The sequence below is a fragment of the Marinobacter sp. CP1 genome (assembly GCF_001266795.1).
GTDB lineage: Bacteria > Pseudomonadota > Gammaproteobacteria > Pseudomonadales > Oleiphilaceae > Marinobacter > Marinobacter flavimaris.
This window is the reverse complement of record NZ_CP011929.1, coordinates 1419865-1475909: the sequence shown is the minus strand read 5'-3', so window position 1 is coordinate 1475909 and position 56045 is coordinate 1419865. Positions and strand designations below refer to the sequence as shown.

Annotated in this window: 55 protein-coding genes (2 of these 55 only partly in view); 24 read left to right on the top strand and 31 right to left on the bottom strand. The window is 58.8% G+C overall.

Annotated features, from left to right (window positions below):
- Positions 1 to 467: the 5' end (the start) of an ABC transporter substrate-binding protein gene (locus ACP86_RS07005; protein ID WP_053113158.1), read on the bottom strand. The gene continues 499 nt to the left of window position 1, outside the view; only the first 467 of its 966 coding nucleotides appear in the window; the start codon lies at positions 465 to 467; its stop codon lies off the left edge, out of view.
- Positions 468 to 766: 299 nt separating this feature from the next.
- Here ACP86_RS07005 and ACP86_RS07000 point away from each other — a divergent pair, with 299 nt between their 5' ends.
- From ACP86_RS07000 to ACP86_RS06985, 4 genes are all read left to right on the top strand, one after another.
- Positions 767 to 1867, top strand: coding sequence for a M14 family zinc carboxypeptidase (locus tag ACP86_RS07000; RefSeq protein WP_008173407.1), 1101 nt, complete (start codon positions 767 to 769; stop codon positions 1865 to 1867).
- A gap of 41 nt (positions 1868 to 1908) precedes the next feature.
- Complete coding sequence (locus tag ACP86_RS06995; RefSeq protein WP_008173405.1) at positions 1909 to 2643, top strand: alpha/beta fold hydrolase; 735 nt, start codon at positions 1909 to 1911, stop codon at positions 2641 to 2643.
- 91 nt (positions 2644 to 2734) lie between these two features.
- Entirely contained in the window at positions 2735 to 3352 is a 618-nt protein-coding gene (locus ACP86_RS06990; RefSeq protein WP_008173402.1) for a glutathione S-transferase family protein, read from the top strand.
- 36 nt (positions 3353 to 3388) lie between these two features.
- Positions 3389 to 4000 (top strand): DUF4202 domain-containing protein, encoded by a 612-nt coding sequence (locus ACP86_RS06985; protein WP_053113157.1) that lies wholly within the window; start codon positions 3389 to 3391, stop codon positions 3998 to 4000.
- 153 nt (positions 4001 to 4153) lie between these two features.
- On the opposite strand, the gene trpC is transcribed toward ACP86_RS06985, so the two are convergent.
- The 6 genes from trpC to rpe form a co-directional block, all read right to left on the bottom strand.
- Positions 4154 to 4975, bottom strand: coding sequence for an indole-3-glycerol phosphate synthase TrpC (gene trpC / locus ACP86_RS06980; protein ID WP_053113156.1), 822 nt, complete (start codon positions 4973 to 4975; stop codon positions 4154 to 4156).
- 166 nt (positions 4976 to 5141) lie between these two features.
- On the bottom strand, positions 5142 to 6170 hold the full coding sequence (gene trpD / locus ACP86_RS06975) for an anthranilate phosphoribosyltransferase (protein ID WP_053113155.1): 1029 nt from the start codon (positions 6168 to 6170) through the stop codon (positions 5142 to 5144).
- 11 nt (positions 6171 to 6181) lie between these two features.
- On the bottom strand, positions 6182 to 6763 hold the full coding sequence (locus tag ACP86_RS06970; RefSeq protein ID WP_008173393.1) for an aminodeoxychorismate/anthranilate synthase component II: 582 nt from the start codon (positions 6761 to 6763) through the stop codon (positions 6182 to 6184).
- 16 nt (positions 6764 to 6779) lie between these two features.
- Complete coding sequence (trpE, locus tag ACP86_RS06965) at positions 6780 to 8267, bottom strand: anthranilate synthase component I (RefSeq protein WP_039882005.1); 1488 nt, start codon at positions 8265 to 8267, stop codon at positions 6780 to 6782.
- Between the two features lie 232 nt (positions 8268 to 8499).
- Positions 8500 to 9189, bottom strand: coding sequence for a phosphoglycolate phosphatase (locus ACP86_RS06960; RefSeq protein ID WP_008173387.1), 690 nt, complete (start codon positions 9187 to 9189; stop codon positions 8500 to 8502).
- Positions 9186 to 9872, bottom strand: a complete 687-nt coding sequence (rpe, locus tag ACP86_RS06955) for a ribulose-phosphate 3-epimerase (protein ID WP_008173385.1) — start codon at positions 9870 to 9872, stop codon at positions 9186 to 9188. The genes ACP86_RS06960 and rpe overlap by 4 nt, the downstream gene beginning before the upstream one ends.
- A 117-nt stretch (positions 9873 to 9989) precedes the next feature.
- On the opposite strand from rpe, the gene ACP86_RS06950 reads away from it, so the two are divergent.
- Entirely contained in the window at positions 9990 to 10943 is a 954-nt protein-coding gene (locus ACP86_RS06950; protein ID WP_008173383.1) for a DUF3530 family protein, read from the top strand.
- Here the strand turns inward: ACP86_RS06950 and ACP86_RS06945 are convergent.
- Genes ACP86_RS06945 through ACP86_RS06935 form a run of 3 tightly spaced genes read right to left on the bottom strand, consistent with a single transcriptional unit; the run spans position 10940 to position 13438 of the window.
- On the bottom strand, positions 10940 to 11698 hold the full coding sequence (locus ACP86_RS06945; protein WP_039881998.1) for a DnaJ domain-containing protein: 759 nt from the start codon (positions 11696 to 11698) through the stop codon (positions 10940 to 10942). The genes ACP86_RS06950 and ACP86_RS06945 overlap by 4 nt on opposite strands.
- Positions 11685 to 12383 (bottom strand): N-acetylmuramate alpha-1-phosphate uridylyltransferase MurU, encoded by a 699-nt coding sequence (murU, locus tag ACP86_RS06940; protein ID WP_039881997.1) that lies wholly within the window; start codon positions 12381 to 12383, stop codon positions 11685 to 11687. The genes ACP86_RS06945 and murU overlap by 14 nt, the downstream gene beginning before the upstream one ends.
- Positions 12380 to 13438 carry an aminoglycoside phosphotransferase family protein gene (locus ACP86_RS06935; protein ID WP_008173378.1) on the bottom strand — a complete coding sequence of 353 codons (1059 nt, stop codon included), beginning with the start codon at positions 13436 to 13438 and terminating at the stop codon, positions 12380 to 12382. Before ACP86_RS06935 ends, murU begins: the two co-directional genes overlap by 4 nt.
- Positions 13439 to 13684: 246 nt before the next feature.
- Between ACP86_RS06935 and ACP86_RS06930 the strand changes: the two genes are divergently transcribed.
- The 9 genes from ACP86_RS06930 to slmA all read left to right on the top strand — a co-directional run bounded on the left by ACP86_RS06930 (position 13685) and on the right by slmA (position 22224).
- Entirely contained in the window at positions 13685 to 16006 is a 2322-nt protein-coding gene (locus tag ACP86_RS06930) for an LPS-assembly protein LptD (protein ID WP_100169491.1), read from the top strand.
- 64 nt (positions 16007 to 16070) lie between these two features.
- A complete protein-coding gene (locus ACP86_RS06925) occupies positions 16071 to 17411 on the top strand; it encodes a peptidylprolyl isomerase (protein WP_008173372.1) in 1341 nt (446 codons plus the stop codon).
- Positions 17411 to 18421, top strand: a complete 1011-nt coding sequence (pdxA, locus tag ACP86_RS06920; protein ID WP_008173369.1) for a 4-hydroxythreonine-4-phosphate dehydrogenase PdxA — start codon at positions 17411 to 17413, stop codon at positions 18419 to 18421. The genes ACP86_RS06925 and pdxA overlap by 1 nt, the downstream gene beginning before the upstream one ends.
- Positions 18418 to 19248, top strand: coding sequence for a 16S rRNA (adenine(1518)-N(6)/adenine(1519)-N(6))-dimethyltransferase RsmA (rsmA, locus tag ACP86_RS06915; RefSeq protein WP_008173367.1), 831 nt, complete (start codon positions 18418 to 18420; stop codon positions 19246 to 19248). Before pdxA ends, rsmA begins: the two co-directional genes overlap by 4 nt.
- A complete protein-coding gene (locus ACP86_RS06910; protein WP_008173365.1) occupies positions 19241 to 20041 on the top strand; it encodes a symmetrical bis(5'-nucleosyl)-tetraphosphatase in 801 nt (266 codons plus the stop codon). The genes rsmA and ACP86_RS06910 overlap by 8 nt, the downstream gene beginning before the upstream one ends.
- Positions 20042 to 20084: 43 nt before the next feature.
- Positions 20085 to 20444 carry a DUF423 domain-containing protein gene (locus ACP86_RS06905; RefSeq protein ID WP_008173363.1) on the top strand — a complete coding sequence of 120 codons (360 nt, stop codon included), beginning with the start codon at positions 20085 to 20087 and terminating at the stop codon, positions 20442 to 20444.
- Between the two features lie 25 nt (positions 20445 to 20469).
- A complete protein-coding gene (thiS, locus tag ACP86_RS06900) occupies positions 20470 to 20670 on the top strand; it encodes a sulfur carrier protein ThiS (protein ID WP_008173362.1) in 201 nt (66 codons plus the stop codon).
- Positions 20671 to 20736: 66 nt separating this feature from the next.
- Positions 20737 to 21546 (top strand): thiazole synthase, encoded by an 810-nt coding sequence (locus ACP86_RS06895; protein ID WP_008173361.1) that lies wholly within the window; start codon positions 20737 to 20739, stop codon positions 21544 to 21546.
- 90 nt (positions 21547 to 21636) lie between these two features.
- Positions 21637 to 22224: a nucleoid occlusion factor SlmA gene (gene slmA, locus ACP86_RS06890; protein ID WP_008173360.1), complete on the top strand. Its 588-nt coding sequence runs from the start codon at positions 21637 to 21639 to the stop codon at positions 22222 to 22224.
- A gap of 316 nt (positions 22225 to 22540) precedes the next feature.
- Here slmA and ACP86_RS06885 read toward each other — a convergent pair whose 3' ends face one another.
- From ACP86_RS06885 to ACP86_RS06875, 3 genes are all read right to left on the bottom strand, one after another.
- Complete coding sequence (locus tag ACP86_RS06885) at positions 22541 to 23365, bottom strand: inositol monophosphatase family protein (protein ID WP_008173359.1); 825 nt, start codon at positions 23363 to 23365, stop codon at positions 22541 to 22543.
- A 56-nt stretch (positions 23366 to 23421) separates the two neighbouring features.
- A complete protein-coding gene (locus ACP86_RS06880) occupies positions 23422 to 24717 on the bottom strand; it encodes a pyridoxal phosphate-dependent aminotransferase (protein ID WP_014578472.1) in 1296 nt (431 codons plus the stop codon).
- A 113-nt stretch (positions 24718 to 24830) separates the two neighbouring features.
- A complete protein-coding gene (locus ACP86_RS06875) occupies positions 24831 to 26129 on the bottom strand; it encodes a substrate-binding domain-containing protein (RefSeq protein ID WP_227507831.1) in 1299 nt (432 codons plus the stop codon).
- 229 nt (positions 26130 to 26358) lie between these two features.
- Here ACP86_RS06875 and ACP86_RS22065 point away from each other — a divergent pair, with 229 nt between their 5' ends.
- The gene (locus ACP86_RS22065; RefSeq protein ID WP_008173353.1) at positions 26359 to 27018 is read left to right on the top strand and encodes a response regulator; all 660 of its coding nucleotides are present in this window, start codon (positions 26359 to 26361) and stop codon (positions 27016 to 27018) included.
- On the opposite strand, the gene ACP86_RS06865 is transcribed toward ACP86_RS22065, so the two are convergent.
- The 6 genes from ACP86_RS06865 to ACP86_RS06840 form a co-directional block, all read right to left on the bottom strand.
- Positions 26951 to 28345: a sensor histidine kinase gene (locus ACP86_RS06865; protein ID WP_053113153.1), complete on the bottom strand. Its 1395-nt coding sequence runs from the start codon at positions 28343 to 28345 to the stop codon at positions 26951 to 26953. The genes ACP86_RS22065 and ACP86_RS06865 overlap by 68 nt on opposite strands.
- Before the next feature lie 79 nt (positions 28346 to 28424).
- Positions 28425 to 29528 (bottom strand): lipase secretion chaperone, encoded by a 1104-nt coding sequence (locus ACP86_RS06860; protein ID WP_041646388.1) that lies wholly within the window; start codon positions 29526 to 29528, stop codon positions 28425 to 28427.
- Between the two features lie 7 nt (positions 29529 to 29535).
- Positions 29536 to 30462, bottom strand: coding sequence for an esterase/lipase family protein (locus tag ACP86_RS06855; protein WP_008173346.1), 927 nt, complete (start codon positions 30460 to 30462; stop codon positions 29536 to 29538).
- Positions 30463 to 30591: 129 nt separating this feature from the next.
- The gene (locus ACP86_RS06850; protein ID WP_008173344.1) at positions 30592 to 30906 is read right to left on the bottom strand and encodes a DUF3301 domain-containing protein; all 315 of its coding nucleotides are present in this window, start codon (positions 30904 to 30906) and stop codon (positions 30592 to 30594) included.
- A 202-nt stretch (positions 30907 to 31108) separates the two neighbouring features.
- Entirely contained in the window at positions 31109 to 34198 is a 3090-nt protein-coding gene (locus tag ACP86_RS06845; protein ID WP_053113152.1) for an efflux RND transporter permease subunit, read from the bottom strand.
- Positions 34198 to 35298 carry an efflux RND transporter periplasmic adaptor subunit gene (locus ACP86_RS06840; RefSeq protein WP_008173339.1) on the bottom strand — a complete coding sequence of 367 codons (1101 nt, stop codon included), beginning with the start codon at positions 35296 to 35298 and terminating at the stop codon, positions 34198 to 34200. Before ACP86_RS06840 ends, ACP86_RS06845 begins: the two co-directional genes overlap by 1 nt.
- A 226-nt stretch (positions 35299 to 35524) precedes the next feature.
- On the opposite strand from ACP86_RS06840, the gene ACP86_RS06835 reads away from it, so the two are divergent.
- The gene (locus tag ACP86_RS06835; RefSeq protein WP_008173338.1) at positions 35525 to 36031 is read left to right on the top strand and encodes a hypothetical protein; all 507 of its coding nucleotides are present in this window, start codon (positions 35525 to 35527) and stop codon (positions 36029 to 36031) included.
- A 2-nt stretch (positions 36032 to 36033) separates the two neighbouring features.
- Here the strand turns inward: ACP86_RS06835 and ACP86_RS06830 are convergent, their stop codons facing one another.
- Positions 36034 to 36822, bottom strand: a complete 789-nt coding sequence (locus tag ACP86_RS06830; protein WP_053113151.1) for a secretin N-terminal domain-containing protein — start codon at positions 36820 to 36822, stop codon at positions 36034 to 36036.
- Positions 36823 to 37182: 360 nt separating this feature from the next.
- On the opposite strand from ACP86_RS06830, the gene ACP86_RS06825 reads away from it, so the two are divergent.
- Positions 37183 to 38235 (top strand): 3-deoxy-7-phosphoheptulonate synthase, encoded by a 1053-nt coding sequence (locus ACP86_RS06825; RefSeq protein ID WP_053113150.1) that lies wholly within the window; start codon positions 37183 to 37185, stop codon positions 38233 to 38235.
- Here ACP86_RS06825 and ACP86_RS06820 read toward each other — a convergent pair.
- Positions 38180 to 38851 carry a LysE family translocator gene (locus ACP86_RS06820; protein ID WP_053113149.1) on the bottom strand — a complete coding sequence of 224 codons (672 nt, stop codon included), beginning with the start codon at positions 38849 to 38851 and terminating at the stop codon, positions 38180 to 38182. The two genes, ACP86_RS06825 and ACP86_RS06820, sit on opposite strands and share 56 nt — an antisense overlap.
- A gap of 173 nt (positions 38852 to 39024) precedes the next feature.
- Between ACP86_RS06820 and ACP86_RS06815 the strand changes: the two genes are divergently transcribed.
- Complete coding sequence (locus ACP86_RS06815) at positions 39025 to 40467, top strand: dihydrolipoyl dehydrogenase (RefSeq protein WP_008173330.1); 1443 nt, start codon at positions 39025 to 39027, stop codon at positions 40465 to 40467.
- Positions 40468 to 40485: 18 nt separating this feature from the next.
- On the opposite strand, the gene ACP86_RS22060 is transcribed toward ACP86_RS06815, so the two are convergent.
- Complete coding sequence (locus ACP86_RS22060; RefSeq protein ID WP_175497340.1) at positions 40486 to 40761, bottom strand: DUF2061 domain-containing protein; 276 nt, start codon at positions 40759 to 40761, stop codon at positions 40486 to 40488.
- 229 nt (positions 40762 to 40990) lie between these two features.
- Between ACP86_RS22060 and ACP86_RS06805 the strand changes: the two genes are divergently transcribed.
- Complete coding sequence (locus tag ACP86_RS06805) at positions 40991 to 41464, top strand: Dps family protein (protein WP_014578457.1); 474 nt, start codon at positions 40991 to 40993, stop codon at positions 41462 to 41464.
- 157 nt (positions 41465 to 41621) lie between these two features.
- Positions 41622 to 43346, top strand: coding sequence for a choice-of-anchor I family protein (locus ACP86_RS06800; RefSeq protein WP_053113147.1), 1725 nt, complete (start codon positions 41622 to 41624; stop codon positions 43344 to 43346).
- Between the two features lie 63 nt (positions 43347 to 43409).
- Here ACP86_RS06800 and ACP86_RS06795 read toward each other — a convergent pair whose 3' ends face one another.
- From ACP86_RS06795 to ACP86_RS06770, 6 genes are all read right to left on the bottom strand, one after another.
- Positions 43410 to 44534 carry an NAD(P)/FAD-dependent oxidoreductase gene (locus ACP86_RS06795; RefSeq protein ID WP_053113146.1) on the bottom strand — a complete coding sequence of 375 codons (1125 nt, stop codon included), beginning with the start codon at positions 44532 to 44534 and terminating at the stop codon, positions 43410 to 43412.
- Entirely contained in the window at positions 44534 to 45847 is a 1314-nt protein-coding gene (locus tag ACP86_RS06790) for an SAM-dependent methyltransferase (protein WP_053113145.1), read from the bottom strand. Before ACP86_RS06790 ends, ACP86_RS06795 begins: the two co-directional genes overlap by 1 nt.
- A 226-nt stretch (positions 45848 to 46073) precedes the next feature.
- Positions 46074 to 47369 (bottom strand): TRAP transporter large permease, encoded by a 1296-nt coding sequence (locus tag ACP86_RS06785; protein ID WP_053113144.1) that lies wholly within the window; start codon positions 47367 to 47369, stop codon positions 46074 to 46076.
- The gene (locus ACP86_RS06780) at positions 47366 to 47911 is read right to left on the bottom strand and encodes a TRAP transporter small permease subunit (RefSeq protein ID WP_008173316.1); all 546 of its coding nucleotides are present in this window, start codon (positions 47909 to 47911) and stop codon (positions 47366 to 47368) included. Before ACP86_RS06780 ends, ACP86_RS06785 begins: the two co-directional genes overlap by 4 nt.
- 102 nt (positions 47912 to 48013) lie before the next feature.
- A complete protein-coding gene (locus ACP86_RS06775; protein ID WP_008173314.1) occupies positions 48014 to 49090 on the bottom strand; it encodes a TRAP transporter substrate-binding protein in 1077 nt (358 codons plus the stop codon).
- Positions 49091 to 49235: 145 nt separating this feature from the next.
- Positions 49236 to 49694: a hypothetical protein gene (locus tag ACP86_RS06770; RefSeq protein ID WP_008173312.1), complete on the bottom strand. Its 459-nt coding sequence runs from the start codon at positions 49692 to 49694 to the stop codon at positions 49236 to 49238.
- Between the two features lie 118 nt (positions 49695 to 49812).
- Here ACP86_RS06770 and ACP86_RS06765 point away from each other — a divergent pair, with 118 nt between their 5' ends.
- A complete protein-coding gene (locus ACP86_RS06765) occupies positions 49813 to 50880 on the top strand; it encodes a beta-N-acetylglucosaminidase domain-containing protein (RefSeq protein ID WP_008173310.1) in 1068 nt (355 codons plus the stop codon).
- A gap of 9 nt (positions 50881 to 50889) precedes the next feature.
- Here ACP86_RS06765 and ACP86_RS06760 read toward each other — a convergent pair whose 3' ends face one another.
- On the bottom strand, positions 50890 to 51600 hold the full coding sequence (locus ACP86_RS06760) for an SIMPL domain-containing protein (RefSeq protein WP_053113143.1): 711 nt from the start codon (positions 51598 to 51600) through the stop codon (positions 50890 to 50892).
- Between the two features lie 116 nt (positions 51601 to 51716).
- Between ACP86_RS06760 and ACP86_RS06755 the strand changes: the two genes are divergently transcribed.
- Positions 51717 to 52250 carry a macro domain-containing protein gene (locus tag ACP86_RS06755; RefSeq protein WP_008173304.1) on the top strand — a complete coding sequence of 178 codons (534 nt, stop codon included), beginning with the start codon at positions 51717 to 51719 and terminating at the stop codon, positions 52248 to 52250.
- A 9-nt stretch (positions 52251 to 52259) separates the two neighbouring features.
- Here ACP86_RS06755 and ACP86_RS06750 read toward each other — a convergent pair whose 3' ends face one another.
- Positions 52260 to 53204: a ChaN family lipoprotein gene (locus ACP86_RS06750; protein WP_008173303.1), complete on the bottom strand. Its 945-nt coding sequence runs from the start codon at positions 53202 to 53204 to the stop codon at positions 52260 to 52262.
- An 88-nt stretch (positions 53205 to 53292) separates the two neighbouring features.
- Positions 53293 to 53472 carry a hypothetical protein gene (locus ACP86_RS06745; protein ID WP_008173301.1) on the bottom strand — a complete coding sequence of 60 codons (180 nt, stop codon included), beginning with the start codon at positions 53470 to 53472 and terminating at the stop codon, positions 53293 to 53295.
- A gap of 112 nt (positions 53473 to 53584) precedes the next feature.
- Here ACP86_RS06745 and dauA point away from each other — a divergent pair, with 112 nt between their 5' ends.
- Positions 53585 to 55336 carry a C4-dicarboxylic acid transporter DauA gene (gene dauA / locus ACP86_RS06740; RefSeq protein WP_053113142.1) on the top strand — a complete coding sequence of 584 codons (1752 nt, stop codon included), beginning with the start codon at positions 53585 to 53587 and terminating at the stop codon, positions 55334 to 55336.
- Positions 55337 to 55407: 71 nt separating this feature from the next.
- Positions 55408 to 56045 carry the start of a CASTOR/POLLUX-related putative ion channel gene (locus ACP86_RS06735; protein WP_053113141.1) on the top strand. The gene runs 1309 nt beyond the window's last position, so the window shows 638 of its 1947 coding nt (coding positions 1-638); the start codon lies at positions 55408 to 55410; its stop codon lies beyond the right edge, outside the window.

The following is a 56045-nucleotide window of genomic DNA, read 5'->3' as shown; positions in this document are numbered from 1 at the left end:
ACAACTCGGCAGCCCCAGCCGTCCGGGCAGTTGTTGAAGGTGCCGCCAACGAGCTCAGGATTGGCCATGATGCCTTCGATGGTCTTCAGCTCCGGATGCTCTTCCGCGAGGTAGGTGGGAATCCACCAGCCTTCAACACCGCCCGGATCGAGAACCTTGCCAAGGCGCTCCACTTTGCCCTGTTCTTCCAGGCGCAGGTAGGCCTCGCCCGCGGAGTTCAGCCACAGCTCGGTGACGATGTCAGGCTCACCGTTTTCGGCAACGGAAGTTACCGCCGGAACGGTATCGGAAGGAACAATGGTGACGTCACAGCCGTAACCCTGCTCCATGATGAAGGTGGCCACGTTGGTGACGACCGTGTTGGACGCCCAGTTCATTTCGGTAATGGATACCTCGCCGCAATTGGCCTGGGCCGCGACGGGTACGGATAGCGCGCAAAGCAGTGCAGCAGACTTAAGCTTTCGCATAGTCACTTCTCCTTTTCAGGGTTTGTGATTTTTGGAGGGTGTTGTCGGTGTTAGTGCCGATACGAGGGGACGGCGATCCATAAGGATCGGGAAAACAGCTCTTTCATGGTCGCTGTTAAGGTCGAACAAATCACGAGGTCTCGGTTAATACTTAGCTGTAAGGATAACGAACCTCAGCTCAGTTACAAGGGCGTATTCCAAATGCGTCTTTAAAAGAGACACATTATGCCCCGGGAGAACTGTCAAGAAGGTGTAGTAATCGATGGATACACTCCGGGTACCTGAACCCGGAGAACAGCATGACAGAGCTGCGCGACCTGACACCTCACACATCAATCAGCCACGAGCAGGCCTCCCGGGATGGGCGTCAGCGAAGGTTGCTGAGAACCTTCCTGCCGGAGCTCGTTGGCCTGGAGCGCATCCTGGCGGAAGCGCCGGATTTCATCACAACCGAAGTGGTGGAGCGGGTCGCCCTCAAGGACCTCTCCTTGCCCATCTACCGTGTCGATATCGGATCTTCCCGGCCCGATGTGCCAGCGGTATTGCTTGTTGGCGGCGTGCACGGGCTTGAACGCATTGGAAGCCAGGTAGTGATGGCCTGGCTGAAGTCGCTACTCGCCAGAGTGACCTGGGACGAACATTTGCTGGGGTTGTTGCAGAAGGTTCGAATTACCCTTTTGCCAATCCTTAACCCGGGCGGTATGTACCTGAATCAGCGCAGTAATCCCAACGGCGTGGACCTGATGCGCAATGCGCCGATCCAGGCCCAGGAACGTAGCGCATTCCTGCTCGGCGGCCAGAGAATTTCACCCCGATTGCCGTGGTACACCGGCGACCCTGAACAGGGCATGGAGCCCGAAAACCTGGCTCTTGAGGCGGTCATAAAACAGCTGCTGCCGGGGCGGCCGTTCAGTGTGGCACTGGACTGCCATTCCGGATTCGGGATGCAGGACCAGATCTGGTTTCCCTACGCCTACCGGCGTCGACCCATGCGTCGAGTCGCATCGGTTATGGCGCTGAAGCTTATCTGGGAGCAGTCATACCCAAATCACGACTACCGTTTCGAGCCCCAGTCCCGCCACTATCTCACCCATGGCGACTTGTGGGATTACTTCTACAAACAGGTCAATCGCGAAAATGCCGGTGTTTTCCTGCCCCTGACCCTGGAGATGGGCTCCTGGCGCTGGATTCGCAAGCGGCCCCGTCAGTTGCTGAGACTCGACGGCTTTTTCAATCCCCTGGTTCCGCACCGGCACAAGCGGGTCCTGCGCAGCCATCTGACCTGGATGGACTTCCTGATTAACGCCGCCGCCAGCCACGAAAACTGGTTGCCGGCTCGGGATGAGGAGTCCATGCTGAAAGAAGCCGCGATCATGCACTGGTATCGCGATACTCTCTAGCGATCCAGCCGGCCCTGGCATCCATCAATCGGAACTATCGTATGCACTGGATTCTGTTGCGGGGTCTGACTCGGGAACACGCCCACTGGGGCAGCTTCCCGGCTCGCCTTGGGGAGGCATTTCCCGAGCACCAGTTCCATCTGGTCGACCTGCCCGGGACGGGCGTGCGATATCGAGAAGACAGTCCGGCAACGGTAGCGGCGATTCGGGAAGCTGTCTCCAGGCACGTTAGCCATATCCCCGGTCCTTTCAGCATCCTGGCACTTTCCATGGGCGGTATGGTGGCCCTGGACTGGGCCCAGCAGGCTGCGGATGGTCAGATCCAGAACCTGGTCCTGATCAATACCAGTTCCGGCTTCAGCCCGCCCTGGAAACGCATGCGGCCTGGGGTCTGGCCGCGAATTCTGCGGCTGCTGGCCCGTCAGGAGTTGTTTGACCGTGAGCGGGATATTCTCCGGCTCACGTCTAACCGTGAGGTGCCTCTGTCACTGGCAAAACAGTGGTACAGCATACAACGACAACGCCCCGTCAGTACCCGCAATGCGATCAACCAGTTGGCGGCTGCCGCCCGCTACAAACCCGGTGAAAAGCGTCCTGTGCCAGATGCCCTGATTCTCGCCAGCCGCGGCGATCGCATCGTTCACTGGCGCTGCAGTTCCACGCTGGAGCAGCGCTGGCAATGGACCATGAAACTGCACCCGGATGCTGGCCATGACCTTCCACTGGACGATCCGGAGTGGATTATCCAGCAGATCCGCAACTGGTTGCCGCGCTAGCGCCGGTTGCTTGACGCAACTCTTCTTTCCGGTCAGTCTTCTCGTTTTAAACCGCCTAAGCCGCCATTGATCAGGAACGGAGCCGATAATAATGAAAATCTTCGAAACCAAAACCGCCCCTAACCCCCGCCGCGTGCGCATGTTCATGGCCGAGAAAGGCCTGTTGGACAAGGCCGAATTCATCGAGATTGACCTGCAGAAGGGTGAAAACCTGACACCTGAATTTGTCGCCCGAAATCCGATGAAGAAAGTGCCTGTGATGGAACTGGATGACGGCACCTGTATTGCCGAGACCATGGCAATCTGCCGCTATTTCGAAGAGAGCTACCCGGACACGCCGACCCTGATGGGCGACACCCCGCTTGAAAAAGCCCAGCTTGAGCAGTGGCTCCGGTGGATCGAGCTGTTCTTCTTCATGCCCACTGGCATGTGTTTTCAGCACACCACCGGCTATTTCAAGGACCGGATGAACCCGATCAAGGAGTGGGGTGAGGAATGCGGCAAGAGCGTTGAGAAGTTCATGCACTTCCTCGACAAGCAGCTCGAAGGCAAGGAATACATCTGCTGCGACCGCTTTACGGCCGCCGATATCAACGCTTTCACAACAGTGGCATTCGCGCGGGTGGTGGGCATCCGGATCAAACCTGAGCAGGCCAATCTGCAGGCCTGGTACGACCGCATCAAGGAACGCCCCTCTGCCCAGGTCTGAGCCACAGGCCAGTCAGAAACCAGAAGAGAGATCTTAATGACCATAACGGATTCAAGACTCCAGTGCGCGCTGGCGTCTATTGACGCAGCCAATAAGGCCGACCCCAATCAGGAGTCTTTCGACAACGAACGCCTCCCGAAGGAATACGCCTACAGCCTGCACATGACCCGCTGGCTGTTCGAGCTTGAATCCGACCCTTTCGAACGCATGCAGATCGCCTGCCGCGCCCAGCACATTGAGCGGTGGACGATGCCGCGGAAGGACTATCCGGAAGGTCGTAAAGCCTATTACCAGTGGCGTCAGGCCTGTGGCCGTATGCATGGCCGGCGTGCTGCAGAAATCATGGCGGATTGTGGCTACCCGAAGGAGGAGTGCGATCGGGTGGAGACCATCCTGACCAAGCGCGAACTGAGGCAGGATGCCGACACTCAACTGCTGGAGGACGTGGCCTGCATGGTCTTCCTGGAACGATATTTCGCAGATTTCTATGAGGAAAAAGCGGACTACGATCGGGAGAAGTGGCTACGCATAGTGCGCCGGACCTGGGGCAAGATGTCGCCCCGTGGGCACGAGGCGGCACTCAAGCTGGCAGAGGGGATGCCGGCGCACCTTCTGGAACTTTTGCAGGAGGCTTTGGCCGACGCCTAGCATCAAATGCCTGTTGCGAACTTTTGTGCACAGTCCAGCGGGTACGACCTGCCAAAATACGCTGTGAATACCTCCCTGTACGCTCGGCTCCGCCATCCATGGCTCCGCACGATTTTGGCAGGTCGTACCCGCCGAACTGTTTAAACTTGTGAGTTAGCCTTTTGGAAAGAACAGTTCTTGAAGTTTCTGGCCAGGCTCTTCCGCCCGCATAAACGATTCCCCCACAAGGAAACCGTAAATCCCGCGAGCAGTCATCGCTTCTACGTCGCTGCGGGTCATGATGCCACTTTCCGTAATGGTCAGCCGGTCCTGGGAGATCCGCTCATGCAGGTCAAACGTGGTGTCCAGCGAAACATCGAAGGTATGCAGATTGCGGTTGTTGATGCCGACCAGAGGCGTCGTCAGCGTCAACGCATCATCCAGTTCCTCGCCATCGTGCACTTCGACCAACACATCCAGCCCGATCTCATGGGCAATACCTTCCAGCTCTTGCATCTGGTCTTTGGTCAGGCAGGCGGCGATCAGAAGGATGCAGTCGGCGCCAATGGCCCGGCTCTCGTAGACCTGATAGGGCGCGACCATGAAGTCCTTGCGGATCACGGGCAGACTGCAGGCATTGCGGGCGGCGACAAGGTAGTCCTCGTGGCCCTGGAAGAAGTCGCGGTCGGTGAGTACCGACAGACAAGCGGCGCCTCCGTTCTCGTAGCTTTCGGCAATGACCGCTGGCTCGAAGGGGTCTCGCAGAATGCCCTTGCTCGGCGAGGCTTTTTTGATCTCGGCGATAACAGCGGGAGTCTGCTTTTCAATTCGGCTGCGCAGAGCGTTGGCGAAGCCTCTGGCTGCTGGTTGGTCCCCAGCCATGGCTTTCAGGTCGGCAACCGAAACCCTTGGTTTCCGCTCGTCAATTTCTTCCCACTTGCGGTCCACGATCTTGCGAAGAATGGTGGGAGTCTTTTCCAAATGTCGTTCAGTCATTAGCGGCCTGCAAGTAGTTAGCGAGAGCCGGTGGGGCAGGGCTTGCCAAAACTGTCGTCAGCCATGGATGGCTGACGCCAAGCCCTACAGGGACGTATTCACGGGCGTGTTTTGGTAAGCCCTGCCCCACCGGGTCGTCCTGCCGAAATCCGGCAGGCTTGGTCGATCAAAAGCACTGAGAAAAATCAGCCAGCTCCGACATCTTGCCGGCAGCGAGGCCAGAGCCCATGGCGTCGAGGGCCATATCCACACCCTCTTTCGGCGTCTTGGCCAAACCAGCGACATAGATCGCTGCGCCAGCATTGAGGGCAATCAGGTCCCGGGCTTTCTCGGCCATTTCATCGTGCCCACGACCGAAAGCTGCTTCGATGAGCTTCAGTGAGTCGTCGGCGGTGTCCACGGTCAGGCCCACCAGAGCCTGGCTCTTGATGCCAAGATCCTCCGGGGTGATGTCGTATTCGGTGACCTTGCCGTCTTTCAGTTCCGCCACGTGGGTGGCGCTTGCCAGACTGATCTCATCCAGGCCGTCTTTGGAGCAAACGACCATGATGTGCTCGGCCCCAAGGCGATGCAGCACCTCCGCCATCGGGCGGCACAGCTCCCGGTTGAACACGCCCACCAGTTGGCGTTTAACGCCCGCCGGGTTGGTCATCGGGCCCAGGATGTTGAAAATGGTCCGGCAGCCCAGCTCCTTGCGGGGGCCAATGGCGTGTTTCATGGCACCGTGGTGGGCCGGAGCGAACATGAAGCCGACACCAATTTCCTCGACGCAGCGGGCCACCTCTTCCGGTTTCATGCTCAGATTGATGCCCAGCTTTTCCAACAGGTCGGCACTGCCGCTCTTGGAGGAAACCGCCCGGTTGCCGTGCTTGGCCACAAAGCCGCCGGCTGCTGCCACCACGAAGGAGGCGGCGGAAGACACGTTGAACAGGTTGGCGCCATCGCCGCCGGTGCCGACGATGTCCACCAGGGGTTCGGCCTTGACCGTAACCTTGGTGGCCAGCTCGCGCATAACCTCGGTGGCGCCGGTGATTTCGTCAATCGTTTCGCTCTTCAGACGCAACCCCATGAGAAAAGCGCCGATCTGGGCGTCTGTGGCCTCGCCGTTCATGACGATACGCATCACGTCCTTCATTTCCTCCCGGGAAAGGTCCAGGTTGGAGGCAATGCGGTTGAGAGCTTCTTTCATGTCCATGTGTCGGCCTCTTATTGTGTTCTCAGAAAGTTGCGCAGCAGCTCGTGGCCCTGTTCCGTCATAATAGACTCCGGATGGAACTGCACGCCTTCGATGGGCAGGGTCTTGTGGCGAACCCCCATGATTTCCTCGATGGAACCGTCGTCGTTGCGGGTCCAGGCGGTCACTTCCAGGCAGTCGGGCAGGGTGGCCTTGTCGATCACCAGGCTGTGGTAGCGGGTCGCCTGCAGCGGGTTGCTCAGGCCCCGGAACACGCCAGTGTCCTTGTGGAATACCGGGGACACCTTGCCATGCATGACCCGGCCGGCGCGGATGACGTCACCACCGTAGACCTGGCCAATTGCTTGATGGCCCAGGCAAATGCCCAGGATCGGAACCTTGCCGGCGAAATGCCGGATGGCCGCCATGGAGATGCCAGCCTCGTTCGGGGTGCAGGGGCCGGGGGAAATCACCAGCCGCTCCGGGTTCAGGGCTTCAATCTGTTCGATGGTAATTTCATCGTTGCGGTGCACCTGCACGTCGGCACCCAGTTCGGCCAGATACTGCACCACGTTGTAGGTGAAGGAATCGTAGTTATCGATCATCAGCAACATAATCTGTTCCTCCGCCTCAGTGGTCGAAATCGTTGTAGGTCATGGCCACCGCGCGGAAAATGGCGCGGCCCTTGTTCATGGTTTCCTTCCACTCGAGGCGGGGCACCGAATCGGCCACCACGCCGGCGCCTGCCTGGATATGCAGGGTGTTGTCCTTGATCACGGCGGTACGGATGGCAATGGCTGTGTCCATGTTGCCGTTGAACGACAGATAGCCAACGGCGCCTCCGTAGACCCCACGCTTGACCGGCTCCAGTTCGTCGATAATCTCCATGGCCCGGATCTTGGGCGCACCGCTAAGGGTGCCGGCGGGCAGGGTGGCGCGCAGCACGTCCAGGCAGCTGGTGTTGTCTTTCAGCCGGCCGGTCACGTTGGAGACGATATGCATCACGTGGGAGTAGCGCTCCACGATCATCTTGTCGGTCAGCCGGACCGTGCCGGTTTCCGACACCCGGCCGGCATCGTTACGGCCCAGGTCGATCAGCATCAGATGCTCGGCAATTTCTTTCGGATCAGCCAGCAGTTCTGCTTCCAGCGCCTTGTCCTCGGCATCGGTGGCGCCGCGCTTGCGGGTGCCGGCGATCGGCCGAACCGTCACTTCCTCGTCTTCCACCCGGGCCAGGATTTCCGGGGAGGAGCCCACGATGTGGAAGTCACCCAAATCCAGGAAATACATGTAAGGGGAAGGATTCAGTACCCTGAGCGAGCGATACAGGTTCAGCGGTGGCGCCTCGAAGGGAATCGACATGCGCTGTGATATCACCGTCTGCATGACATCGCCGTCGAGCACGTAGCCCTTGATCTTGTCTACCGCGGCTTCGAATTTGTCCTGGGTAAAGCCGGAAATAAAGTCGCTCTCGTCCACGGCTTTTCCGCGCAGGTGTTCTGGGGTGCGGGGCGCGTCAGCGGTCTGCCTGTGCAGATGGTTTTCCAGCTGATCAATGCGGCTCTGCGCCTTTTCGAAGGCGCCCTCAATGGCCGGATCGGCATGGACAATCAGATGCAGCTTGCCCCGCAGGTTGTCGAATACCACGATCTCGTTGGACACCATCAGCAGGATGTCCGGCGTGCCGATTTTGTCCGGCGGACAGCTCTTGCGCAGCCGTTTTTCGATGTAGCGCACGGTGTCGTAGCCGAAGTAGCCCACCAGGCCGCCATTAAAGCGGGGCAGCTCATCCAGATCCGGTGCATGGAAGCGTTTCTGATAGGCTTCGACAAAGGTGAGCGGATCGTCCACTTCCTCGGTCTCAACAACCTCGCCGCCGCGGCTGATCTCCACCCGGTGGTCGAAGACCTTCAGTACTTCGTGACTGGGCAGGCCGATGATCGAATACCGGCCCCATTTCTCTCCGCCCTGAACGGATTCGAACAGGTAGGAATAGGGTCCGCTGGCGAGTTTGAGGTAGGTGCTCAGGGGCGTGTCGAGGTCGGCCAGTACCTCACGATACACAGGGATACGGTTAAAGCCGGCGTCGGCGAGCTCGGTGAATTGCTCGGGTGTCATGGTACGGTTTCCTGAAATCTGATCTGCATTGTGGATGAAAGCCTGTGCTTCCATCAGGTGCTGCGGGCTCGACCAGCAGACGCCAGTCAGCCTCCGGGCTTGCTCAGCCGGTGCGCCATCGCCACCATCGTGTTGCGCGGGTTGTCAGGATGCCTCGCGCTGCAGTCAGATTCAGTCCCTGCACGGCAGGAATCTCCCGTAAAGAAGTGCTCAATGTAAGTTCCTTGTGAGATTACAAAAGCTCGGCCAGCGAATCAACAACCGCGTCGGCGCCCAGAGTATCCACCGCAGGCCCGTAGTTATACCCGTACCGCACCGCCACACAGGGAATGCCCGCGGCCAGCGCCGCGTTAATATCCGCTGCGGAGTCGCCTACCATGACTGTGGTTCCGCGGGTGCCCCCCAGGGTTTCCATGGCATGAAGCAGGGGAGCGGGGTCCGGTTTCTTGACCGGCAGGGTGTCACCACCCACGGTCAGGTCGAACCAGTGATCCAGTCCCATTTGCTCAAGCAGCGGTGCCACAAACTGTTCCGGCTTGTTGGTGACGATGCCCAGCCGGCAGCCCTGGTTCTTCAGGTGCGTGAGACAGGCCTCGACTCCGGCGTAGACTACCGAATGCTGTCCGTTGAGCGTGCCGTAGGCGTGATAGAAAATCGCCAGGGCATCCTTGAACAGGGCCTCGTCTTTTGGTCGCGCCGGTTCCCAGTCCACCTGGCCGGCCAGGGCCCGGCGCACCAGAACGCTGGCGCCATTGCCTACCCAGTTCCGTACCCGGTCAATGCCTGCTGGTGAGCGCCCAAGATGCGCCAGCATCTGGTCCACGGCGGCCGCCAGATCCGGTGCACTGTCCACCAGGGTGCCGTCGAGATCAAACAGGGCAATCCCCGGCCAGCGTGGATTGAACAGCCCTGCCAGGCTCATTGGCTGATCACCCTGCGGGCCTGCTCCAGTTCTTCGCGCATGGCATCAATGGTGGTTTTATAGTCGTCGGTGTTAAAGATGGCAGATCCCGCCACGAAGGTGTCGGCACCGGCCTCGGCGATTTCCCGGATGTTCTCGGTCTTCACGCCACCGTCGATTTCCAGGCGGATATTGTAGTTACTGGCATCGATGCGCTTGCGGGCCTCCCGGAGTTTGTCGAGCGTGCCGGGAATGAACTTCTGGCCACCGAAGCCGGGGTTTACCGACATCATCAGCACCATGTCCAGTTTGTCCATCACATGATCCATATAATGCAGCGGCGTGGCCGGGTTGAACACCAGGCCCGCCTGGCAGCCACCGTCGCGGATCAGCTGCAGTGAGCGATCAATGTGGTTGGTCGCTTCCGGGTGGAAGGTAATGTAACTGGCCCCGGCGTCGATAAACATACGGATGAGGTCGTCCACCGGCGACACCATCAGGTGCACATCGATGGGGGCGGTCACGCCGTGCTTGCGCAGCGCCTCGCAGACCATGGGGCCAATGGTGAGGTTGGGTACGTAGTGATTGTCCATCACATCGAAGTGCACCACGTCGGCGCCGGCGGCCAGCACGTTATCGACTTCCTCGCCAAGACGGGCAAAATCGGCGGACAGGATGGATGGGGCAATCAGGTAAGGGTTCATGACGGCTCTCTCACAACAATGGATAATGGCTTGGTCAGCGGTCCCTGCCGCACATTCAGGATGGCTGCTAGTCTAACAGCTCAGTGGCGTTTTTTCGCAGTCAAAGGATCAGTATCTGTGCAGAGATTCGAGATTTACCGGCCCGGCGTGTTCTGGTTTTTTGTCCTGGCGCTGATGTGTGTCGCACCGTCCATCACCCTCGGGCAGGAAGAGAGCGGGACGGCCGGTGAGGCCGAAGGCGTCGAGGCGTCAGAGTCTGCGAGTCGGGCCCTGATCTGGACAGGCACCGGCGAACGCTCCCTGATCCAGCGTTTTCCCGAATCAGCGGTATGGCTGGAGCTTGAGGAGGGTGATAGGGCGCTGGGCCTGTTCTACCCGGAAGCCAGGTTGCCGGCTCGCGGTGCGGTGCTGGTTCTGTCGGAAGAAGGTGAAACTGCCGCTTCCGGGGTAACCGGCTCACTGGCAGCGGGGCTGGCTTCCAGGGGCTGGGCCGTGCTCACCCTTGGCCTGGAGTCGCCCTCACCGGTTCTGAGTGAAATCCTGATGCGGCCGGTGGTAGAAGAACCATCGGCGGAAACGGAGGCGGGTGAGCAGGAAGCACCGGAATCGGTCATGATCGATATCATGGCTTCAGAGAGTGCCGATGATCTTGAGGCGCGCTACCGAAGCCGGATCAGCCAGACGCTCCAGGCAGGGCTGGCCCAGTTGGCTGAGCGGGGCTATGAAACACCGGCTGTTCTGGGAGTCGGGCGAGCCAGCATACACGTGACCAACCAGGTACTGGAGGGGGCTGATGCCGCTGCGCTTATCTGGGTGGCTTCCCAGTTTTACCCCGTTGACCGTCCAGATCTGCCCGAACGTCTGGAGTCGCTGAGCACGAAATTGCTGGAGCTTTATCCGTCCGGAGCCGCTGATGATCAAACGAAATGGAGTATGGGAATGAGGTTGCGCCGGGCCGGGATGAGTGGCTTTGAGCGACAACCGATTCCCTGGCTCACGCCAGCGCCCGGAACCCTGGGCGATGGGATTGCCAGCCGCGTTGCTGCATGGCTGGAGTCCCGCCAGGACTAGCGGACGGTGTTGTGGCGCTTGATCAGTTCCCAGGCCTGCTGATAGTGAAGCAGACGATCCTTGGCCAGTGCATGCTCGCGGGGGCTGACCTGCTGTTGGGCCAGCTTGTCCGGATGGCACTCGGATACCTTCTTGCGGTAGGCCCGCTTGATCACCTCCAGTGAATCCCGCCGGGTGACCCCCAACAGCTCGCAGGCCTGCTGATAACTGGTGGGTCTTGAGAGATTCTCGCTATGCCGGGTCCATACCTTGCTGGCATAGCTGTCGAAGATGTCCTCGCTGATGCTAACCGGTAGGCCAATCTGGTCAATGGCATCCTCGCAGCGATAGCGCCTGGGTTTGGCGGGCCGGCCGTTCAGTTGACTGGCGTGGCACAGACAGATGGCGGTTTTCAGGGCCGGGGAAGGCCATAGCCGGCGGGACAGGCGCATGGCCAACCCGCGGATGAAAGGCAGTTGCCCGGCTGACTTGCCGTCCTGGAACCAGCCAATGGCGCGCCGTCGCTGACGCTTCGACAGCCTCATGGCCTTGATCAGGGATTCTGCATAGCCAATGTCGGCTTCGGTCACTCGCCCCTCTGCTTTGGCGATATAACCGAGGAAGAAGAACAGGGGGCGCCTGCACCAGCGGGGCAGATGGGCGCGCTCGATAAGCGCGGGTGCCTGATGGCCGCAGGCTGAGAGTTCCCGCATCAGGCTGGAAAACTCGGCGTCCATCCGTGCCGGCAGCACCGGTTGTCGTTTACTCCCTGCCATGGCTTTCAGATTCCCTGTTGCCCAGTTGCCTGTCCAGCGCCTGGAGGCGTTCCGGGGTGCCGACGTCCACCCATTGTCCCCGGTGATAAAGGCCTTTCACGCGGCCTTCGCCCATGGCGTTGCGCAGCACAGGCCCGAGCTTTCCGGACCGGTCGGTCAGGCCTTCGAACAGTCGCTGGTGTAACAGGCTAATGCCGGTGAAGGTCAGCTTGTCCGGGCCATCGCTATGGAGTACTCCCTGGTCAGTGAGGTGAAAGTCACCTTCCGGATGGTGTGGCGGATTGCTGGTGACCACCAGCAGGGCGTCTGCGTCAGGCGGCGGTGTCAGTCGAGACAGGTCGAAATCGCTCCAGATATCGCCGTTGATCGCCAGAAACCAGTCAGATTTGTCACCGGCAAGCAGAGGCAGAGCGCGCACGATGCCACCGGCGGTTTCCAGCGGCTCGCCTTCACGGGAATATTGAATGGATAGCCCGAACCCTTCGCCGTTTCCCAGGGTTTCCTCAATCTGGTCGCCCAGCCAGGCATGATTGATCACCACCTCACGGATTCCCGCCCGCCGCAGGTGCTCCAGATGATAGGTGATCAGAGGTTTGCCAGCGGCCCTTAACAGGGGCTTTGGTGTGGCCAGCGTCAGTGGCCGCATGCGTTCACCTTTGCCGGCTGCGAGAATCATAGCCTTCACTGGGGCAAGCGCTCCTGACCCGGGGCCGAGCCGATGCTCGTCTCGATCCGGGGCATAACCGTATCGCTCAGCCATTCGTGGAAGTGTCGCAGGGCTGGCTGTCGACCGCTGGCAACGATCAGGTACTGAACGGTTCGGGGAATGTCCTTGAGATAGCCGTGCTTGCCATCGCGGATCGATAGCCGGGCAAAAATGCCGGCAGCTTTCAGGTGCCGCTGCATGCCCATCAGTTCAAACCACTGGCGGAAGGTCTCCGGGTCCGCACGATGCAGGCCAGCCTCGAGGCTGCTCTGGCGGTAGTCTTCCAGCCACTCGCAGATGCGCTTCTCTGGCCATTGGATGTAGCAGTCTTTCAGCAGCGAGACCACATCGTAAGTGACGGGCCCAGTAACCGCATCCTGGAAATCGATGACACCCGGGCGAGGTTGGTCTTGGCGAACCAGCAGGTTTCGGGAATGGTAGTCCCGATGGACCGTCACTTCGGGTTGAGCCAGGGCGCTTTCCCGCAGCATGGAAAAGGTCGTGTCCAGCAGGGCCCGCTCGCTGTTTTCCAGGTTCATGCCCAGATGCCTCTCCAGAAGCCAGTCCGGGAACAGCGCCATTTCCCGCTCAAGCAGGGTGGCATCGTAAGGCGGTAGCGGGTAATCACTGGGGGAAGTCTGGCTCGCGATCAGGGTCAGCTCTTGCAGGGCGTTCCTGTAGAGCTGGTCTGCGGACTCGGTGTTCAGTCGGCCAAGCATCAGCTGGTCGCCAAAATCCTCCAGTAGCAGGAAGCCCTGCTTCAGATCAGCCTGCACAATGTCCGGCACCGCAATACCTTGGCGGTGCCAGTGCCGGGCGATGGCCACGAAGGGCTCGCAGTCTTCATGTTCCGGGGGCGCATCCATCACGATAAACGGTGCACCGTCCCCGGTAGCGGTCGTCGGATTTGCGTGCTGCCAGACCCGGAAATAACGGCGAAAACTGGCATCGCCGGAAACCGGTTCGGCTTCGCACTGTTCGAAGCCGGGAAATTGTCTGACCCAGTTGGTCAGCAACTGCAGGCGGGTATCCATGGCTCGGGTTGCAATCCTTTTAAATTAAGTTGTCGCTGACTGCGAAAGTTAGCAGACCAGTATAAAGAGGGTAAAACGGTTTTGCAGCGGAGTTTCCGTTAACAACCCCGGAGTGCACGTGTAAACTAGGCCGCTGTTAACCTTGCCCGTCCTCATATTCACCCGGAACAGGATTCAGCCACTGTGCCATGTCCAGAACGCCCACTGCAATCGCCGGAAATCCGGTGGCAGAGCCGGTATGGCCGTTTGTTGCTGGCCGCGTTTCTAGGATTGGGGGGTGCCACCGGTTATGCCCAGACACCGCCGTCAGCGGCGGAAATTGACTGGCGCCCCAGGGCAGAACTGCCTTCCGAGGTGCGGTCATCTTTGCCCCTGTTCTGTGATGGTGGCTATTTGCCTTCCGGCAGTCACGACGGCGTTGGCAGTGCCTTTGCCGGTGGTAGCGATGCCGAACAGCCATTGGAGGCCAGCGGCCTGAATGCCCGGTATGAAATTGACCGCGAGCTGTTTCTCCAGGGCGATGTCCGGATCCGCCAGGGGGGCTTCCAGGTAACCGGTTCAGAAGCCCGCTACAGCCAGCAACAGGGCGCGGTATCGGTTCAGGGGCCACTGGTCAGTCGAGGTGATGGCTTCCTTCTGACCGGTGAGAACGCGAACTACGATGTGGATACCGGGCGGCTGGACATCAACACGGCGACGTTTCTGCTGCACGGGCCCGAAATGCGCGGTCGTGCAGGCCGTCTGGCGCGGATCAGTGAAGAGCAGGTGGTCATTGAAGATGGCTTTCTGACCACCTGTGGCCCGAAGCAGAACGACTGGGCCATTGTTGCCTCGGATATCCAGCTGGACCGGGCCGAGGGTTTTGGTACCGCAAAGCATGTTCGGCTGGAGATTCTGGATGTGCCGGTGTTCTACTGGCCCTGGGCCAGCTTTCCCATTGATGACCGACGCAAGTCCGGTTTCCTGTATCCCCAGTTCGGTTCTTCCACTGCCGGTAGCGGAGGCTTTCTCGCGCTACCTTATTATCTGAATCTTGCCCCCCATTATGACGCCACGCTCACGCCTCAGTACATGAATGGCCGGGGCCTGTTCAACGAGGCCGAGGGCCGCTATCTCAGTTCGCTGGGCGAGACGACGCTGCAGTTGGGCTACATCGGCAGCGATTCGGAGTTCGCGGCCGAGAATCCCGGCGAATCGGGCGAGCGCTGGGCTCTGGATGCCACCACGAGGGCGGTGTTCGGCGGTGGCTGGTCCGGCTACGGTGATTTTTCCGTAGTGAGTGACGAGGACTATTTCAGCGACCTGAACCGTAACCTGGAGATTAACCAGGCAACCCACCTGCAAAGAAAGGGTGGGGTCACTTACCGGAGCGACCAGCAGTATTTTGATGCCTACCTTAACGATTACCAGACCATCAGTGAAAGTATTGCCAATGAGGATAAGCCCTATGCCCAGCTGCCTGAAATAATCTACGCGGGACAGGCAGGCGCGGGTATTCTGGAAGCGAATCTGGAGAGTCAGTACACCGTTTTTTACCGTGATAACGAAGGACTGACTGGTCTGGACCAGGCCAACGGTCAGCGGTTCCGGGCCCGGCCGGAACTGGCTCTGCCACTGCGGGCGTTGTGGGGCTTCAGTCGCCCCTCGGTGAGTGTGGATTACACCCGCTACGATCTCGATGATTACGATCTCGGTGATGGCGCGTTTGATCGCACGGTGCCGGTTGCCGAGTGGGATAACGGGCTTTATTTCGACCGTCAGGGCAGTCTGTTTGATGTGCCCTACAACCAGACCCTTGAGCCCCGGCTGTACTATGTATGGGCCAATGCGGACGCGGATCAGAATGACATTCCTGACTTTGACACCGACCTCCAGACGTTCCGGTTTGACCAGCTGTTTCAGCCGGATCGCTTTACCGGCGGTGATCGGGTAGGTGACGCCAACCAGTTGACCGTGGCCCTGACCAGCCGTTTCAATGACCTGCTCACCGGTGCCGAGCGGGCCAGGTTCAGTATCGGCCAGGTGCAGTACTTTGACGACCGTGAGGTAACTCTGTTTGGTGAGGGTGGCGGAACCCGGAGCCGCTCTCCGCTGGCGGGTGAGGTGGTGCTCAACCCGCTTGATACTCTGGAGATCCGGTCGTCTGGCCTGTGGGATCCCGACACCGGTGATACCGAGGAAGGTCGAAGTCAGCTGACTTTCCATTCCAGTGATTACCGCTACCTGGCCAGTCTGGGGCACACCTATAGCCGGGATGAACTGGAACAGTCAGACATTGCGACGGTTTTCCCGGTGACGGACCGTGTTAGTCTGATCGGCCGCTGGGTCTACGACTCAAGCCTTGACCGTACGGTGGGGTCCCTGGCCGGCCTTGAATACAACAACTGCTGCTGGAGCATTCAGGTGGTTCACCAGAATTACCTGACTTACGACCGGGAGCTTCAGGGGCGCATACTGTTTCAGATTCAGCTGAAAGGACTGGGTGGCAGTGGTGGTGCCTCATCGAGTATTTCCGAGGCCATTTACGGTTTTGATGAAAGGGAGAGTCGTCGTTTTGGAACTCCCTGACTGGATCCCGGACTAAGGCCCCCAAAACGCCAGAAAAGCTCAAATTCTATTTGTAGAGGTGATTATGAAGGCGACCCTTCGCCATGGTGTACAAGCGTTACTGGTTCTTCTAGCCGTCCTGGCCCCGTTGTCTGTTCAGGCCGAGCGTAAGTTGCTGGACCAGGTAGTGGCCATCGTCGATGAGGATGTCATCCTTCAGACCGAGTTGGAGGCCCGAATCAACACCATCACCAGTCGCCTTAGTGCACAGGGCACGGCGCTGCCGCCAAGGCAGGTCCTCGAAGAGCGTGTGCTTGACCAGCTGATCACCGAATCGATCCAGATGCAGATGGCAGATCGGGCCGGTATGCGCATCAGCGATAACGAGTTGAACGAAACCATGGCCAACATTGCCGAACGCAATGGCATGAGCCTGCCGCAGTTTGAAATCCAGCTCGAAGCCGAAGGCGTGACTTACAACCAGGCCCGCGAACAGATCCGCAAGGAAATGCTGACCAGCCGGGTTCAGCAGCGCCAGGTCGGCAACCGGGTTCGGGTGACTGATCGGGAAGTTGAAAACTATCTGGAAAGTCTGGAGGCCCGTGGAGGGAATAACGCTCAGTACCGGCTGGCGTACATCTTTGTGAGCGTAGACGACCCCTCTGATGAGGCGGAGGTGGATGCCGCAAGGGAGAAAGCCGAGCGGCTGCGCAGTGAGATCGCCAATGGCCGTGATTTCCGCGAAGTGGCTGTTGCCGAGTCTGATGCCAGTAATGCCCTGGAAGGTGGCGATATGGGCTGGCGTGCCGAGGGTCAGCTGCCGTCTCTGGTTGCTCCGGTCGTGCCGGAGCTGCCGGTGGGTGAGCCCTCAGACGTCCTGGAAAACAACAGCGGCTTCCACCTGGTAATGGTGATGGACAAGCGCGGCGGCGAGCAGCAGCAGATGATCCAGCAGCACCGTGTTCGTCACATTCTGGTTCGGCCTTCCGAAGCCACGACGGACAGCCAGGCTGAAACCGTGATCCGGGATCTGTACCAGCAGCTTCAGAATGGAGCCAGCTTCAGTGCGCTGGCCAGAGAATACTCCGATGATCCGGTGTCTGGCTCCGATGGCGGTAATCTGGGCTGGGTAAGCCCGGGCCAGATGGTGCCGGCGTTTGAGCAGGCCATGCTCGATGCTGATATTGGCGAGTTGCGCGGGCCGTTCCGTTCCCAGTTTGGCTGGCACATTCTGCAGGTTCAGGAGCGCCGCCAGAAAGACATCAGCGGTGATGTGCGCGACGCCGAGGCCCGCCAGGCGATCTATCGCCGCAAGTTTGAGACCGAACTTCAGAACTGGCTTCAGGAGATCCGCGATGAGGCCTTTGTCGAGTTCAAGGGCGAGTACGCCAAGGACGAACCGGCGGAAGAAGAGCCAGTCTCCTGATGAGTAATCCCGTGGTGCTGGCACTGACGGCCGGCGAACCTGCCGGCATTGGTCCGGAGTTGTGCCTGCAACTGGCTCTTGAGGCCCGGAGTGCAGGTGTGGTGGTGGTTGCCAGCCGGCCATTGCTGGAGGCCCGGGCGAAGCAAATGAACCTGGCGGTTGAACTGCGTGCCTGGCAGCCCGGAGAGTCGCCGGAAATGGAGGCAGGCCTGCTGTCGGTTCTGCATGTGGACGGTTGTGCCAATCATGAACCGGGCACACTGGATACCGGCAGCGGTGCTTATGTGCTCAGAGCGCTGGAAGTCGCCGCTAACGGCTGCCTCAGCGGCGATTTTGACGGCATGGTGACGGCGCCTGTCCATAAGGGCGTTATCAACGATGCCGGCATCGCGTTCAGCGGCCATACCGAGTTCCTGCAGGAGCTCTGCGGTGTGGATCGTGTGGTCATGATGCTGGCGACCGAAGAGTTGCGGGTTGCGCTTGTTACCACCCACTTACCGCTCAAGGACGTATCCGCCGCCATTACCCCGGAGCGCCTGACTCAGGTAACGCGAATTCTCGATGCTGATCTGAAAAAGTTCTTCGGTGTTGCCAGGCCCAGGATACTGGTGGCCGGCCTGAATCCTCATGCCGGCGAAGGTGGCCACCTTGGTCGGGAGGAAATCGACACCATCGAGCCAACCCTGGAGGCTCTGCGTGCCGAAGGCATTTCTCTGACCGGACCTTTACCTGCGGATACCCTGTTTACCCCGCACTGGCTCGACCAGGCCGATGCGGTTCTGGCCATGTATCATGATCAGGGGCTGCCGGTGCTGAAGTTTCAGGGCTTTGGGCGTGCGGTGAACATTACCCTGGGGCTGCCGATTGTGCGCACGTCCGTGGATCATGGCACGGCTCTGGATCTGGCGGGAACCGGTCGAGCCGATGCCGGCAGTCTGCATACGGCCCTGAAGATAGGCGAGCAAATGGCTCGTTGTCGAAAATCTGCAATTGAAGAGACCCGTTCGTGAGCAACAAAGCCGGCCACCAGGCCAGAAAACGGTTTGGCCAGAATTTCCTCCATGATCCGGGAGTCATAGAGCAGATCATCCGCGCCATTAACCCGAAACCCGATGACGCCATCGTGGAAATTGGCCCTGGACTGGGCGCACTGACCGAGGAAATACTGGCGGTGAACCCGAAGCTCCAGGTTGTGGAACTGGATCGGGATCTGATTCCGGTGCTGCGCACCAAGTTCTTCAACTATCCCGAATTCCGGATTCACGAGGCGGACGCACTCAAGTTTGATTTCAGCCAGCTCATGGTGGATCGCCCCCTGCGGATCATCGGTAATTTGCCGTACAACATTTCCACACCGCTGATTTTCCACCTGCTGTCCCAGGCCGGTGTTGTGCAGGATATGCACTTCATGCTGCAGAAAGAGGTGGTTCAACGAATGGCAGCGGTGCCGGGTGACAACAATTACGGGCGTCTTGGGATTATGACCCAGTATTTCTGCCGGGTTCAGCCGCTGTTTGAAGTTGGGCCCGGCGCTTTTCGACCGGCGCCCAAGGTGGATTCGGCGATTGTCCGATTGGTGCCTCACAAGACCCTGCCACACCCGGCGAAGGATTTGACGACACTTCAGGCCGTGGTCCGCACAGCCTTTAACGCCCGGCGGAAAACTCTCCGCAAGGCACTGGGCGGCATGGTGTCGGCCGAACAGCTCCGGAGCCTTGGCATCAATGACGGTCTGCGACCGGAGAACCTCGCACTGGCCGATTTCGTGGCGATTGCCGACCTGCTTTTTACCGAGAAGGGTGCAGCCAATCCGGCAAACGAGGTAAGTGATGACTGACTACGCGATCGGCGATATTCAGGGCTGTTACGAGCGTCTCAGGGATGTCCTGGAGAAAGTGGATTTCTCTCCCTCCCGTGACCGTCTATGGGTGGCCGGCGATCTGATCAACCGCGGCCCGTCCTCGCTGGAAACCCTGAGATACATCGAGAGCCTTGGGGATTCGGCGGTCGTCGTGCTTGGCAATCACGACCTGCATCTGCTGGCGGTGTCCCTGGGCGGTCATCAGACGCGTCGCAAAGACACCCTGTCGGATATCCTTGACGCTCCGGATTACGAGCCGCTGGTTAACTGGCTCCGGCAGCAGAATCTCTGTGTTCACGACCCGGCCCGGAATCTGGTGATGACCCACGCCGGTTTGCCCCATATCTGGACGGTCAGCCAGGCAATGGAGTGTGCCAGGGAAGTTGAAGCCGTGATCCGGGGCGAAACCGCCGAGGAATACTTTGCCCATATGTACGGCAATCAGCCCGAGCGCTGGGACGAGTCCCTGCAGGGAATGGACCGCTGGCGGGTCATTACCAACTATTTCACCCGCATGCGCTTTATTGCCGAGGATGGCTCTCTGGAACTGGCGGCCAAGGAAAGCGTCGACAGCGCGCCGGAAGGTTACCAGCCGTGGTTTCATTTTCCCCGCAATGACGATGTGCGGGTGGTGTTTGGGCACTGGGCAGCCCTGGAAGGAAAAACCGGCAGTGACCGTTTTGTCGGCCTGGACACCGGGTGTGTCTGGGGTGGCGCACTGACCATGATGAACCTGGATTCGGGAGAAAAGATCCACTGTGACTGCTGAATCCGTACGACCGGCCAGGAGAGGGATTCTTCGGTTACCGCTGTTGGCAGGTGCTTTTCTGGCCCTGGTGGCAGTGATGGCCGGCGCTTTCGGTGCACACGGGCTGCGCAATCTGGTCAGTGAGCGGGGCCTTGAAGTTTTCCAGACCGCCGTCACATATCAAATGTATCATTCCATTGCGCTGGTTCTGCTGGCATTGCTGGCTGCACAGGGCCTGTCCAGAAAGCTACTGGCCTGGTCGGCCGGGTTTTTCCTGGCCGGCATTCTGTTATTCAGTGGCAGTCTTTACCTTCTGGTGCTGACAGACATCCGCTGGATCGGTCCGATCACGCCCCTTGGTGGGTTGTGTTTCATGGTGGGCTGGGCGCTGTTAATAACCTCCGGTCTCCGCCGGAACAAGTGAAGAATACAGAGGTTCAAGAGTCACGATGCAGGTTCAGGTAAATGGCGATCAAATGGAGCTGCCGAGTGGCGCTACCATTGCCACGCTGATTGAAAAGATGGCGCTGGCCGGCAAGCGGCTTGCGGTAGAGGTCAACGAGGACATAGTGCCACGAAGCCGGCACCCGGAATTTACCTTGAGCGATGGCGACCGTGTAGAAGTCGTTCACGCCATTGGCGGCGGCTGAACAGTCTGCCCAGCCCACCCATGACGGCGGTTCCCATCCTCCCGTAACAAACGATTCAGGAACACTATGACAGAGACATCCGAACTCCAGCTTCCAGAAGACAGACCGCTCGAAATTGCCGGACGGGTCTACCAGTCCCGTTTGCTCGTCGGGACCGGCAAATACCGTGACATGATGGAAACCGGCCATGCCATCGAATCCAGCGGTGCCGAAATTGTTACCGTTGCGGTGCGCCGGACCAACCTTGGCCAGAACCCGGATGAGCCGAACTTGCTGGATGTGATTTCCCCAAGCAGCTATACCATTTTGCCCAACACGGCGGGCTGCTATACCGCGAAAGACGCCGTCCGCACCTGCAAGCTGGCCCGCGAGCTTCTGGATGGCCACGACCTGGTGAAGCTGGAAGTTCTTGGTGAGGAGAAAACCCTTTACCCGAACATGACCGAGACCCTGGTTGCCGCCGAAGAGCTCATCAAGGACGGCTTCAAGGTCATGGTCTACTGTTCGGACGACCCGCTGCTGGCCAAGCGTCTGGAAGAGATGGGCTGTGTGGCCATCATGCCCCTTGGTGCCCCGATCGGTTCCGGCCTGGGTATCCAGAACCGGTATAACATCCGTCTGATCGTAGAGAATGCGAATGTTCCGGTGCTGGTGGATGCCGGTGTTGGCACCGCGTCGGATGCCACCATCGCCATGGAGCTGGGCTGCGACGGCGTACTGATGAATACCGCCATTGCCCAGGCCAAAGACCCGATCCGAATGGCCAATGCCATGCGCCTGGCCATTGAGTCTGGTCGTGAAGCCTATCTGGCGGGCCGGATGCCCAAGAAGCTCTATGCCAGCGCATCCTCGCCCATTGATGGCACCTTCTTCTGATCTCGGGCACAATCCTGACTAACGATAACCGAGGGCCGGCGCTGAACGACCGGCCCCGACAACGATAAATCAGAGCGCTGCTGTCCTGCCATGACTGACCAGAAACCCAGTCGCCGCGAGGCGATTCTCCATGCTCTTGTGGAACTCCTGGAGACTGATCCGGGCGCCCGTATCACCACCGCCGGTCTCGCCAAATCCGTGGGCGTTACCGAGGCGGCTTTGTATCGGCACTTTCCCAGCAAGCGGAAAATGTTCGAGGCGCTTATCGAGTTTGCTGAAGAGGCCGTGTTCTCTCGCTGTCAGGTGATCCTGCAGGAGCAGGAGGACGTGCGGGTTCGTCTCCAGCAATTGGTGCACCTGGTGCTGGTCTTTGCTGAACGCAATCCGGGGCTGTGTTGTGTGCTGACCGGTGATGCTTTGATGGGCGAGAACGACACCCTGCGCAAGCGTGCCTCCCAGTTCTTCGAGCGCCTGGAAACCCAGGTACGGCAAACCCTCAAAGAAGGCGAAATCCGCCAGGGCCTGCGGCCCCGGACGACGTCTGCTCGCGGCGCGGACTTTGTACTGGTTTTTGTTGAAGGGCGGATCCAGCGGTTTATCCGCTCCTCGTTCTCGCGGTTGCCTTCTACTGACTTCGACGAGAGTTGGGGGTTGGTTGCAGAAGGTGTTTGGGGTTGAGTCTGGAGTCGGCTGCTTTAAATTCTGTAGCCTGAAGGCTTGGGAGTCTGGCGCCGTTGGGTGGGGCTTTTACGGAACCGCTACGAGCACATCCATGTGCGCTTGGCGTCGGCCATCCATGGCCGCCGACATTCCGTAAAAGCCCCACCCAACAGCGCCTCTCCAGCTCTAGAGATATATCTTTCGATTACGCCCTATCCGATCTTTCTTCCAAATTTCTGCGATATCTCACTGCAATGCCGGCAGGTTCCCATTCCGTGCCAGCCCCAAAGCTGGAAGGCTACGGCCAAAAATCTACCGGCGAGCACAGGTCTAATCAGTCATACCCCGAGGCAGACCGCAGGATAGACCGAACAGGCTCCCAAAGAGCCGGTGCCGAAATCAGGATATCGCGGCCCCAGAGGTCGGCAGGATAACCGTCGGGCACTTCACTGAAATGGCCAGCGGTGGCGCCTGCTTCCAGGGCGATCAGGCGGGCGGCGGCGAAGTCCCATGGGCTGACGTTTTCATAGTAGATATCCAGTCGGCCACAGGCCACCCAGCAGATATCCAGTGCCGCGGAACCGATGCGCCGCAGGTCGCGGCATTGGTGAATCATTGCATCCAGGCGTTTGACCAGCGGTTCCAGGGCGTCCTTGGTGTAGGGGAAGCCGGTTGCAAACAGGGCATCCCGGGGCACGGTGGCGCCGCTGTGGCGGATCGGATGGTTGTTCAGCGTGGCGCCCTCTGAGCGGGTCGCCCGGAAGGTTTCGCCGGGGAAGGGCGCATGCACCACACCGGCCTGAACCCGACCTTTTTCGGCATAGGCAATGGAGACGGCTACCTGGGGATGGCCATAGGCATAGTTCACGGTGCCATCGATGGGGTCGACGATCCAGAGGGGGGTATCCAGCTCCTCGGCCTGGCTAAGGTCCGGCATGGTCTCTTCCGAGAGAATCCGGTGACCGGGGAAGCGTTTGCGGATGGCGCCTGTGATGAATTCGTCCGCCATCACGTCGGCGTGGGTTACCAGCTCGGTTTGATGCTTGTAATCGGTGCGCAGGGCGTTGTTGTCCCGCTCGCGGCGAATCAGTTCGCCGGCCTCGCGGGCCAGGTTTTCGGCAAAGTCGGTAATCTCGAGCAGAGAAACTGAATCAGACATGGCGCCCCCGTTGATATCCCGTTAGAGAATGAGGGCGCCAGTCTAACACGGCAGGATCAGAGGCTGTTCAGCCACTGCTCCATCTTGTCCATGGCGGTGACCAGCCGCGGGCAAGCCTGTTTCACGAAGTCGTCGCCCAGTTCCTGTTCGGCATAGTCGCCGCCGGCGAGCTCCAGGGATTCGGCGCCGTCGAAGTCGACGAAGGCCAGGCGCGCCGCCAGATGATCCGGCACGAAGCCAAAATCGCTGGCCGGCAGGATGGCCACGCCGGTGTTTTCCAGCAGGGCCTGGCAGAAGGCCTGGCTGGTCTTGATGTCTTTACTGGCCAGTTGTTCGCGGAAGCCGGAGAAGTCCGGGAACAGGTAGAACGCGCCTTCCGGTTTCTGGACCACCGCGCCCATGTCGCTCAGTCGACGGTGCATGTACTCGCCAACAACCTTCAGTACCCGACGGGACTGTTTGAGGTATTCGTCGATGTCGTCACCACCGTTAAACGCTGCAATGGCCGCGTGCTGGATCGGTGCGCTCGTCGCTGTGTAGGTTTCACTGGCGATGATGGCCATGGCGTCCTGCAGGGGCCTCAGTTCCCGGGGGAAAATGAATGTGCCAAGGCGCCAGCCGCCGGCACCGGCCCATTTACTGAGGCCGGTACTGATGATGGTGCCTTCCGGGTAATACCGGGCAATGGATTTGTGCCTGCCCTCGAAATGCACCTCACCGTAGATCTCATCGGAGAGCAGGATCAGCCGGTATTTTCGGGCCACATTGGCAATGGCCAGTAGCTGGTCGTCGGTGTAGGTGCAGCCGGTGGGGTTGGACGGGTAGTTCAGGATCAAAATCCGGGGCCGCGAGGGATCATCCCGACAGATGATATCCAGCTCTTCGGCGGTAAGCTGCCAGTTGTTCTCGGCATGGGTTGGCAGCCAGTGAACCGAGCGGCCGATGATCCGGGCTTGCGGGGCATAGGAAACCCAGCTCGGACGCGGGATCAGCAGATCACCATAGTAGGCCAGCTGCAGCATGAACAGCAGTTCCTTGGAGCCCGGGCCAATCAGCACGTCTTCCCAGGTGCAGTGCATGCGCTCACTACGGCGAATGTAGCCGGCGATTGCCTCGCGTAAGCCTTTGAGCCCTTTTACCGGCAAATAGTCCTTTTCGTGGGCGTGCTCCTTGAGCGCCTCCACCACGCGATCGGGAACCGGGAAAGGGGACTGCCCCAGCCCGAGTTTGATAATGTCCTTGCCCTCGGATTTGAGGTGATTGCTCAGCTCATTGATTCGAAGGGTGGCCGAGGGCTGAATACCCCGGACGTTCAGGTTGATCGCGTAACGGTGGTCGTTTTGGATGTCCATTGTCCCTGTCTGTTGGTTGGAAATGACCCCGTCAGTATAGGAAACCCCAACATATCTGTGATGTCGTGGCGGATAGGTGATTGCCGCAGTTTTTCCTCAGACTTTGGTCTCGGCTATCGGGATTTGATCCAGACTTCCACCCGACCATTGCGCGGGCTGCCGCTGCCGCCCACCGGCATGTACTGGCCATAACCCGTGTAGGCAACATCCGGCACGTTCACTTCCTGCAGGGCCTTGCGGACCGACAGGGCCCGGAGCTCGGAAATCATCTGGGCACGTAATTCATGGCTCTGGGTGTCGGCGAACCCGATGAGTAACAGGTCGTCAGCGGATCGGCCGTTCTGGTTCAGATACTGCTGAACTCGCTGCAGGTCCCGGCGGGCCTTGTTGTCGAGCTTGGTCCGGCCTTCGGAGAAACGGAAATTGACCGTCAGGCGATGGTAGTTGCCGGTCAGGCGGCGAAAACTCTCGGGCGTCGATTCGTCGAATTCCGGCTTGACCGCGATGGGGTTCTGGGAGATGAATCCGGATTCTGCAACCAGTGCCTGGCCTTGCTGGCCGAGGGCAAAGCCAATCAGACCTGCGGAAAGTGGCGGGACGTCACTCCCGGGCGTGTACATGAACAGGCGTCGTGATAGCGGATAATCCTCGCTGGCAACGGTGAGCTGGTTGGGGTGAAGCGCCGGGGCATTGCCTTCCGAGATCGCCAGGAGTTTGCTGTTACGCACTGAGGCGAGGCCCGAGAAACCAATACCCGAGGGATCCTTGCTTACGTCATCCGACAGCTGGTCGTTGGATTCGTAGCGCCTGGCGTTGCTGTCCAGTTCGAACTGTTTTCCAAGAACCAGGGATTTGAAGGTGTCCCAGGTTCCGGAACGGTCATCCCGGGCGTAGAGATGAATCGGGCGGTCCGGGCCGCCCAGCTCAGACCAGTTCCGGATCTGCCCGGAGAATACGCGGCCCAGGGTTTCGATGCTCATTTTGCTTACGGGGTTGGACGGGTGCACCAGAATGGCCAGGCCATCAATGGCAATAACGTGCTCGCTCTCGGGCGCAGTGAGGTCCGCCCGGGCGCGAAATTGCTCTGCTTCCTGCGGTTTTACCGGGCGGGAAGAGGCCCAGATGTCGGCCTTGCCTGCGGCCATCGCCTTGAAGCCGGTGCTTGATCCGTGCGCTGCAACCAGCACCTCGGCCGCCCGATTGTTCACAGGCGCTCGCAGGATTTTTTCGTTTTCCACGCCGGTACCCCTGGCTGCAACCTGTCCGCCGCCATGCTCTTCCAGATAGCCGGTAACCAGCATTGGCGCCAGGGTAGCGCCGACGGTATTGGAACCGTGAATTTCCAGGTCATAGGCCTGGGCCTGAAAGGCCATAAGAGCGGGCAGTAGCAGTCCCGGGAGTGTTGCAGTCATCCGTGTGAATCGCGGCATCTTTCGAAAAACCCTTACCAGACAGTTGGTTGAGAAGCTGGAAGGATGCTTCAGAAATATGACATTTGTGTTTCACTGCCTACACATTGGGACGCAAGGCCGCAGGTCCCTGTAAAAAAATGTTAAGCAGTGCGCGGAGCGCAGCGTTCGGCTGGCCTATAGTGACGCATCCGCCGTAACAAAAATAAACACAGCGGGCAGAGGCACATCCATGGATGCCATAACATCGAAAGCCGGGCAGGCCCCTGCTGCGGGCGCACGACCAGTTCCCATGAAGAAGGTGTTGCTGGTCGATGACCATGCCCTTTTTTCCCAGGGGTTGGCGGGCCTGATCCGTCAGGAAGGCTTGGCCGAATCCGTTGTGATCGCCAGCACCGTTGAGGGCGCCTCGGATTTGTTGGTCCGTCAGGACGATTTTCAGCTGATCCTGCTCGATATCGCTTTGCAGGGCGAAACAGGATTGGCGTTGTTACCCAGGCTGGCAAGCCACAGGGAGCCACCTCCGGTGGTGATCATTTCCAGCAGTGAAGACGAAGCTACGGTAAGAGCTGCGCAGGCAGCCGGTGCCAGTGGCTTTCTGGCGAAATCTGCCGGGCGGTCGGCGCTGGTGAGCATGGTCCGCTCTGTAAGCCGCGGTGAGAGGTATTTCCCTGGCGGTAACGATCCTGTGGCACCGGGGCTGTCGTTGACCCCGAGGCAAATGGACGTGCTCCTGTTGTTGGCCCAGGGCTTTCCCAATAAACGGATTTGCCAGAGCCTGAATTTGACGGAGCACACGGTGAAAACCCATCTCAAGGCGATTTTTACCCAGCTTGGTGTTCACAACCGGACAGAATGCGTGAATCTGGCGCGGGCTCGTGGGTGGTTGTGACGGCCGCGGGAAGCCGGACCCAGAACACAGACCCCCCGCCAGACCTCGACTCGGCGCCGCACTCTCCCCGCATCAGCGCAACAAATTCCTGAACAATGGTCAGGCCAAGTCCCAGACCCGGATACTCACTGGGGCCTGCGCCCCTCACGTAGGGTGAGAACAGGTTATCCACCAGCCCGGGTGGCAGGCCGATGCCGTCATCCGCGACTTCCAGCAACACATGTGAGCCCATGGGTTTTGCTGACAGGGTAACGGCAGTACCGCCGCTGTGTTGCACCGCATTGAATATCAGGTTCTGGAGGATCCGCGACAACAGTGATGGATCCGCCATAACCTGAAGATCACTACCCGGGTGGTCAATCCGAACCTCTATCTTGTTATTGCCAAGCGAGTCCGCCAGCAAATCGTTGAGATCCCGGAATACCGGTGCCAGTGTGGTTGGTCGGACAACGGCTTGCACCATGCCCTCGTTGAGCCGTGCGCTGTCGAATACGGTGCCCAGCAGGCGCCGGAGATGACGAATCATGTCCCGCAACTGTTGGGTGGCCGGGTGCGCTGCGGGGCCGTCTTTGCTTGGCGACAGGCTTTCCAGCGTTATGTCGATCACGTTCAGAGGCTGGCGCAGGTCGTGGCTGGCTGCGGTGATCAGTTCCGTTTTTCGCCGGCTCTCGTCGCGGGCCGCCTGATGCATGTGATCCAGCAGCTTGCGGTCCAGAAAGTGCGCTCGGTGGCGGTATTCACTGGTCCACGCGCCAACCATGCCGATAAGGTTGGCCGTGGTCAGGAAAAACAGGTTGGTCGCTATGTCGGAGCCGGACATACCGCTCCAGAGTTCGGTCAGAAGGTAGCCGACGATCAGAACAAGCGAGACCATGGACGCGCTGAAGAACGGCAGCCCCATGGCAAAGTATCCGAACATGAGCATCAGGATCATGCCCTCGTAGGGCAGCGGAAAGGCAACCTGTCGCGCGGCGGCAATGATTGCGACCACGCTCAGGCCACCTACGAGGTAGGCCAGGGTATAGATGCGCTCGAAGAGCCTGTCCGAGGGAGACGCGCGGTAGGCGAGCCAGACAACTGATGCAATCACCGGGCAGGTGACGGCGAGCCGGATGGAGACCGTGACCTGAGCCAGTTCTGGCGGCAGGGTCAGTGCATCCATAACCGCGTAGATCAAAAAAAGGAACAGGCCGGCCACTGAAACGGGCCGGGCTCGCTGTCGGATCAGTCCGGACCGGGTTCGCCGGTAAGCTTCCTCCAGATCGGGCGCAAAGCGCAGGTTCCGAAATCCGGCGGCCTGTTGTTGTCTGATCTGCTCGGTTGTCATGGCCATTTCCAGTGTCGGGCAGGTTTCTGGATTGTATCCGCCCCGGCCGACTGGCTTCGCGAACCCGAGCACATTCCGGTCAGCCGTTACCGAGCATCTTCAGCCGTGCCCAGGTTCTGTCCTGCTCATCCGGGAAATGCTGTTCCAGCAGAGCTTCTTGCTGTTCCTGGATGTCGGCCTCGGTCAGACCCGAGGATTCCTCCCGTTCCATCGCGTCCCGGAACGCATCGAAGCGCTGGTCGAAGCGCTTACGCTGCTTGAGATACTTTACGACGCTCTCGACACCGTCCGGACCCACGCCAAGCTCTTCCAGTTGCCTGCCGGCGGCTTCCGGAGACGAGGCAGATTCAATGGCTGCTGTCCGGGCCTGTTGTTGTCGGCTGCTCGCGTGAAGGTGTTTTTCGGTTGTCCTCAATTCCTCGGGCAACTGATTGCGGTGCCACTGTACGAGTGCCTGTTTGCCCTGTTCGCTCAGGTCTGTGCGCTGCTGAATGGCCAGTGTCGCCAGTGTGTATTCGCTGTAAGCCTCCTCAAGCCCGAAGAAAGCCCGGTGGGCATCAGGGCTGAAGGTGCTGGCGCGCAGTTCTTTCAGCTGTGCCAGGGCATCGCCCAGCGCCGTCAGCTGATAGCCCGGATCCTCCGTTCGGGCTGGGTCGAGTCGGGTTTGCAGGACTTGCAGTGACGCCTGCTTATAGGCGAGATACTCATCGAGGAGCGCCAGCGCCTGGGTGGAAGCGGGCTCAGGCAAGTGGTTCCTGGCCATGGTTTCGATCTGTTGAATGGCTGTTTCCGGAGTCACCTCGCCGACCGTGCTGAGGAAGTAATCGAAAAAGTCACGCACCCGGAGATTGATAACCAGCTCGCCGTTGTCATCGGCTGTCAGGGCGCCGTCAATTTGTGTCCCTGATAGCGACGCCGCAAACGGGGTCGGCCCGAGGGAATCAGGAGTTCGGGATTGCTCCTGTCCAGAAGAAGGCTCTTCCGGGACCGCTTTGGCGCTGTGCTCGGATGCTGGCGTTGGCGACTTCGCCGGGGCCGCGGATGATGGTGGCATTGAAGCCGAAATTTCGGCGTTTGTCTGGGCTGTTCCGGCAAGGCCATACCAGAGAGCACCGGCGACCAGGACGGCCGCCAGTGCACCCGGGAACAGCCACCGACGCGCTTCGATGGATGTCCGCTTCATGGTCACCTCACAGACCGCGGTTTTTAAGCCGGTTGGCCTGGGTGCGGTAAAGGGTGACAGGGTTGGTCCACAGAGAACGGGCTCCGAGAAGGTGGTTGATGGCGTCCACGTGGTTCATGTCGTAGTGGGTGCCGATCACCCGGCCCATCATGGTTGAGCAGACGCCTACCAGCCCGTCATTGGGCTCGCTGCCAAAGGCCAGTGAAGTGATACCCAGGAACGGGTCGGTAATGTCGAACGCATTGGTCCACACGCCCCGGCCGGTCCAGGAAAAGAACTTGATGCGATTGCCGTCTATCCAGACATCCTCGCTGGTTCCGGCGCAGCTATTCCGGTTCACGCCTTTCCAGCCAAGGGCATCGTTCAGGCTGGTTGTACCAGGTGTGGTGAGGGTCTCCAGCGCCGCCAGCCCGTTCTGAGGGTTGTCTGCTCCGGACAAGGCATTGATCAGATCGCCCAGGGCGTTGGCGATGGCGTTGGCGCCGCCTTCGACATAGCTACCCGGCGGAAGGATTCCCCGGACCACATCGGCCACTTTGGAGCCCTTGTTAACGCCGTCGATGGAGGTGATTGAGGCAATACGGTGAGGAATCAGGGCTGCAGTCACCCGGGAGGTAGGCGCGCCCTGGCTGTGGGCCATCAGGTTGACTTTGGAATGGCCGAGGCTGTTGACGTAGTTCGCCAGTTGCTGGCCCCGCTGCTCACTGCTGTTGACGAAGGACACGCTGGCGGAATAGACCTGTGCGCCACTGCGCTCAAGATTCCAGGGAATGGTATGGAAGTAGTTCACCAGGCCGCCGATGGTGTTGAACCCGGTGACGCCGTGAACCAGGACAATCGGGTGGCGGGTCTGGGTGTAGCCGGCGTGGCTTGAAAATGAGGCGGACAGCAAGGCCAGCCCCAGCACAACTGCTGTGGTAAATCGAATACGCATGTGTGACTCCTGTTGTTTTTGTTGACGGCTGCATCAGGCAGCCGACGGTCGTCGATGCGTTGTCGATTATTGGTATGTCAGGAGCGATCAGGAATCGCCCAAATGGGTGAGGACAGGAAGGCTGCGTATTCAGGAAAACCGGTGGGGTTCCAGCTCCATATGCTGGATGCGCTGGCCCAGCATGATGATACGGCCGGTGTAGCGCTCCTCACCGGTGGATGTGAAATCGAACAGGAAGCGGCGCCAGACTCGGATCCGCCCCTGATCGTCGCGTTTGAACCATAGACCACGGAGGAATACCGCATCATCCAGCAGCATCACGTCCATGCTTTTGCAATAGCGACGCGCTGCCTGGAGCACGAAATCCTTGATGGCTTTGGCGCGCCACCAGTACCAGACAGCGAATCCGGCCACGAATAGCCAGAACAGGGTTCCAAGAGTCACGGTCTCAGCGATCTTCCACGGTTGCTCAAAGGGATGATCGCCAGCCTACCCTATTGCGTCGGCTCGGGGAATCGTTGCTGCTTCTCTGCTGCCGGTGCCGGCAACCGTCACCCGCATGGCATCAGCAGAAAATGGCGGATCAGCACGGCCCAAAAAAGCCCGGCTCACGTTGCCGTGGCCGGACCTGGTGTCTTACACCGGATCAGTGAGACGGAGCCGTCTTTCCTTCAAGTCCCGAGCCGTGGCCCTCTTTATCTTCGCCGGAACCGTGATGATCACGGCCCAGCAAGATGTAGAAAGCCGGCAACACGAAGATGGTGAACAGGGTGCCAATGCCCAGTCCCGCGCTGATGGTCAGGCCGATGGCAAAACGACTCTCCGCACCCGGGCCAATGGCGATCAGCAGCGGTATCATCGCGAAAATCAGGGCGATAGAAGTCATGATGATCGGCCGTAGGCGGATCGCAGCGGCTTCGACTACGGCGTCGAACTTGTTGAGCCCGCGCTCTTTCTGGAGCTGATTCGCGAATTCAACGATCAGAATGCCGTTTTTCGATACTACACCGATCAGCGTGATGAGACCCACCTGCGTATAGATGTTCATGGTGGCAAAGCCAAGCACGATAAACGCCATGGCACCGGCTACCGACATGGGCACCGATACCAGGATGATGAGCGGGTCTCTCCAGCTTTCGAACTGAGCCGCCAGTACCAGATAAATCACCAGCAGCGACAGGAAGAAGGTTACCACCAGAGCACTACCTTGAGTGGCCAACTGCCGGCTTTGCCCTGTGTAGTCGTAGCTGAACCCCTGGGGAAGGACTTCTGCTGCGGTCTGCTCCATGAAGTCCATAGCGGTGCCGGCAGCGACGCCAGGCATGACCACACCTTGCAGTGTCAGGGAGTTTTGCTGGTTGAACTGGGTCCGGTTGGACGGTTCAACATCCCGGGTAAAGCTGACTACGCTGCCCAGAGGCACCAGTTCGCCGTTGTCCGCTCGAATGTAGTATTCATTGAGGGCCTGGGCATCCAGACGGAACTCCTGGTCAACCTGTGGTATGACCTGGTAGGAACGTCCTTCCATGCTGAAACGGTTAATGTAGCCACCGCCAAGCATGCTCGACAGGCTCTGGCCGACGTCCTGCATGGACAGGCCAAGGTCAGCTACCCGATCCCGATCGACGTTGATGCGCGTGACAGGACGATCAAAGTTGATGGACTTCTGCAGGAACATGAAGTTGCCGCTGCCCATCGCTTTGCCCAGCATTTCATCAGCGACCTCGTTCAACTGTTCATAGCTGCTGCCAGTGGTAATCACGAACTGGAAAGGCAGGCCTCCACCCGATCCTGGCAGAGAAGGGCGAGGGAACACTGCGGTTTGGAGGCCGGTCACCTTCTTGAGCTCGGCATCCAGCATCGGTTGTGCTTCGAACTGCGTGATGTCGCGCTCGCTCCAGGGCGCCAGCTTGAAGCCGCCAAACACCGCGTTGGGGCCGGTGATGCCAATGATCATGAAGTCCTCGTTGTAGCCGGGGACCGTCTCCATGCGGTTCTGAACTTCATCACCGTGCTCGGTGAGATAATCGAGGGTGGAAGTCTGTGGGCCCAGTCCCTGGTAGAACAGAATGCCCTGGTCCTCAGTGGGCGCCAGTTCGTTTTCGCTCATGCTGACCATGAAGTAGATGGAGCCGAGCACCACCAGGGCGAAAAAGATCACCACGGACTTGGTCTGCATCAGGGACGAAAGGGCAGCTTTGTAACTGGCAGAGAGTCCGTTGAAAGAGCGTTCTACCAGGTTTTCGAACTTACCCGGGTTGCCATGGGGCTTCAGCACCATACCCGACAACATCGGAGAGAGCGTCAGGGCGACGATCCCGGAAATAACCACCGTACCGGCCAGCGTGAATGCAAACTCGGTAAACAGAGATCCGACCAGTCCTCCCATGAAACCGATGGGCGCGTAGACTGCTACGAGGGTGGTCGTCATGGCAATAATCGGAACCGCCATTTCCCGGGCGCCGTTTATGGCTGCATCAAAACGGGATTCACCCTGCTCAATGTGACGGTGCACGTTTTCGACCATGATGATCGCATCGTCCACGACCAGACCGATGGCCAGCACCATGGAGAGCAGGGTCAACAGGTTCAGGGAGAAGCCGAACATCAGCATGATGAACGCGCCCCCAACCAGTGAAAGGGGAACCGCGACTGATGGCACGATAGACGCCCGGATGGAGCCAAGGCAGAGGAACACCACCACGAGAACGATGATCATGGCTTCCAGCAGTGTCTGGATAACCTCGTTGATGGAGTCTTCGATAAAGTCTGAGGCGTCGTAAGCCAGGCGAACATCCAGGCCCGAAGGTAGTTGGCTTTCGATGTCCGGCAGCTCGTCCTTCACCAGGCCGGCGACGGTCAGCGGGTTGGCTCCGGGGGCCAGTTCAATCGCCACGTAAGTGGCAGGCTGTCCCTTGTAAAGAGCCAGTTGATCGTAGGTCTCCGAGCCCAGTTCGACTCGGGCGATGTCCTGCAGTCGGATCTGGGTGCCTTCGGACTGTTTGACGACCAGGTTGCGGAACGCATCCGGATCAGCGACGTCGGTGTCGCTGGTCATGCTGATTTCGGTGTAGGTGCCCTTGGTGTTACCTACGGCAGCCTGGTAGTTGTTGGCGCGGAGCTTTGCGACTACCTCCTGCGGTGTCATGTCGACGGCCGCCAGGCGCTCCGGATCCAGCCAAACCCGAAGGGCAAATTTACGCCCCAGCAGTTCGGCCTTGCCGACACCGGAAAGCGCCTGCAGTCGGGGCTGGACAACGCGGGTCAGGTAGTCGGTGATCTCGGGCACCGCCAGCTCGTTACTGTAGAAGGCGATATACATCAGGGCGGTTGAGTCACCGGTGGTGGAGGTGATGACCGGGTCCTGGGCCTCCGCCGGCAGAACGTTGCGCTGGCTCGCCACCTTCGCCTGGATTTCAGCAAGGGCTGCGTTGGCGTCATAGTTCAGCACCATTTTGGCTTCAATGGTGGAAGTGCCCTGCGAGCTTGTGGATGTGAGATAGTCAATGCCACTCGCCTCGGCAATGGCCTGCTGCAGCGGCGTGGTAATAAAGCCTTTGATCAGGTCGGAGCTGGCACCGGGGTAGGCCGTTGTCACGGTCACCGTGGTGCTTTCAAGCTCAGGGTACTGCCGGATTTCCATTTCCATGGCCGCGCGGGCGCCCAGAAGCAGAATCAGCAGGCTGACCACCGTCGCCAGTACGGGACGGTGGATAAAAATGTCGGTGAAGCGCATTACTCAGACGCCCCCTGCTTCTGCTCTTCGTCCTGAATGGCAACTTTCTGACCTGCGCGCAGGCGCAGCAACCCCTTCTCTACAACGGTTTCACCAGCTTCCAGCCCGGACAGAACGGCTACGCGGGTGTTGCGGGTTTCGCCGGTGGTTACCGTGCGACGATTAACCACCAGATTCCCGTCGTCATTCTCTTCAACGACAAACACAAAGTCGCCGTAAGTGTTGTAGGAGATGGCGGTGCGCGGCACCGTGACTACCTCGTTGTCTTCCGGTTGCTGCGTCAATACGGTGGCAAACATGCCAGGGCGTAAGAGGTTGTCCGGGTTAGACAGCGTGGCGCGAACCCGGACAGTCCGGGTCTCCGGGTTAACCGAGGTGTTGATTGCGCTGACGGAACCCTCGAAATCCTGCTCCGGAACAGCTGCGACGGTGGCGACCACCGGATAGCCTGTTGCTACGTTCGGCAGGTTTTTCTCGGACAGGGTATAGTCGACATAAATCGGATCCAGCATGTTGATCTCGACAATTGGGGTGCCGGTGGCAATGTATTCGCCCTGGTCGACCATCCGGATACCGAGCGTGCCATCGAAGGGCGCGCGGATAATTTTCTTGCTCAACTGGGCCTCGGCTTCATTGACCCGCGCGCGGGCGGCGTCGAAATTGGCCTTGGCTTCATCGTATTGGGACTGCGACACTGCGCGCTTGGGTAACAGGTCGGATACCCGTTTGAATTCCTGCTCGGCCAGTTGCGCCTCGGCACGGCGAGTGCGAAGGGCAGCCTCATCAATGGCGGCGTCAATGCGGATCAATACATCGCCCTGTTTGACCACGTCGCCGGATTCGAAATTGATGGCCTCAATCACACCGGGTACCTCATTGGCAACCCGGATGCCGTTAATGGCTTCAACACTGCCCACGGCCTTGATGGCCGGTGTCCAGGCTTCGTTCTGAGCCTCAACGGCGGAAATCTGCGCCGGCGGTTGGGGCTGGGACATCTGCTCTTGCATCTGGCCAAACTGGTAGAATTTGTAGCCGAAGATGCCTCCGAGCACTACGCCGAGAAATATAATGACGATCAGAAAGCGGGAAGCAGTGCGCATGATTCGGGTCCTGAGGATCTGTGTCAGATTTTGGGAAGCATAGCATCCTACAAAACAGGGTCGCTAATGTCACCGGGTTGTAAGTATTTCTATCTAGACTTCGGATTGGTCAGATTTGACAGATATCATGGTCGTTTTCTTGGCGGGGGGTTTTCCGCGCAGGGCACTGGTAATGTAACAGGCGACAGTGACAGAATTACGACGGTATTCAGGGTGAGGATCAACAATGCAGTGGATTCTGGGAATCGCGTTGGCAGCCGCCGTGTTTGTGATTCTGAAACAATGGGGTGCGTTGTCCGCCGAAAAGAAGAAGGCGGCCACCTGGAAAGTTATCCTGGTCGTGGGCGGCGCACTGCTGGTGTTTATGGTGCTAACGGGCCGGATCCATGTGCTTACAGCGGCGGTGGCGGCCGTTATTCCGCTGTTGCGCAAACTCCCCGCCTTGTTGAAGTTTGCCCCTGAAATCAACCGGTTCATGGGGTCGAAACAGCGGGAAGACGGGCATGCGCAGGGGAACGATCACGCTGGTCCGGGCGCTGATCTGGTCGGCCAGATGTCAGAGCGCGAAGCCTGCGATATCCTCGGCGTGAAAGCCGGTTGTGCCGAGGAGGACATCGTGATGGCCCACCGCCGGCTCATGCAGAAACTGCACCCGGATCGCGGCGGGAACGACTACCTGGCGGCCAAACTGAACGAAGCCAAGCAGGTCCTGCTGGGCAAGCGCCACGCCTGATATCAGGGCAAAACGTCGACCCGCACTTCAAAACTCTGGTTCTCGGACCGACTGCTGTTCACCTGATAGGTAATGCCACTGCGCTCCTGGGTTGATCGGGTTGCGGTGCTTCCCAGTGTTACCCACTGTCCCGGCTCCACACGCCGGATGGTGACTACAGCCTCCGTTTCGTAGCCGTTCAGGTTTGCCGGTTCTTCCTCGAAGGAAACAATGCTCAGTTCGACCGCCTGATCAGAAATAACCTGGGGGCTGACCAGAAAGCCACTGCGCGTTTCGACCTGCTGTAGAAAGGCAGCAGGATTTCGGCCACCACGAACAGCGACGGGGATTGTCCGGACCTGGCCCGAGGTGATGTGTGCCGACTGGCCATCCTGCATGATCACTGATCGTTCCTGAGCGCTGCCGGTACTGGTAACGCGACGCTCTGCGGATATTCCTGCCTGCCCGTTGGACGCGGAGATGCCGGCACCTGAGCGCTTGCCGCCGCTGTCGGTTCTGGAGCGAACGGTGATCCGAACCTGGACTGGCGCTACATCCAGCGTTTCGACAAGCCGTCCGATTTCCTCCAGCAAGGGCGGTTCGCCGCGCACCACCAGTTGTTGCCCCCTTGCAGTCACGGTTACGGGCGAGCCCTGATAGAGCTCGCGGATCTGCACCGCCACATCGTCGCCCGGCCTGTTGTTGAGCTGGTAGGTGCGGGACTCGGCCTGGGCCAGAATCTGGCTGGAGATCAGCCCAAGCAAGAACGCCAGGGCCAGCTGCAGAGGATATCGTCGGACAAAATAGACCATTGATTGCTCCCAACCCTGATGTCGGTGGTGAAAAAACTCCGGCATGCGGGTTGCCAAGGTGAAAACCGTGGGTATATATTGAAAAGCATGAAGACGACACACGCGACCTGTCAATTGAATGTTTTGCAAGCTTTCGGCGCCAAGCCGGCGGCTGCAGTCGCTGCTGTGTTTTTCTGGTGGTTTGGTTATGGCTTTTATTTTAGCCAGAGCCGGGGCCGCCCATAGGATCTTCATCGAACGAATAACGAGGAAGGCAGCCCGGCAGAAAACCCAGGCTGCCACCGGACTCGAAAAGCCCCGACTGGTAGCCCACCAGCCGGGGCTTTTTTGATTCTGACGCAGGGAAACGGAAGCACTGACATGAATATGTCCTTGAACACTGAACTGACACACCAGGTAGTCGGATCACCGGCCACCCACCGGGAAGAAGTGGTTCTGCCAACGCCGGCGGAGCTCAAACTTCAGATGCCGGCCAGCGACGACATTGTCCGGCAGGTCGATGAACACCGGCAGGCAATCCGGCGGATTCTGCAGGGCAGCGACACGAGAACGCTGATCGTCATGGGGCCCTGCTCCATCCACGATGAGGTGGCCGCACTCGAATACGGGGAAAAGCTGAAAGCCCTGGCGGATGAAGTCAGTGATCGCTTCCTTATCGTTATGCGGGCCTACCTGGAAAAGCCTCGGACCACGGTGGGTTGGAAAGGGCTGTTGTACGATCCGGAGCGCACGGGTGCAGGCGATCTGAATGAGGGGCTGCTTCGTTCCCGTCGCTTGTTGCTGAACCTGGCGGCCATGGGGCTGCCGCTGGCCACCGAAGCCCTGAGCCCGTTCGCAATGGATTACTTGGGCGATCTGGTGAGCTGGACGGCTATTGGTGCCCGAACCACCGAGTCGCAGGTGCATCGGGAGATAGTCAGTGGGCTACCCATGCCGACCGGCTTCAAGAATGGCACCGATGGTGGTATCGCTGTCGCTACCAATGCCATGAAGTCGGCGTCCCATCCCCATCATCATCTTGGGGTTTCGGCAACAGGCGCGCCGGTGATGATTACCACCCGGGGCAACCCCGACACCCATCTGGTGTTGCGCGGTGGCCGCGGTATCACCAATTACGATGCGGCCAGCATTGAGCAGGCCGTGGGCGCCCTGGCAGAGGCGGGATTGTCCACAGCCGTCATGGTGGACTGCAGTCACGACAACGCCTGCAAGCAGTCAGAACGACAGCTGGATATTGCCCAGGACGTGATGGCGCAGCGCCGCGCCGGTAACCACCATATCCGGGGTCTGATGCTGGAAAGCTTCCTGGAGCCGGGGCGTCAGGACGACGGCGAAGATCTGCGCTACGGCTGTTCGATCACCGATCCGTGTCTTGGATGGGCGCAGACGGAGGCTCTGATCCGCTCACTGTAGACAGCAGTAGCTGTCCGGCCAGCAACAGGAGAACGCCGCCCATCAGCCGGTCGAGCCAGTGCCCGAACCGGTTAAACCCGCGGCGGACGCGGGGCAGGGTAAAGAAAATGGCAACCATGGCGAACCAGAGTGCCGTGGCCAGGGCCATGTAAATGCCATAGCCGGCCTGGAGCACAATGGGTGTGCCTGGGCTGATCACAACAGAGAAAAGGGACACAAAGAACAGCGTTGCCTTGGGGTTCAACGCGTTGGTCAGAAAGCCCAATCGCAGGGCTGCGATACCGGACTGTCCACCCGTCGGATCCTGTTCCACATGAATGCCGCCGGCCCTTGCCCGCAGGCACTGGACGGCAATCCAGGCAAGGTAAAGTGCCCCCAGCACCTTGAGAACATTGAAGAGCACGATCGATTGCTGGATCAGCAGGCCAATGCCCAGCAGTGAATAACACACATGCACCAGAATGCCCCCGCCGATACCAATGGCGCTTAGCAGCGCGTTTCGCCGGGTCTGGCACAGAGCCTGTCTGAGCATCACGGCAAAGTCCGGCCCGGGACTGGCCACTGCCAGCAGGTGGACAAAGGCTACCGTCAGAAATTCCGGCCAGTAACTCTGCATCTTCCCAATTCCTCCGTTGAGACGTCCGTTGCCTGAAAAGTCTGACAGCATAGGCGGAATCGGTGCGTTTTTCATCGTGTGGGTGAAACTTGTCACGGCTTCTATACTGGGGGCACAGCCGTCCCAATCTTCCCTGTTCCCGATTCCGGGAATGCCTGTCAGGAGACCCTTGTATGGAAAAGCGAACCGTAGACGTTGCCATTATCGGAGCTGGAACCGCCGGTATGGTGGCTTACCAGCGCGTGCGCAAACTAACCGACAAGGTTGTGCTGATCGAAGGCGGCCATTATGGAACCACCTGCGCCAGAGTCGGGTGTATGCCGAGCAAGTTGTTGATCGCGGCCGCTGATAACGCTCATCAGATGCAGCTTGGTGAGCTTTTCGGCGTGTCTGCCGGGGATATCAGGATCGACGGAAAGCGGGTGATGGAAAGGGTGCGAAGCGAACGGGACCGCTTTGTTGCTTCGGTGATTGATTCGGTCGAGAAGTTTCCGGATGCGCATCGAATGGAAGGCCACGCCCGGTTTGCCAGCCCGAATCGTCTGGTCGTCGACGGCAATGTCGAGGTTGAGGCGGGGCGTATCATCATCGCCACTGGCTCCCGACCCAATGTTCCCGGGTTCCTGAAAGATGCCAAGGATCGGCTGGTTGTAAACGACGATATCTTCGAATGGCAGGATCTTCCCGATTCGGTGGCAGTCTTTGGCCCGGGGGTGATTGGTCTGGAGTTGGGCCAGGCCCTGAGCAGGCTGGGTGTGCGTGTCCGTATGTTCGGGGTTGGCGGTTCGGTTGGTCCTATCCAGGATGAAACCATCCGGAATTACGCGCTGAAAACGTTTAATGAAGAATTTCCTCTGGATCCGGATTCGGATGTAAAGAAGGTTGAACGTGTTGAAGAGGGCGTTGCCATTACCTTTGAGAGTGGCAACGCCGGTGCAACGACGGAAACCTTCGATTACCTGCTGGCGGCTACCGGGCGTCGTCCTAACGTCGACGGGCTGGATATCCAGAACGCCGGTATTGAGCTGGATAAAAAGGGAGGGCCCCTGTTTGATCCCCATACCCTGCGCTGTGGCCAGAGCCACATATTTATCGCAGGCGATGCCAATAACAGTCTGCCGCTGTTGCATGAGGCAGCCGACGAGGGCCGGATCGCGGGCGATAACGCCGGGTCATACCCGGATGTGCGAACCGGGCTTCGCCGCACGCCGTTGGCCGTGGTCTTCACCGATCCGCAGATTGCGACGGTGGGGCTGACGATTCACCAGGTTGATGAGCGCTGCCGCGGCTGTTTCGCCGTTGGAGAGGTGTCCTTCGAGGATCAGGGCCGCAGTCGGGTTATCGGCAAGAACCGGGGCCTACTCAGAGTTTATGGAGAGCATGGAAGCGGCCTGTTCATGGGCGCAGAGATGTTTGGTCCGGCCGCGGAGCATATTGCCCACCTGCTCGCATGGTCTGCCCAGCGAAGGCTGACCGTCACCGAGATGCTGGAAATGCCGTTTTATCATCCGGTTATCGAAGAAGGCCTGAGGACCGCGCTCAAGGACCTGAACCGCAACCTCAGCATCGGACCGGCGCCAGAGGAGGGTTGCACCGATTGCGGGCCGGGTGTCTGAGCCGGCCCTTAAAAGGAATCAACAGATATGAGGCCTCGCCTCGCTCAGTGTTCCCTCTGGAACCCTTGCATTTCGCTGGCGCCGCGCCCAGATCTTTTCGTGGAAGAAATAGGCAACCGTGTTGATGGCCGGTTCCACCATGGCTATGAGGCTTCCGATGAGCAGGTCACCAGTGAGCAGGTAAGCCACGGTAAAAGCGACGGTAAAATGGGTGAGGGCGAACGTTACCGTCTTTATCAGCGACTGGTCGCCATTCGTGCCATGGTTGTGTACGAATAGTTTTAACGCGCTCATGATTGTCTCCGGTGTCGTTCTTTAATGCGATCATTAGACGCCGGGTGAGAATGATTGTTAAATGAAATGTACTTAGATGATTGATAGGTTAGGGCTATCTTTATTTCTTCTTCTATAGTGTCATTCATCAATCCTATCATCGAGATTAGCAAACTAAACTTCCTGACGTCCGCCGATCAGGCGTATATTCATATATAAACCTGTTATATAACCGCGAAGGAGAAGCGTTATGGGTAAGAATTTCATTGGTCTTGATACCGAGAAAACGGCAAAGCTTGCTGATTCCCTGAATGATCTGCTGTCCAACTATCAGATCTTTTATATGAATGTTCGCGGCTACCACTGGAACATCAAAGGCGACAACTTCTTTGAGCTGCATGTAAAGTTCGAGGAGCTCTACGACGATCTGCTACTCAAGATCGACGAGATTGCAGAGCGGGTTCTGACGCTGGGCCATCGCCCGGCTCATGCCTACAGTACCTACATAGAGCGTTCGGAAGTGCCGGAGCGAAAAGATGTTTCCGACGGCAAGGAAGCGATGGACAACATTGTCGAAAGTTTTGCCAAGCTGATCGGCAAACAGCGGACACTGCTCAGTCTGGCCGGTGAAGCGGACGACGAGGGTACCGTTGCCCTGATGAGCGACTATATCTCCCAGCAAGAGAAGACGGTGTGGATGTATCGCAGCTACCTCGGTCACTGAGCCGAGTGCGCTGAATGAATGGCGACCCTGCGGGGTCGCCATTTTTTTGTCGCTGCAATGCGTTTGTCATCAGATTGTCTTCTGTCTGACGCAGTTATGTCACCTTGCCTCAATAACGTGTGTCGTGAACCAACACACTTTAAAAGACGAGGCGAATATGGAACTGCGTAAATCCCTCCTTGGTACCGCCATACTGGCAACAGTTCTCGGCCTTGCCGGCTGTGACGGCGACGACGGCACAGACGGTGCACCTGGCACCAGTCAGACGCTCATTGAGCTGAATGTGGTGGGCTCCTATCAGGCGGAAGGAGAGGTTTTTGACGAGAGTGCTGCCGAGATTGTCGCCCACGACCCCTCGAATCAGCGACTATTCGTAGTGAATGCCCTCGCCAGTACGATCGATGTGCTCGATATCAATGATCCAGCGATGCCTGTGAAACTGAGCACGATTGACGCCACAGCTGAGGGTGCTGCTGCAAATAGCGTCGCGGTTTATGGTGATCTTGTGGCAGTGGCCATTGAAGCCGAGAACAAGCAGGCAAATGGCAAGGTTGTGTTCTACAACAGCACGGACCTCAACAAAGTTGGTGAAGTTGTGGTTGGCGCGCTGCCCGACATGGTGACCTTCACGCGTGATGGCATGAAAGTGCTGGTTGCCAACGAAGGCGAGCCGAGTGACGACTATAGCGTCGATCCTGAAGGCTCAGTCAGCATTATTGATCTGTCCAACGGCGTAGCGTCTGCCACCGTGACCACCGCCGATTTCACCGGTTTCAATGCTGACCAGGCCGACCTGGTAACCGCGGGCCTGCGGGTCTTCGGCCCAGGCGCCACACTGGCCCAGGACATGGAGCCGGAATACATAGCCGTATCCATCGACAACACCAAAGCCTGGGTGGCCCTGCAGGAAAATAACGCCGTTGCCGAACTGGACATCGCTGCCGGTGAAATCACGGCCATCGTGCCGCTTGGCTTCAAGGACCACAGCATCATCGGCAACGAACTGGACGCCAGCAACCGTGACAGCGGTATCAACATTCGCAACTGGCCAGTGAAAGGCATGTACATGCCCGACGCCATCGCAAGCTACGGCTACAACGGTAAAACCTACTACATCACCGCCAACGAGGGTGATTCGCGGGATTACGATGGCTGGACCGAAGAATTCCGCATGGGCGACCTGACCTTGAACCCAGCCGGTGAGCTGGCGGCCATAACCAATCTGTTGGAAGACGAAAACCTGGGTCGTCTCAACACCACCTCCACCATGGGCATCAGCAACGGCTGCGACCCATCACAGCTGCCCGCTGAACTCGGCGACCTGAACGGTGACACCAATGTGGACGTGGACGACGTCAAGTTCTACGTGGAAAACAGCTGCGAATACGACACCCTGTACAGCTATGGGGCACGCTCATTCAGTATCTGGAGCGCTGACGGCCAGCGTGTTTTCGACAGCGGCAGCGAATTCGAACGAGTCACCGCTAGCCTGATCCCCGACAACTTCAACGGCAACAATGACGAAAATTCCTTCGACAATCGATCGGACGACAAGGGCCCTGAGCCGGAGGCGGTGGCCGTAGGCATAATCAATGGCCAGACTTTCGCGTTTATTGGATTGGAGCGAGTTGGCGGCATCATGGTCTACAACGTTACTAATCCCCAGAATCCGGAGTTTGTCCAATATCTGAATAATCGAGATTTTTCGGTATCCCAGGCGGATCTGGAGGCGGGTATGGCCGGTGATCTTGGACCGGAAGGCCTGGCGTTCATTTCTGCGGATGACAGCCCCAGCGGTAAGCCAATGCTGGCGGTTGGCAACGAAGTGAGCGGCACCACGACGCTGTACAGCATCGACGTAATTGAACTGACTGCAAACTGAGTTCTGACCCTGAAAGAAACCCGGAAGCATCATGATAGGTGCTCCCGGGTTTTGCTTTTCGCCTCAGACAGCAACTTTCAACGGTGGCACCTCCTGGTGCAGGAACCACTTCTCTGTAACCACCTTGCGGGTAAACCAGTGGGAGCGCATCAGGCTGCTGGCCAGAGGCATCTTGACCCAGTCAGGAACCTGCCAGCCCTGGTCTGGCTCGGAGGCGCGAGTGCCGAAGCGTTCGGCAATGGCATCACCGTAAATCTGCAGGGAGGAGGCTGAGTAGTCGGTGGCCTCGCCAATCACATCGGCTGCCAGAAGGGCGGATTCGATCGCCGGCCGTATACCCTCGCCACTCTGGGTGTAGGCAAGGCCAGCGGCGTCGCCAATCAGCATCACACCGTCGTCCACCAGGGGTCTGTCGGCATGGGCGTAGAGCAGATAGGCGTGGCCCTTGAAGCGTCCGGGCAGGTCTTGTGGAATCCGGCCGGTGGATTTCATTTCCTCGACAAACGCTTCCAGATGCCCTGTCAGCTTGTGGTTGTCTTCCCGGCCCAGGCCAATATTCAGGAAATTGCCCTTACGGAACACCCAGGCATAGCCCTTCAGGTCCCGACAGAACCAGAGTTCGGGCGTATCGCCCCGGGCCAGGCAGGCTGAAGCCTGGTCCGGTGTCATTTCAAATTCAACCTCTTTGGCCGCCACAACGGTTTCATGGCCACCGGGGCCATCCCCCAACAATCGCGCAACCGGGCAGAAGTGACCGCCGGCACCGACAATAAGAGGCGCTTCCCAGGTGTCATTGACGACCCAGTTGCCGTCTTTACGAACGATGGATTTGACCGGCGTGGCCAGCTGTTTCGGAGCGTTGACGCGGCTGAGCAGGTAGTCGTCAAATTCACACCGGCGAATACCATAGCTGACTACGTCGCCGTGATCGTTCTCCACGGCCGGCTGGCCCATCATCCCGATGCGAAACCGCCGGATGGGTTGCAGGGTTCGCCCGCGGGAGTATTCCTCCGGGTCAATGCTCAGGGTCTCCATCACGGCAGGCGTAACCCAGCCTGCGCAGGTTTTGTCCCTGGGGAAGTTCTGTTTATCAATGATCAGCACTTTTTTGCCGCTGTTTTCGAGGGCGCTGGCCAGGGTGGATCCGGCCGGGCCGGCTCCAACGATGATCAGGTCGTAGTAGTCCATCAGGCCTCCTCGGGTGCCGCAGGAAAGTCGTAAAGATCCCGTCTGTTCCGGGGAAGTTGGTTATTGTCGCCATGGCTGAAGACCACCTGGAACAGCTGCAGAGAACCTGCCCGGAAGGCGGCGATGGAACCGGCCAGATACATGCGCCAGGCCCGGGTGAAGTGGCCGTCGTACATGGCAGTGACCTTGTCCTCGTTCTGGTTGAAGCGCTCCATCCAGTGACTCAGGGTCTGGGCGTAATGCAGGCGCAGGTTCTCGACGTCCAGGACTGAAAAATCGCCGTGCTCACAGATTTGCATGAATTCGCCGATGCTCGGCGGATAGGCACCCGGGAAGATGCGTTTCTCGATCCATGCGTTCATCAGCATCGGGCGGTTGCGGCCAATGCTATGCAGCAGGGCAATGCCGTCAGGCTTGAGGCTGCGTTTGATCAACTCGGACAGGGCCTCGTAATTCTCCTTGCCCACATGTTCGAGCATGCCGATGGATACGAAGGCGTCGTATTGCCCCCTGATGTTCCGGTAATCGTCCTCGATATACTCCACCAGATGATCGAGTTCCTGCTTGCGAGCTTCTTCTCGGGCAAATGCGAGTTGTTCCCTGGAGATGTTGTAGGAGTGGACCTTCACGCCGTAATTGCGGGCCATGTAGCGGGCCAGGCCACCCCAGCCGCAGCCGGCCTCGACCACCGTCATGCCGGGCTTTAACCGGAGTTTGCGGCAAACGTGCTCGAGTTTGGCTAGCTGGGCCTGTTCAAGGCTCAGATCCGGCGTCTCGTAGTAGGCGCAGGTGTACTGCATTTCGGCGCTGTCCAGCCAGAGCTGATAGAACTCGTTGCCCAGATCATAGTGATGGTGAATGTTTTCCTTGGCTTCCGGGATGCCGGTGGATCGGGGGTTGTGGTTGCGCCACAGGGCCTCCAGCCATTTCGGCCACTTCTGACGCGCCTGGTGAACGGACCGGTAGAGGGTTTCCATCAGGTCCGGCAGGTCACCTTCCACCTCCAGGCGACCGGCGCTGTAGAGGTCTCCGAACGCCAGGTTGGGATTGGTTACCAGCGCGTAAAGGGCTTTGGGGTCGGTCAGATGCAGGGTGAACTGCGCGTGTTGACCCTCCGGTTCGATCACATCGCCGTTCCAGAGCCGGAAGCGCAGCGGCGGTGATCCCGCCATCCGCATGAGCTTGGCGATCAGCCAGCGCTCGTAAGTGTGCGGTGACCGGTCCACGTGGGTATTTTCCAGTGGCAGGGTCAGAACATGGCTTTTGGATTCTTGCCCGTTGTCACGGGTTTTCTGGGCAGTGCTCTGGTTCATGGACTCCGCTCTCCCTTGATAACCTCAACATCAATGTTTTTGTCGATGCGCGCGCGCCAGGGTTCCCGAATACCAGTCTGAGAATCGCCGGTTGTCCGTTCAGTATAGAAAACAGTGAGATTTTGTCAGGTTGGCTGAAAATAGAGGAAAACTATTGGAAGGATAGCGAAGAGCGAAAATAGGCGGATAAAAAAATGCCGGGCCCAGGGGCCCGGCATTATTCGGGTCAGTATGAGGAGCTCATACCAAACCATTCAGGGAAAATCACAATCAGCGCCAGCACGAACATCTGTATCAGGATGAAGGGCAGTACGCCTTTATAAATATCGGTCGTTCGCACTCCCGGCGGTGCGACGCCTTTGAGGTAGAACAACGAGAACCCGAACGGTGGCGTAAGGAAGCTCGTTTGCAGGTTCATGGCGATCAGGATGGCGAACCAGAGCATGTTGATGCCCATAGCTTCCGCCACCGGGGCAAGGATCGGCACGATGATGAAAGAGATTTCAACGAAGTCGATGAAGAAACCCAATACCAGAATGACCACCATGGCCAGAATGATGAAGCCCCACTTCTCGCCGGGCAGCTGGAGCAACCATTCTTCCAGCAGATAGTCGCCGCCGGTGTAGCTGAACACCATGGAGAAGGCTGTTGCACCGATCAGGATCGCGAAGACCATGGCGGTCACCTTCACAGTATCCTTGGATGCATCCCATACCATCTTGAAGGAAAACTGGCGGTAGATGATGGCCAGAACCACGGCGCCAACCCCGCCAAGAGCGGATGACTCGGTTGGCGTGGCAATGCCGGTGAAGATCGAGCCCAGAACCACCACAATCAGTGCCAGCGGCGGGATGATCGCCAACAGCGCATTGAAGACTTCCTTTTTACGGGACACGCCTGGCTCATCCGGCATGGCCGGCGCGGTTTCAGGTTTCAGTCTGGTCAGCACCAGGATGTAGATGATGTAAAGCCCCACCAACACAACGCCGGGCCAGACCGCGGCCTTGAACAGATCCCCAACCGGAAGGCCAAGGACATCGCCCAGAATAATAAGGATGATGGATGGCGGCACGATCTGACCGAGGGTGCCGGACGCACAGATGGTACCGGTGGCCAGTCTCTTGTCGTATTTATGCGCCAGCATGACCGGCAGCGAGATCAGACCCATGGCAACCACGCTGGCGCCTACAACACCGGTAGAGGCGGCCAGCAGTGCACCGACCAGAATCGTCGAGATAGCCAGGCCACCGGGCAGGCCACCGAACAGACGGCCCATGGAGGTCAGAAGTTGTTCCGCCAGCCTGGTGCGTTGGAGCACCACGCCCATGAAGATAAACAGCGGTACTGCCATCAGAACGGTGTTCTGCATCACGCTCATGATGCGATAGGGCATGAAGGCAAAGAGATCCATGCCCTCGGCGAAAATTCCGAAAAACAGCGCAACGCCACCGAAGGTGAATGCAACCGGGAAGCCCAGCATCAGCATCAGCAGGGCCACACCGAACATAATCATACCGATCATGCGAGGCCTCCTCCGCTGTGTTCACCTTCATACTCCTTGTCCCCCGCCATCACTCGTACGGCGTAAGTCGCCATATTGAGGCCGGCAATACCGATGAAGACGGCACTGACAGGGATAACGGATTTGATAATCCATCGGTGCGGCAGCCCGCCCGGATCACCGCTACCTTCACCCATGCTGTAAGAGTCGAGGGCGAAATCGTAGCCGTAAATGCCGATCAGATAAGCGAAGGGAATGACGAAAATGAAGGCGCCAACAAGGTTGACCCAGGCCTTGGCCTTGTTGCTCCATTTGGTGTAGAAAACGTCGACCCGAACATGACCATCCGTGCGCAATGCGTAGGGAATACCCAGCAGGAACACCACAGAATAGAGGTGCCACTCCATTTCCTGCATGCCGATTGAAACGTTGTTAAAAGCGTATCGGGCCACTACGTCGTAAAAGACGTTGGCTGCCATCAGTATCATCGCGACACAGGCAACCCAGCCACAGAAGATGGACAGCCGGGCAAGCCCGTCGTCCAGTTTGATAATCCACCGCATTGATGATCCCCCGCCAGACGGACTGGCGCTTTTATCCGTTGCTATAAACGACAAAACCGGGATCACTCAGAGAGCGATCCCGGCTCCGTTAAAGCCTATATCTTACTCGACTTCAGCCATAGTGTTGAGGTAGGCGCGCTCAGAAATGTTGGTGTAAGCGCGGCTCTGCTCAAGATAGTTCTGCTGGGAGTCGATAATCTTGGCAGCCATATCGCTTTCAGCAGCTGCTTCTTTCAGCAGCTTGTTGTTGGCTTCGTACATGGCGTCAAAGATTTCGTCTGGGAAACGCTTGATCTGGACATTCGGGTACTCTTCGCGAATATTAGCCCAAGCTTCTGCGTTGGCGTGCTGGGAGTGAACCAGCATGTCGTAGGACGCAGTGCGCATGGCAACACGCATGATCTCCTGCAGGTCCGCTGGCAGCTTGTCCCAAACCCGCTTGTTCACAAGGAACTGGAGTTCGGTCGCAGGCTCGTGCCAGCCGGTATAGTAGTAGTCGGCGATCTGCTGGAAGCCGAGACGCAAGTCCAGGGCAGGACCTACCCACTCAACAGCATCGATGGTGTTGCGTTCCAGAGCAGTGTAAAGCTCGCCCGGGGCGATGTTGGTCGGGTTAACGCCAACTTCTGCGAACACTTCACCAGCGAAGCCAGGGATGCGCATTTTCAGACCCTGAAGGTCTTCCAGCGAGTTAATTTCCTTGCGAAACCAGCCGCCCATCTGAACGCCGGTGTTACCGCCCGGGAACGACAGCATGTTGTGCGGCTCGTAGACTTCCTGCATCAGCTCCATGCCACCGCCGTGGTAGAACCAGGCGTACTGTTCCATGGCGTTCATGCCAAACGGCATACTGGTGAAGAACAGGGTCTCTGGAACCTTGCCTTTCCAGTAGTAGGATGCGGAATGGCCCATGTCGTACTGACCAGCCTTGACCATATCAAACACGCCCAGCGGGGCTTTGTGCTTGTTGGCGGAATCGATGCGGACTTTCAGGCGTCCGTCAGACATTTTCTCGACGGTTTCGGCAAAACGCTTGGTGGTGTCACCGAAAATCGGGAAGTTTGGCCCCCAGGTTTCTGCAAGGCGGAGTGTGAAGGTATCTTGGGCGAGCGCCTGCGAGGAGGCAAAGGTTGTTGCCACAGCCAGCACAGCCGCGGAAAGAACAGAACGGATCTTCATTGCTCTTCTATCCTCTTATCTTTTTTGTGGGTCGAGCGTCTCCCCTTTTGGGGAAAATCACTCTTAATGCTAGTTCACGTTAGCAATTATCGTTAACAAACGAAATCAAAAACCGCTTGGTGTACGACCTTGGTCGTACGGCGGATCAGATGTCGTCCATGCGGCTGATCTGGCTCGACAGTCGCATGGCCTCGTGCTCTTCGAGGGAAAGCAGATCCTCAAGCAAGGCCTTGGCCTCGGGAATCTCTGCCTTGCCAATCAGGGAATCGTAGAGATCCATCACCTGGTCGTGGAACTGGAAGATTTCCCTGGCAATATCCTGAAAGCTCATTGACGCGTAGTGCGTGTAGGAGTCAGCACTGGCCCTAATTGGTTTGTGGTTCAGGTAGTCGTACATGCGGGTATTGAGAGCCTTCGGATCAGCCTGTTTCTCGAATTCCCGTACGGCTTTCTCGAGAATGGTTTCGTGGCTGGACAGGTAGTCGAGGAGGGCGCTGGCTCGCTCGTCGTTGTTGAGCTTGGCGGACTCTTTCAGGCACCTTGCAAGATGCGCGTGCAGTTGCCTCGTCCATTCGATGAGATCCTCGAACGTTTTTATTTCCATTGAGTTGCTCCTTGTCGGGCAGTTCGGTTGTAGTTGGCTTTACCGGTAAGTCTAGTCAAACTTGGAGATTACAGGGTACCTGAACCGGGCCCGGGAACCAGCGGAGCGGAAATCGGCCATGGCAACGACACTCGGCATCATTGAAGGATTTTACGGCCCCATGTGGACCTGGCAGGAGCGGCGGCAACTGGTTCGCACCCTGGCGCCCCATGGTTACGGATTTTATCTCTATGCCCCGAAGGCGGATGTTTTTCTGCGTCGGAAGTGGCAGCAGCCGCACCCGCCGGCGATGGCCGCGGAGCTGGCCGATTTCTCGCGCTTTTGCCGTAACGAAGGCGTTCGTTTTGGTGTCGGCCTGAGTCCGTTCGAGGTGTTCAACCGGTTTGACGACGAAGCCAGGGCGTCGCTGGCAGAAAAACTCGCCCTGCTGGAGCGCATCGGGATAGATGAGCTGGCGATTCTGTTCGATGACATGCGGTCAGACACTCCGGACCTTGCCGGTACCCAGACGGACATTGTGCACTGGGTCCGTGACCGTACTTCAATCAAACAGCTGAGTGTCTGTCCCAGCTATTATTCCGATGATCCGGTTCTCGACCGCGTGTTCGGGGAGCGTCCGGCGGATTATCTGGAGACGCTCGGGCGCAAGCTGGACCACTCGGTGAACGTGTTCTGGACCGGAGAGGAAGTGTGTTCCCGGGAAGTGTCACCCGGCCATCTGAAACGTGTCGGAGACCTGCTTGGCCGCAAGCCGGTGCTCTGGGACAACTACCCGGTCAACGACGGCGACCGGATGTCGCAACATCTGCACCTGCGAGCCTTCACCGGGCGACCGGCGGCCAACGCGGCGCACCTTGCCGGCCATGGTATCAATCCGGCCCTGCAGCCAACGCTGACGGCCATCCCGGCTATCACGCTGGCGGAGTCCTACCGCCTGGGACCCTCCTATCAATACGGCCAGGCATTCCGCCATGTCGCCCGCGAGGTGCTGGGCAGGGAGTTGGCAGCGCAGCTGCATGCGGATTTACTGGTGCTGCAAGACGCTGGCTTGGGCCGGATCAGTGATGAAAAGCGCCAGAGCCTTCAGCATACCTACGATGCCTTTGACCACCCTGCAGCCAACGAGATTCTGCGCTGGCTGGCGGGTGAATATCAGGTGACCGATGAGATGGTGGCCACGCAGTAGGCGGTTGGGCTAGCGAAGGTAATATTCGACGGTTGAGACTACCCGGACGGTTTTTACCGGCTGTTGCTGTTCCATGATGCCCGGCGCCTGATCCCGGGCCAGAATCTGGAAAACGCCCTGATTGGCACGTCGCAGCCCCCCGAGTTCCGCTTTTGCATCCTGGGCGAACTGGTCGGCAGCTTCCCGGGCCGATGCCGTGGCCTCGGCAATCATCTCCGGCTTGATGTCGTTGAGCCCGTTAAATACGTACGTCGGGCCGGACGGGCCGTAGTCCGAAGACAGCACCACTCCGGAGTCCACCAGTTCACTGACACCCTGGGCTGCCTGCCGGATTCGGTCGATGTCAGTACTGCGTACCATCAGCGTCTGGCTGATGATGAACTTCTGCTCTCCGTTGTTGGCCTGGTAAGGGTTGGCCCGGGTATCGGTGACATCCAGGCGCTGGAGTTCGACCGCATTCTGGTCAATGGCCTGCAGTTTGAGGAACGCCATGATCGCGTCCCGGCTGCTTCTGGCCCTTTCCTGGGCTTCACTCAGGGACGCACCGGTGGCGAGAAAGCGGATCGGCCACAGGGCCAGATCGGCATTCACTTCCCGTTCAGCCACACCTTTAACGGTCACGTAGCGGTCGCCTGTGCGCAGATCGGTCAGGCCATTGCCAATCAGGGCGGCAGAAATGATGGCACTGACGCCGAGAATCACTGAGGCAAAAAGTTTCATGGGGTGTCCCTGTATTACGTCACCGGAATGTTCCGGAAAGCGTCCGGTGTCTGGCTGCTATCCTGAGGTCATGGTCAAGATTAGCGTTTCACGCCCCAAGCGAAAAGGAAGGAAACATGACGGTTGTGAAAGTTGAGTGCATCAGAGGAAACATTGCTGAACAGCAGGATATGGATGTGATCGTCAATGCCGCCAACGCCGAACTTTTGCCAGGGAGTGGCGTGGCAGGCGCCATACACAGCGCCGCCGGACCGGGGCTGGCAGAGGAGTGCCGGGCTCTGGCGCCGATCAGGCCGGGGCAGGCAGTCATCAGCTCGGCTCACGAGCTGCCAAACCAACACGTAATCCACTGTCTGGGGCCGGTTTACGGGGTCGACGAGCCATCCGACCGTTTGCTGGCTGAGTGTTTCAGAAATGCCCTGTTGCTGGCAGATCGGCATAAGCTGACGTCCATCGCTTTTCCTGCCATCTCCACCGGGGTTTTCGGCTATCCACTGCAGGATGCGGCGGCAGTGGCCATGAAGGCGGTGTCTGACACGCTGGCGGAGCTCAACTCTGTTCGCCTTGTCCGGTTTGTGCTGTTCAGCGACGAGGACCGGAAGGTGTTTGAACAGGCACTTGAGTTGGAATCGGGCCTGTCAGGCCGGTAGCCGGCCGTTTCAGTCACAGCTTTTGTCGGTCGAGCGGCGAAAGCGGGCTGTCATCGCCTCACGTTCCCGCTGGGCGTCCCGGAATTCGTCGGGCAGAGGCTGGATAAAGTAGATGAAATCACCCTTGGCGCGATTATTCTCCAGGGGCGCTTCGTTGACGTCCCAAGGCCAGAAAGCCGGGCTTACGATGGCGACCGAGATTTCAGGCGCGCGCTGTTTCAGAAGCGCCACGGTGCCCAGGCCATTTTCACTGTGAAAGGTGCCAGTCACGTGCAGTACCTGGTGCTCCGGGTGCTCTGTCCGCGCCTGAAGAATACGTGTTGCCATGGCGTTGTCCCTGAGCAACTGGGCCTTGTAGGTGTTGTCCATCCGCTCGCTCATGGTGTCGTCTGCCTGGTGGCTTGCACCGATGGCCGCCATGAACTTTTCCCGGTATTCCGGGGTGTCCATGAAGGGTTTGGCGGGTAATTTCTGTCTCAAGGTGTCTGAAATACGGTCGAGATAGCCCGGGCCCTTGCGGCCAACGCAGCGGACCACGTCGGCCGGCGCATTGGACGCGATCACCGGAAGGTCGTGCCGGCGTGCAAACTCCACCAATGGACGATAGGAGGCACGGTAATTGTCCCAGGCTTCGGCGTCTTCGATCATTTCGGTTTCGCCCGTCTCTCCCCGCAGATAACGGTTCAGTTCGTCCTGACGATCCAGGTTGAACTGCTCCATGCTGAGAATCTGCTCCGGCCGCAGCCGAAACAGGGCGCTCTGAAGCCGGGATTGCAGAAGGTGTGAGCCATGGTGCCCGTGGTATTCCCCGACAACCACAACATCGACGTCGGCTAGTTGCTGCGCCAGTTCCTCCGGAGTCAGCGCGGTCTTGTTTGCCGGGTTTACGAGCAGGGCATCGTACTGGGTTTGCGGTGCCGAATTCAGCGTGTCGGGGGCTTTCGATGAAGGCATGGCAGTGCATCCGTTCATAACAGACAAAGTGGCAAACAGCAGGATTGGCGCGATAGGTTTCATCATAGTCTTTACGTAATGAACCCCGTCAGGATTTCTTTTTACGATCTTCGCGCCAGTCCGATCCCAGTCTTTCTTCCACGTATTCCCGAATGAACTGGCGCACTTTCTGGGATGGCGTCACATCTTCCTGCTTGCACAGTTCTTCAAAGGCGGCCTTTTTCTCGGGATCGATCAGCAACGTCAGGCGGGCAGTGCGGTTTTCCATTGGGTTTTTCTTTACCTCGGGTGGCTTTCGATGATGTTAACCGTATTAACATTGAATGTAGATATAATGAGCATATAATTAGTCGTTAAAAGTTGCAATTAACGAGTCACCCATGCCGCATCGAGCCCACCTTTTTTCTCTCCGGATGGCCCACGCATTCCGGGAAGCGTGTATTGATGAGCCCTACCGGGGCCGCCGTTTCCTGCGCGATGTGATGGCGGGTTTGACGGTGGGCATTATTGCCATACCCCTGGCCATGGCATTGGCGATCGCCAGTGGTGTTGCACCCCAGTACGGCCTCTACACCGCCATTATTGCCGGGTTTGTGATCGCATTGACCGGTGGCAGCCGGTTCAGCATCTCCGGCCCCACCGCTGCTTTCGTTGTCATTCTGTACCCCATCGCCCAGAGCTATGGGCTGGGCGGTCTGCTTTTGGCCACCTTGATGTCGGGCGTTTTGCTGATTCTGATGGCTCTGATGCGACTGGGTCGTTTTATCGAATACATTCCAGAATCGGTAACCCTCGGGTTTACCGGGGGGATCGCCGTGGTGATTGCCACCCTGCAGATCCGGGATTTTCTGGGCCTTCAGGTTGGCGATATGCCCGAGCATTATTGGGACAAGCTGGCCCTGCTGACCGGTGCGCTGCCGGAATTTGATGGTATGAGTACCCTGGTGGCCGGTGTCACCCTTGCCTGCATGTTGCTCTGGCCACGCCTGAAAACCCCGGTGCCCCCGCATCTGCCAGCGGTGGTGATCGGAAGCCTGCTTACGCTCTGGTTGAATGCCCAGGGTGCTGCTATCGATACCATTGGTTCAAGGTTCAGTTATCTCCTGCCGGACGGCACCGAGGGAGCGGGTATTCCGCCGTTCTTGCCGGAATTCGCCTGGCCGTGGCAGCAGGCAGGGGCATCGGGCGAGCCCGTCGGGCTGTCATGGTCGCTGGTCCGGGATCTGCTGCCGGCAGCTTTTGCCATTGCCATGCTTGGGGCCATCGAGTCTCTCCTGTGCGCCGTGGTGCTTGATGGCATGACTGGCAAACGCCACAGCGCCAACAGCGAGCTCATGGGGCAGGGCCTTGGCAACATCATCACGCCGTTTTTCGGCGGCATTACCGCCACGGCCGCCATCGCCCGCTCGGCGGCCAACTACCGGGCCGGCGCCGAGTCGCCGGTCTCCGCAATGGTGCATTCGCTGGTCGTTCTGCTGGCGCTGGTTTCGCTGGCGGGCCTGCTGGCGTATCTTCCCATGCCGGCCATGGCCGCCCTGCTGGTGATGGTGGCCTGGAATATGAGTGAGGCCCCCAAGTCCCTGCATCTTCTGAAAACCGCGCCGCGCAGCGACATCCTGGTTTTTCTCACCTGCTTTTCACTGACGGTATTGCTCGACATGGTCATTGCCATCACCACCGGCGTCCTGTTGGCGGCGGTCCTGTTCATGCGGGAAATGGCCCAGATGACCCGGGTTACAGATATCACCCAGAGCAAACGGATTGCAGAATCCCGGCTGCCCGATGGCTGGCAGGTGTTCAAGATAAACGGCCCCCTGTTTTTTGCCGCTGCGGACCGGATTTTCGGGGAACTGGCAGTGCTCGCCCGGAACGCCCGCGGATTCATTCTGTACATGGACGGCGTGACGATTCTCGATGCCGGCGGGCTGTCCGCTTTGAACAAGCTTATTGCTACCTGTGAACGGGACGGTACACAGATTGTGATTGCCGATCTTCAGTTCCAGCCTTTGCGCACCCTCGCTCGTGCCGGGGTTGCGCCGATAGCTGGCGTTAGCCGCTATACTTCCTCCCTGGACGAAGCTTTGCGTCTGATCAGTTGCCCTGCGTCTGAAACTGATCGGGCTTCCGGATAAAAACCTGATTCCATCCGTTTCCGGATGGTCTACCCTGACGCGACGAAAATACTCTCTTCAAGAGGACTGCCATGCTGCCTTTCCGGCTGATCGACCGAGTCAAATTCATACTGGAACGCCAGCTCGTCAAAGGCGCGGGATTTCAGCTTCTCGTGGTCGGTGTCTTCATTGGCCTGATCTCGTTAATCGGTGGCCTGCTTGTGGTTCCCCAGGGCGGCGACTTCGAAGATCCGGGCTCTGCAATCTGGTGGGCGTTTCTTCGGTTGACCGATCCAGGTTACCTGGGTGACGACGTTGGCACCTGGCAGCGCTTTGTTTCGACCCTGCTGACTATTAGCGGCTATGTGGTGTTCATGGGCACTCTGGTGGCGATCCTGACACGGTGGTTGATCGCTAAAATGGCGGATCTTGAGAGAGGCCTTACGCCGGTTACGCTGAAGAATCATGTGGTGGTGCTGGGCTGGACCAGCCAGACCCTCCCGTTGCTCTCCGAGCTGTTGGGCTCCAGTGGCCGGGTGCGCCGTTTTCTGGAAAAGCACGATGCCCAGAAGCTCAACCTCGTGGTGTTGTCTGAGGAGGCGTCTGCAGCCCAGGTTCATGAGTTGCGCACCGAGCCTGGTATCGGGCGCCGGGCCCGCCAGATCATCCTGCGATCGGGATCCGCAATCCAGCCGGATGCCCTGCACCGGGTGGCTTGCCTGGATGCAGC

Coding starts and splice junctions, on each gene's coding strand:
- ACP86_RS07000 (WP_008173407.1), top strand. CDS start 767: ATGACAGAGCTGCGCGACCTGACACCTCACACATCAATCAGCCACGAG.
- ACP86_RS06995 (WP_008173405.1), top strand. CDS start 1,909: ATGCACTGGATTCTGTTGCGGGGTCTGACTCGGGAACACGCCCACTGG.
- ACP86_RS06990 (WP_008173402.1), top strand. CDS start 2,735: ATGAAAATCTTCGAAACCAAAACCGCCCCTAACCCCCGCCGCGTGCGC.
- ACP86_RS06985 (WP_053113157.1), top strand. CDS start 3,389: ATGACCATAACGGATTCAAGACTCCAGTGCGCGCTGGCGTCTATTGAC.
- trpC (WP_053113156.1), bottom strand. CDS start 4,975: ATGACTGAACGACATTTGGAAAAGACTCCCACCATTCTTCGCAAGATC.
- trpD (WP_053113155.1), bottom strand. CDS start 6,170: ATGGACATGAAAGAAGCTCTCAACCGCATTGCCTCCAACCTGGACCTT.
- ACP86_RS06970 (WP_008173393.1), bottom strand. CDS start 6,763: ATGTTGCTGATGATCGATAACTACGATTCCTTCACCTACAACGTGGTG.
- trpE (WP_039882005.1), bottom strand. CDS start 8,267: ATGACACCCGAGCAATTCACCGAGCTCGCCGACGCCGGCTTTAACCGT.
- ACP86_RS06960 (WP_008173387.1), bottom strand. CDS start 9,189: ATGAGCCTGGCAGGGCTGTTCAATCCACGCTGGCCGGGGATTGCCCTG.
- rpe (WP_008173385.1), bottom strand. CDS start 9,872: ATGAACCCTTACCTGATTGCCCCATCCATCCTGTCCGCCGATTTTGCC.
- ACP86_RS06945 (WP_039881998.1), bottom strand. CDS start 11,698: ATGGCAGGGAGTAAACGACAACCGGTGCTGCCGGCACGGATGGACGCC.
- ACP86_RS06935 (WP_008173378.1), bottom strand. CDS start 13,438: ATGGATACCCGCCTGCAGTTGCTGACCAACTGGGTCAGACAATTTCCC.
- ACP86_RS06925 (WP_008173372.1), top strand. CDS start 16,071: ATGAAGGCGACCCTTCGCCATGGTGTACAAGCGTTACTGGTTCTTCTA.
- pdxA (WP_008173369.1), top strand. CDS start 17,411: ATGAGTAATCCCGTGGTGCTGGCACTGACGGCCGGCGAACCTGCCGGC.
- ACP86_RS06910 (WP_008173365.1), top strand. CDS start 19,241: ATGACTGACTACGCGATCGGCGATATTCAGGGCTGTTACGAGCGTCTC.
- thiS (WP_008173362.1), top strand. CDS start 20,470: ATGCAGGTTCAGGTAAATGGCGATCAAATGGAGCTGCCGAGTGGCGCT.
- ACP86_RS06895 (WP_008173361.1), top strand. CDS start 20,737: ATGACAGAGACATCCGAACTCCAGCTTCCAGAAGACAGACCGCTCGAA.
- slmA (WP_008173360.1), top strand. CDS start 21,637: ATGACTGACCAGAAACCCAGTCGCCGCGAGGCGATTCTCCATGCTCTT.
- ACP86_RS06885 (WP_008173359.1), bottom strand. CDS start 23,365: ATGTCTGATTCAGTTTCTCTGCTCGAGATTACCGACTTTGCCGAAAAC.
- ACP86_RS06880 (WP_014578472.1), bottom strand. CDS start 24,717: ATGGACATCCAAAACGACCACCGTTACGCGATCAACCTGAACGTCCGG.
- ACP86_RS06875 (WP_227507831.1), bottom strand. CDS start 26,129: ATGACTGCAACACTCCCGGGACTGCTACTGCCCGCTCTTATGGCCTTT.
- ACP86_RS22065 (WP_008173353.1), top strand. CDS start 26,359: ATGGATGCCATAACATCGAAAGCCGGGCAGGCCCCTGCTGCGGGCGCA.
- ACP86_RS06865 (WP_053113153.1), bottom strand. CDS start 28,345: ATGACAACCGAGCAGATCAGACAACAACAGGCCGCCGGATTTCGGAAC.
- ACP86_RS06860 (WP_041646388.1), bottom strand. CDS start 29,528: ATGAAGCGGACATCCATCGAAGCGCGTCGGTGGCTGTTCCCGGGTGCA.
- ACP86_RS06855 (WP_008173346.1), bottom strand. CDS start 30,462: ATGCGTATTCGATTTACCACAGCAGTTGTGCTGGGGCTGGCCTTGCTG.
- ACP86_RS06845 (WP_053113152.1), bottom strand. CDS start 34,198: ATGCGCTTCACCGACATTTTTATCCACCGTCCCGTACTGGCGACGGTG.
- ACP86_RS06840 (WP_008173339.1), bottom strand. CDS start 35,298: ATGCGCACTGCTTCCCGCTTTCTGATCGTCATTATATTTCTCGGCGTA.
- ACP86_RS06835 (WP_008173338.1), top strand. CDS start 35,525: ATGCAGTGGATTCTGGGAATCGCGTTGGCAGCCGCCGTGTTTGTGATT.
- ACP86_RS06830 (WP_053113151.1), bottom strand. CDS start 36,822: ATGGTCTATTTTGTCCGACGATATCCTCTGCAGCTGGCCCTGGCGTTC.
- ACP86_RS06825 (WP_053113150.1), top strand. CDS start 37,183: ATGAATATGTCCTTGAACACTGAACTGACACACCAGGTAGTCGGATCA.
- ACP86_RS06820 (WP_053113149.1), bottom strand. CDS start 38,851: ATGCAGAGTTACTGGCCGGAATTTCTGACGGTAGCCTTTGTCCACCTG.
- ACP86_RS06815 (WP_008173330.1), top strand. CDS start 39,025: ATGGAAAAGCGAACCGTAGACGTTGCCATTATCGGAGCTGGAACCGCC.
- ACP86_RS22060 (WP_175497340.1), bottom strand. CDS start 40,761: ATGAGCGCGTTAAAACTATTCGTACACAACCATGGCACGAATGGCGAC.
- ACP86_RS06805 (WP_014578457.1), top strand. CDS start 40,991: ATGGGTAAGAATTTCATTGGTCTTGATACCGAGAAAACGGCAAAGCTT.
- ACP86_RS06800 (WP_053113147.1), top strand. CDS start 41,622: ATGGAACTGCGTAAATCCCTCCTTGGTACCGCCATACTGGCAACAGTT.
- ACP86_RS06795 (WP_053113146.1), bottom strand. CDS start 44,534: ATGGACTACTACGACCTGATCATCGTTGGAGCCGGCCCGGCCGGATCC.
- ACP86_RS06790 (WP_053113145.1), bottom strand. CDS start 45,847: ATGAACCAGAGCACTGCCCAGAAAACCCGTGACAACGGGCAAGAATCC.
- ACP86_RS06785 (WP_053113144.1), bottom strand. CDS start 47,369: ATGATCGGTATGATTATGTTCGGTGTGGCCCTGCTGATGCTGATGCTG.
- ACP86_RS06780 (WP_008173316.1), bottom strand. CDS start 47,911: ATGCGGTGGATTATCAAACTGGACGACGGGCTTGCCCGGCTGTCCATC.
- ACP86_RS06775 (WP_008173314.1), bottom strand. CDS start 49,090: ATGAAGATCCGTTCTGTTCTTTCCGCGGCTGTGCTGGCTGTGGCAACA.
- ACP86_RS06770 (WP_008173312.1), bottom strand. CDS start 49,694: ATGGAAATAAAAACGTTCGAGGATCTCATCGAATGGACGAGGCAACTG.
- ACP86_RS06765 (WP_008173310.1), top strand. CDS start 49,813: ATGGCAACGACACTCGGCATCATTGAAGGATTTTACGGCCCCATGTGG.
- ACP86_RS06760 (WP_053113143.1), bottom strand. CDS start 51,600: ATGAAACTTTTTGCCTCAGTGATTCTCGGCGTCAGTGCCATCATTTCT.
- ACP86_RS06755 (WP_008173304.1), top strand. CDS start 51,717: ATGACGGTTGTGAAAGTTGAGTGCATCAGAGGAAACATTGCTGAACAG.
- ACP86_RS06750 (WP_008173303.1), bottom strand. CDS start 53,204: ATGCCTTCATCGAAAGCCCCCGACACGCTGAATTCGGCACCGCAAACC.
- ACP86_RS06745 (WP_008173301.1), bottom strand. CDS start 53,472: ATGGAAAACCGCACTGCCCGCCTGACGTTGCTGATCGATCCCGAGAAA.
- dauA (WP_053113142.1), top strand. CDS start 53,585: ATGCCGCATCGAGCCCACCTTTTTTCTCTCCGGATGGCCCACGCATTC.